The sequence below is a fragment of the Streptomyces nanshensis genome (genome assembly GCF_001751255.1).
Classification (GTDB): Bacteria; Actinomycetota; Actinomycetes; order Streptomycetales; family Streptomycetaceae; genus Streptomyces; species Streptomyces nanshensis_A.
This window is the reverse complement of the sequence record NZ_LJGW01000107.1, coordinates 1-46858: the sequence shown is the minus strand read 5'-3', so window position 1 is coordinate 46858 and position 46858 is coordinate 1. Positions and strand designations below refer to the sequence as shown.

Here is a 46858-nt window from a genome sequence, read left to right as displayed (position 1 = left end):
GGCGATCGTCACGGCACCGATGACGACCACCGCGAGCAGAACGCGGTGTGTACGAGACAGGTAGAGCCCGCCCGGCGCCGGCGGATGCGGCGGCGGGTGCGGCAGCTCTACTGCCACACCGTGGGATTGACGCACGAACGACTCCTTAGTCATGGGTCCCGTCTCGATGCTGGTCCTCGCCGGAGAGGTACGCGAGAAATTTCTCGCGCAACTCCGCTTCTGTATCGCCGGCCAGCCCGCTCTGGTGTCTGAGCACTGCCTTGACGCCGATGCGGATGAGCGTGTTCGCCGTGATCCGCTCTCCCTTGTGGGCGCGTGCCGCCATCAACTCCTTCGCGAGCGCCTCCAAGTCGAGCTGGTCGCTGTTCGATAGCGGCACCCACTTCGGGGTCAGCTTGTTCATCTGCTCTCTGCGCTGCTCTGGCGTGAGCGCCATGTCGCCCCCTAGGGACCTTGGAGTCTGTGACTCCAAGACCTTATGACTCGGGGGCCGAGGTGTATCGAGGCAGATGCTCCCCACGCGCTCCCCCTCCTCTCGTTGTCGCGTACGAGAGGACAGTACCGCAAAACCCTTGAAGTTCAAGAGGCTTGAACTTCAAGGGTTTGAGGACTATGGTTCCTTTCGTAAGCGAGAAGGGCCGGGCTGGCAGGCCCGACCCTTCTCAGCCCGCACCGGCGTTGGAGCGCCCTGCGGGCCCTGGGACACCCCTGGACTGAAGGGATCTCCATGAAGAAGTCTGACAGCATCAGTACCAGCAACCCCCTGCAGGTGGCGATGGAGGCCCCCATCGCCGGACCGCGGCTCGTCGCCGTCGGCAAGGAGGGCCCCGCGTTCGAGCCGTGTGGCAATTGCCGCGGCTTCGAGACGGTCAAGGTACGCGTCGACGGCCGTCTGATCAGCGTGCACTGCCCCGTATGCGCCCAAGCCGCAGGGCGTGCCGCATGACGAAGCTTCCCGCCACCACCCCGGCCGCCAACGGCTTCGTATCCCCTTCCGCCGACGAGGACCTTGAGGACTACCGGAAAGCGGAGGAACAGCGGCGGTTGCAGCCCCACCGTCGCCGCGGCCTCGGCTGATTCCCGGCTCAGACCGGGACTCGCCGTGTGGGCGGAGGCGCCATCGGACTCCGCCCACACCCCGGTTCTCCCTCATCCCCCTCGTGACTGGAGGCTGCTGTGCCTGCATTTCCGCACCGGCGCGCCACCACGCCGGGCACCTACCCGTACCTTGAGCAGATCGAGGCGGTGGTTCCGTGATCACGCACGAACACCGCACAGCCCTCGCGGCGTCGGCCGCAGCGCTGACCGCCGCCGCCCTGGCAGCCACGGCCGGCGCCGGCTGGGGCCCCCTGCTGACCCTGGCCCTCATTGGCTACGGCACCGTCCTCGGCGCCGTAGTCGCGACCTCCGCACTGCGACTCGGCACGGTGCTGCGCGTCACGAGTCACGGCCTGGTCCTTGCCGCCGTGGTCACCGCGCTGGTGCTGATCAGCACCGCCCGCTCCGTGGCCGCGCTCACGGGGGTGAACACCTCATGGGCCGCCTGACCGGCAAGACCGAAGAGGCGCTCTTCGGCGCGATGCTGCTCCGGCCCGTAGCACTGCCCCATATGCGATGGGTACCTCCGGGCGCGTTCAGCCGTCCCGACCACGCCGCGCTGTGGCGCACGCTGCACGCTATCGACTTCTCCGACGTGACCACCTCCGACGTCCCCACGGTCGTCGGCGCAGCCGTCGACCAGATCGAGGAGGCGGGCCTCCGCGCCTGCCTCAGACCGGTCCGGCTGATGGAGTTCGTCAGCGCGTGCCCCAACCCCCGCAACGCGGCCCTCTACGGCGGGATGGTGCTGGACGCGGCCGCACACCGGACCGTTGAGGAAGCCGGGATGCAGCTCCGCCAGAAGGCCCAGAGCGCCGAGGTGGATCAAGCCGACCTCGCGCTCGCGGACGCCGAGCACGCCCAACAGCGTCTGCGCCATCTGTCCACGGCCTGGGAACAGGCCCCCGAGACGGTCCGCAACCTACTGGACACCCCCGCCCAGACGCCCGAGGTCGCGGAACGCAGAACCCGTGCCCGTACGGACGTTCAGGCCGAGGCGGACACCGTGGCGTCCCTGCTGGACCGGCCCGAGCAGATCCGGGACCTACGGCAGCTCCGGCCCGAGGACTTCTCCGATTCCCAACTGGCCTCCGCCTACGGAGCCATGTACGCCCTCGACCAACGGCAGGCACCGATCGACACCCTCACCGTCGCCTGGGAAGCCCAACGCCGCGGCGACGGGATCCGTGAGGACCTCCTGCAGACCCTGGAGCGCACCAGCGTGCCAAGCGCGGCCTGGAGCGGCGATCAGGTCCTCGCCATCGCCGCACTGGACCGGATGGACGCGGCTGGCCACCAACTCCGCAACCTCTCCCGGATACCCGCCCTGGCTCCCTCCGGCCTGATCGAGCATAGCGAGACGGCTCTCCAGCCCGTCGCCGCCGACCGCGACCGCCTCCACGCCACCCGCGAGGCGGACCCCGCGGCCCCCGATCCGGAGCCAGCCCCGCACGCCCCCGACCCTGCCGACGAGATGGAGATCGACGTATGAGCAACTGGGAACGCGCGGATCCCGCGATGTACCTGGCAGGTACCGCACGACAGGTGACCGCCCCGCACTACGGCGCCACCCAGCCGCTGCCGCCCACCCGCAGCCTGGCGGGATGGCTGCGGGAGAACGCCGCACGCCTCGCTCCCGGACTTGTCGCGAGCGCCGCGTGCGGCCTGGCCCGCCTGTGGCACGAGCAGCTTCCCCAGGGTTCGACGGAACCCCTGTGGATCATGGGCGCCTTGACGGCGCTGACGGCCTCCGGCGGCACCGTCGCCGCCGCCCAGCCGAACGGCGACCGGGGCATCGTCGGAGCTGCCTACGCCGCTGCCGCAGTCGCAGCTATGACCGGAGTCGCCGCGTACACGCCACGCTGGCCACTGGCCGTACTGCTGTGCCTTCTGTCCATCGCCGGCGCCTACGGGCTGTGCGCACCACACTGGCACGCCGAGCGCCGGGCCCAGCTCCACCACGAACGCGAGCTGGAAACACAGCGACTCCGCGGCGAGCAGTCCCTTGCTCACACCGCGCTTCAACTGCGCGGCGAAGCCGAAGTCGAGAAGTGGCGCGCACGCCGAGAAGAGGCCGTCGTCGACCAGATCACGCGCGCCTCCGACGCCCGCACTGCCCGCATCCTGGCGCCCGGAGACGAACTCAACGTCGCCGCCCTGCTCCGCGCCGCTGGGCACAACGCGCCGCAAGAACTGCCCGCCGGAGGCCGAGAAGCGCAGAACTCCTGATACGCCACCAGGCGAGCCAAGGGACTCGACGCCCCCCCCGCAGGGCGTCGAGGACCCAGTACGTGAAACCGACAAGAAGGGAATGAACGTGACCGAGCAATCAAGAAAGCGGGCTGACGAGGGAGATCAGGAAGTGGGCAAGAAGCGAGCGACCGCCGAGCTGATGCCCGTCCTCGCCGGGCTCGACAAGTCAGCCACCCATCTGGAGACCGCCGAAGCCACCGGCCGAAAGATCGGTCCCGGCGACATCGCCACGTACCAGTTACAGGCCGACCACGCCCGACATCTCCTCACCTCGAACGCCCTCGACCCGCGCGAGGTCAAGACAGCCGAACGCGAGCACCGCGGCGACGGCGAGCGCGGCTTCGCCGAGCGCGGCCTCGACCACACCATCCGCGTACGGCACTTCGAACCCGCGCCAGGAGCCGAGGACCAACCGCACAGCGACGAGGAGATCGAGCTGTAGAACAGGGGGGCACGAGCGAGGGCGCCGCATTCGCGCCGATGCTATCTGCGCGTCGTCGCGTTGCCGGGTATGGATGGGCAGCTTGGTCAGGCGCCCGACATGACAAGGCGGCCCCCTCACCGCCTCGGAGGGGGCCGCCTTGTCATGTCGGGCGCCTGCTAGTTCGTCGCGTCCAAGCGTCGTTCCTGTACGTAAGCGATGAACGCGGACCAGGTGGACGCCGGGACGACCAGGGCCGGCCCTGTCTTGTCTTTGGAGTCACGCACGCCGACTTGGTCGGTGAGATTCGCGATCTCGACGCATGACCCGCCCTGGTCGTTGCTGTACGACGATTTGTGCCAGGAAGCTTCTTCGGCCACGTCGGGGGCCGTCAGGTGAGTAGTGATGGCGTCTTCCGTCCTTGAGTGAGTTGGTGCAGGAACGTGGCTGTTTCAGCCGGAGCCAGCGCGCTCTCGCGCATGGCGTCGAACCGGCGCAGGGCTCGTGAGACCTCGCGCCGGGAATCGGTGACGCTGATGGTGTTCGGCATGTCCGTTTGGACCACCGGGGTCCGTGGCTCTTCGGTGCTACATGATCCCCGACCAGTTCCACGGTCGGGGACCGTGGCGACCACGCAGGCAGTCCACGCGGAACTGCGCCTGTTGTGCCCATTCGGGGTTGCTTGCGGCGTGTTGTGCGGCGTAGGTGACCATCCGGAGTTCCCGTGCTCTGGCAAGGAGTTCGTAGCCGTCCCAGCGGGTGACGTCGGAGCCGTACGCGGAGCAGAACTCGTCGTACTCGGCTGCGGTGACAGCGCCGGTAGTCCATCGACGGACGGCCGTCGAGACGAGATCCCATTCCGGCGGACCGAGTGAGAAGCGCTCCAGGTCCAGCATCTTCGGGCCGTCGACCGTACGGACCAGGTTGCCTGGCCAAGCGTCCCCGTGGACGGCGCACAGCCGCCCCGTGAGGGGCTGTGCGTTCCATGCTTCGGCTAGATCCTGGTGAAGACTCCGGAGCCATGTTCGGTCGGCGGTGCTCAGCGTCGTCGCGGCCTGGAGCCTTTCGGGGACGCGGACGAAGGGGTCGACGAGGGGGAGTTCGAAGTCCGGCCGGGGCAACGCGTGGAGCTGCCGGAGCAACTGCGCGACGTCGGCGGCCGATCCGTGCTGGTGCGCCGGCAGCTCGATCCAGAAGGTGACCGGACGGCCGGACACTTCCACAGGCTGGCCGGGAACGTCAGCCAGGCGCACGGCGGGCACGTCGTGCTCGGCGAGCCACGCCGCGACACACACCTCACGGCGCGCCGCGGCGCTCTGCCCAGAACGAGCGATGCGGACGATCGTGCGCTGCCGCGGGAGACGCCAGATCTGGTTCTCTGCGAGCCGTACGGGCTCGGGCTTCTCCGCGTGCAGCCCCGCGAGCGAACACGCCTGGACGACAGTCTGGTCAGCGGTTGGCGAGGGGACGGATGTCATGCGGATACGGTGGCGGTGATGCGCTTCCGCAGGGCGGAGGCTTCGGGGATGGTGGGGTGCTTGGCGGAGAACGCTGCCAGTTGACGCAGGTCATCCGCCGCACGGCGGGAGGTCAGGGTCCCGGCTTCGTCGAGGGCCTCATGGCCGACCGCGGCGGCCTGCCGGGGATCGCTCTTAGCCATGAGGAGAGAAGCGAACTTCGTACGACTGATGGCACGGGACCGACGGTACGCGTCGCCATGGCCCTTCACCGCCGTGTCGAAGCGCCGGGCTGCACGTCCGGGGTCTTGCCCGGCCAGGACCGCGAGGTCGAACAGCGCGTGGGCGGTGTCTCCCGCGTGTTGAGCAGCGTCGTAGTACCGCATCCACGGCGGGTCGTTCTCCGGGGCGGCCTGGGCGAAGGCATCGTCTGCCTGCCCGACTGCGGCCATGCACTCGCGGACGTGGCCCAGCTTGCCGAAGGCGCGGGCGCGAGCGGTGTGCAGCATCGCGCGCTCTGTCGGGGTGATGCGGTCGGCGCGAACGAGGCCCTTCTCCGCGTAAGTGAGCCCGTCGTCCGGGCGCCTGATCCAGATGGCCTGTCGTGCGAGGAAGCTGAAGCTCTTGGCCCGCAGGTGCCATTCGTCGGCCTCTTCCGCGCAGTGGGCGGCGAAGACGAAGGCATTGGTGGCCTGTTGGTGCGCGTACGCATCGAAGGCGCTGGCGCCCACGACGATGCCGAGTCGAGCGACGGCGGAGAGGAGGTCTGCGCGCAGGTGCTCAGCGCAGGGGATGCGGAGAAGCCCTTGCGACCAGTCCATGGCCGTGCCGGCGACATCGGCGACGAGCCCGCCGCCGCCGAAGCGGTTGTCCCACGCGCTGACGTCGGTCGCGATCTTCTTGACCTGCTCGATGTGGGGACTGCCGATAGCGTCCGGCAGCGTCAACTGCGTCGGTGCGAACGCCTCTATGGGGGTCAGCGCGGCGGCACCGCTGACGTGGAGAAAACTGCGTCGAAGCACGGGGTCGCTCCCTGGGCGAGAGGTCGAGTCGTCTCCGCCCAGGATGCGGCCTGAGCGGACCCTCTTCGCTCCAACTTGCTTGCCCCGGCGGCGTTCCCCGGCATCACGCCCAGATTCCTCGGCATCGGCAGGGTTGAAGACCATCGGCCATGCCCGTCCGAAGACCCCTCCCGTGTCGAGAACTTCGTCAAGACGATGCGCCAGATCGAGCTTGCACCAGGGGTAGCGCGCCTTTTCGAGATCCAGAATCACATCCCCGCTGACCTGGACTAACCGCCCCAACGCACTGGCGGACAGGCCCTCTTCCTTGCGGCGGTGACGAAGCTCCGCCCCGAACCAGGCGCGGGGCGATTCCCCTGGGTTGAGCTGCCTCTCTGGCTGCGGCATGGCCTGTTCTCCGAAGTCGTGATGCCGAGGGATCGAACCCTCGGCATCAGGCTCTGCACGCGAATCACGTGTTCTGCCTGAATGGTTGCTGACCGGTACAGCCCCAGTACACACCGCGACCGCCCCCTGCTGTAGGGGATTACGGAGAACGGACGGCAACCATGGGCGCACTTCTCGATACCCCCCACGTGGGTCTCACGACGCGATCCGCCTCCTCGTGCGGTAGCGGAACGCTCGACATGGTGTTCAACGTGGCGCCGGAATACCTGCGGACTGTGCGGGCCGTCCTCGAAGCGCACTGCCCAGTATGGGGCGTCGACGACGACACGGCCGCTCGATTGGTGTACGTCGTCAACGAGCTGGTGACGAATGTGCTGAAGCACGCCGAACCGGATGACAACGGCATGCGCCCGACGAGTCTCCTGGTGACCCGGGTTAAGGACGGGATCTCGGCCATCGTCAGCGACCGCGACCCTCGACCACCGATCGAGCGTGTTGCGAAAGACAGCGATGAAAGCGGCCGGGGCTGGGCCCTCGTACAAGCCCTCTGCGGCGCGGTATCCACCGGTACGACCACGCTCGGCAAAGACGTCTGGGTCTTCATCCCGACAGACAACGAGGCCGCCGCGTGACGGACAAGACCCCTTCCCCGACTGCCTGTTCGCCTGAGCAGCTCCTCGGCGGCGACTTCTCGTCGGCCGGAGTCTCGGAGATGTCCACCGCCATAACCCGTGTGGTTACCACTCTCACCGAGCTGCTCGCCGAACACGCCCCTGACGGCACGTGGCAGGGATCGCCGGACCCCGCCGAGCACATGACACAAGCCGGCTCCATGGTCGATCAAGCCCACAGGGCGCTGCGCGAGGCCCGAGGACGTCTCGATGTGGTCGAGACCAACGCCCGCGATCGACAGCGGGCGCGTAGATCCGCGCACGCCCCGGCACATGCACTGCTTTCGAACCACTCCTGCTGAGTCTGAGCCCCCGACCTACTCAGCAGGAGACCCCAGGTGGTCGGCCGACCGTCCAGGCCACTCGACGGTCGGCCGACCACCCCAGCATCCAGCCGGTGAACCCCGGTCCCGGTGGCCACCGTGTTCCGTACCGATCAGGAGTGACGATCTATGTCCGCGTTCCTCGCCGAGGCCCGGCGGGATCCCATCGTCGAGGCAGCCTTCCTCCTCGCTGAGGAGTGGTGCGAGGGCCACGTCATCGAGGACGAGGGCGCCGTCCAACGGGCGGTAAGGGTAGTCGACACCTTCGGGCGATATACCTCGTTCCCGCCGCACTACACCGTCGCCGGCCTGGTCCTGCACGACGCCCCGGATTTCGCCCCGCGCGCAGAGGTGGAGAGCCGTGTCACCAGTGCGTGCGGTCCCGACGTGCTGACGTTCATCGACAAGCTGCACGCCGAGCACCAAGTGCTGGCAGAACCCAGCGAGGAGAACATCCAGCAGCACCTCCAGATGCTGCGGGATGTGCCCTGGCTTGCTACGGCTGCCCTCGCGGACAAGATCGTCGCTTTCCAGCGGGTGGTCGGCCTCGCGGAGCGAGCAGCCGACCCGGGCGCCTTCTGGGCTGAGCGGCCGGCCTTCACTCGCCTGATGCCCTACTTCCGTCGCCTCCTTGACACGGCCCGCACGTACGCGCCGGCAGACATGTGCGCCGACTACGAGGCCCTGCTCGACCGGTGCCCGACGTCCTGAACTGCAACCGACCCCTCTGCTCAACCCCAGTCACTACCGAGGTCTCATGAAACTCCCGCCCTGGCCGATGATGACGGCGCTGTCATCGATATCCGGCGTCCCGTACGGGGACGCACCGCCGCCGAACCACGCGTCTGCCGGGGGCCGGGATGTCTGACAGCGGCCAGAACGGAGCCGTCGTCGCGGCGGCAGAGACCGGGCTGCGGCGTCGGCTGCGGCTTCTCGTCGGGATACCCGCGCTCGCGGCGGCGGGCGCTTCGGCGGCCGGGTGGGCGCTGCATGCCGGTGCCGGCATGCATCCCGGGTGGGTAACGGCAGCGACGGCGGCGGTCGCCGCGATGGCCGTCGCTGGGGTCGACCGTCACCTCGGGCAGGTCTCGCGGCAACAGATCGCCGAGGAGCGGCAGCGGCACGCGCTGCTCCGGAAGAAGTGGGCCGAGATCGAGCAGGCCGACGCCGCTGTCCAGCAGGCCGAGGCGGGGTACCGGCGGCGGGTGGCCGAGGTGCAGCAGCGTGAGGATCGCATCGACGGGTGGTTGAACAGGATCGGCACGCTCCTCGCGGAGGGCCGCATTCACGTCGCGGAGGCCCGGAAGAAGGCGTTGGTGGGGGAGCGTCCGGACGTTCCCGAGCAGCGGGCATGGACGAGGACGGGGGAGCCGTTCGCCGACATCGCGCAGCTCGGCGAGTGGCTGCGCTACGAGGCTGTCCTGGCTGTGGCCGACGTGTCCGAGCGCTCGCCGTCGCCGGCATCGACTGCGGTCGACTACGGCGAGGTGTTCGCGGCCCTCGCCAAACGCCTGCACTCGCTGGTCTCCAGGGCGCTGGCGACGCTGGAGGCCCTGGAGCGGGACACGGAAGACCCCGACGTGCTGCACAAGTTGTTTGAAGTGGATCATCTGGTGACGCAGCAGCGGCGGACGGTGGAGAGCCTCGCGATTCTCGGAGGGAAAACCCCACGGCAGGTGAAGCCGCCGGTGGATCTGCAAAAGGTGATCCGGCAGGCGACCTCCGAGGTCGAGCACTATCCCCGCGTTTCGTCGCCCTTGCTCAGCGGTGAGGCCGCCGAGCTGGCTGTGCCGGGGTACGCCGCTCCGGAGGTGACCCACCTCCTGGCCGCGCTGATCGACAACGCCACTCAGTACAGCCCTCCGGACACGCGGACGACGATCCGCGGCGAAACGGTCCCCGCCGGACTCGTCATCGAGATCGAGGACCGGGCCCTGCCCATGAGCCACGAAAAACGCGCGGCGCTGAACCAGATGCTGGACGCGCCGAGCGACGTCGACTTGCCCACGCAGGTCACGGGCGGACAGATCGGGCTGTTCGTCGTGGCGCTGCTCGCGCAGAAGCACGGTATCCGCGTCAAGATCCAGAGCAACATCTACGGCGGGACCCAAGCCGTCGTGGTGCTGCCGCCCGTACTGCTCGTCAAGCTGCCCGACGTGCAGGTGCAGCCTCTGCCGCCTCAAGCGCCCGCGACCGTGCTCCCTGGACCGTCGGCCAGGGACGCGCAAGCCGAGCCCGAGCACCAGGCCGTCGGTGAGGACACCTCCAGAACGCCTGTGCCGCCGCCCCTGCCGCGACGGACAGCGGCAGCCCCCGTACTACGGGCGGAAGGCTCTGCCGGTGAGCCCGCCGCCGCGGGCGGCCGGCCGCCGCTGCCCCGCCGGCAGGAGGCGACTTCGGCCGCTACGTACGCGGCCCGCCCGGGGCAACCGGCCGGACCGCCAACCGGCGGTCTCCTCGGGGCTTTCAAGCAGGGCCAGACCGCGGCCGCCCAGACGGCGGCCGATCAGAACCGTGACGACCGCGGCGCATACGAGACCACGCCCGCGACCGGTCACCGCGACGACGTTGGAGAGCGCAATGACAGCGAGTAGTGACGTGACGGAACAGACGCGCATCGACTGGCTGCTGGAAAGGTTCTTGACGAGGGTCCCGGAGACGGTCGCCGCTCTGCTGACCTCGCCTGACGGTCTCCTCCAAGCCAACGCGCACTTCACCGAGGAGCAGGCCGAGACGATGGCCGCGATCGTGTCCGGGCAGTATTCACTGGCCGGTGGCGCCACCAGGGTCTTGGACCCGCACGGCCAGGGCGCTGTGCGCCAGATCGTCGTCGAGCACGACGCCTACGTCCTGTTTGTCATGTCCGCCGGTGCCGGACTCGTTCCGGGTCAGCCCGCGCCGGCGGGCGAGGACCCCGAGACCGTGAGCACCCTTCTGGGCGTAGCGACCACCAGCGAGGCCGATGCGGGCCTGGTAGGGCACGAGGCGGCGCTGCTCGCGGGCGCGCTTGGCGAGCATCTGGTCATCCCCACCCGCCGAGGCAGTGATGACACCCAAGCAACCGCCTGACGAAGCGGAGGCGTGGGCTGTCGAGGAGACGCACACCCTCCGGCCGTACGCCGTCACGGGCGGCCGGACGGAGCCCACGCACTCACTGCACCTGGACACCCAGCTCGTGGCGAGACCCGGCGTCACGGCTGCCGCCGGGATGGTGCCGGAAGCCGACGCAGCTCTGGCCCTGTGCCGGGACGGCTTCCGCTCCGTCGCCGAGATCTCCGCCTACCTGGGTCTGCCGGCCCAGATCACCAAGATCCTCCTCAGCGATCTGATCGACGCCGAACTCCTCGACGATCTCGCCACCCTCCCGCCCGAAACACACTTCTTGGAGCAGGTTCTTGTTGCTCTCCGACGCAAGTGGCCCGACGCCGCAGGGGCCTCAGCCGCGTAGTGCCACTCCGCTGACGCTCAAGATCGTCGTCGCGGGTGGGTTCGGGGCCGGTAAAACCACGCTGATCGGGTCGGTCTCCGAGATCGAGCCGCTGGCGACCGAGGAGATCCTCACCCGTGCCAGCGAGGGCGTCGACCGGCTGGACGGCACACCGGGGAAGACCACCACCACGGTGTCCATGGACTACGGCCGCATCACGTTCGAGGAGCCGATGTGCATGCGGCTCCAGCTCTTCGGCACCCCCGGGCAGGACAGATTCCTCTTCACCTGGCCTGACTTGGCCTACGGCGCGAGCGGTGCCGTCATTCTCGCCGACACCCGCCGGCTCACCGACAGTTTCACCGCCGTCGACTACTTCACCGCGCGGGCGACGCCGTTCGTCGTGGCCGTCAACCAGTTCGCGGACCGCCGCTACGACTACACCACGGACGAAGTCCGCGAGGCCCTGGACCTGCCGGAGCACGTCCCCATCCTCCTGTGCGACGCCCGGCAGGAGATCTCCGCCGCCCGCGTCCTGATCTCCCTCGTCGACCACGCACTGAAGACCGCCCCGGACCGTCGTCCCTCCACGCTAGGAGCCTGATCATGCCCTTTGACCCCGATGCCGGCATGCACCTGCCCGAACCCGCCGCCGACGCCGAGCAGGTGAGGCGCCGTCAGCACGTACTGCGGGACCTCGGGCTCACGGCTCAGGCTGATCCGGAGTTCGACACGATCGCGGCCGCCCTCGCGACCGAAGCTGGCGCACCGTACGCCATGGTCAACCTCTTCCATGCGGAGCAGACGTTCATCGGACTGTTCACCGCCGACGATGTGCCCAACGTCAAGCGGACGATGCGCCCCGATCACGGATGGTGCCCCGACGTCGTCGAGCGCGCCAACGCGCTCGTCCTCCCCGACGTCATGAGCTACCCCAGGTTTGCGGGCAACCCCGTCGTCGACCGGATCGGCATCCGCAGCTACGCGGGCGCCCCACTCATCCACACCGCCCACGGTCAGCAGACCGTGCTCGGCACCGTGTGCTTCGTCGACCGCGTGCAGCGCCCCAACGAGACCGGAAGGCCCGCGCTGGAGCTGATCAAGCGGTTCCGCGACGAGGCCATGCAGGCGATCCAGCGGCGCACCCGCCGCGCGGACGAGCGCTAGCAGGAGAGGCGGGGGACGATGTCTGACTGGTTCCTGTCCGACGTGCACAAGGAGCTGCGCGCGCGGGTACGCGCGTTCGCGGCCGCGGAGGTCGCGCCGCGGGTCGCGCTGATGGAGGCCGGCGGCCAGGTCGACTACGCCCTGCCGGACCTGATCGCCCGGCAGGGCTGGATCGGGGTCACCATAGACCCGGTCTACGGCGGGATGGGCCTCGGTCATCTCGCGAAGACGCTCATCATCGAGGAGCTGTCCCGCGTCAGCCCGGCGGCCGGCGCCATCGCCCAGGCGTCACAGCTCGGCGTCGCCAAAATCATCCACTTCGGCACCGACGAGCAGAAGAAGCGGTGGCTCCCGCCGATCGCGGCGGGGAAGTGCCTGCCGACGATCGCCGTCACCGAGCCCGGCAGCGGCAGCCACGTCCTCGGCATGGCGATGGAGGCGAAACCGCGCCGACGGCATTGGGTCCTCACCGGCAGGAAAATCTACGTCGGCAATTCCCATGTCGGCCATCTGCACGGAGTCGTCGCCCGCACAGGCCGCAGCGACTCCCGTGACTCCCGCGCGCTGACCGCCTTCCTCGTCGAGGCCGACCGTGAAGGGGTCTCTCTCGTCCCCCACCAGCGGGCGATGGGCCTTCACGGCTTCTCCTTCGGCGAGATCATCTTCGACAAGGTCCTGATACCGGCGGAGAACGTGCTCGGGGAGGTCGGCGACGGCCGCGACGTCGCCGACTCCTCCAGCCTCCTGTGCGGGCGCCCGAATCTCACCGGCGTCGCCCTCGGCGCTCATCAGGGGAGCGTGGAGGAGACCGTCCGGTTCGTGGCCGAACGGGAGCGCTACGGCGCCCCGTTGGGCGACATGCCCACCATCCAGCAGAAACTTGGCGCGATGCAGTCGAGGCTGATGACGGCCCGGCTCACCGCCTACCACGCCGTGCACCTGCTCGACCAAGGGCAGCCCTGCGACGCGGAGTTGATGAACGCCAAGCTCGTCAACGTCGAATACGCGCTCGACTCCGCCCGCGAGGCCATGGAGATCTTCGCCGCGGCCGGGCTGTTCACCGACCGCCCCATGGAGCGGTTCCTGCGCGACGCGTTCCACATCTTCGCTCCGGCCGGCACCAGCGACGTCCAGCGGTTCCGCCTGGCAGAGCACGCCCTCGGCACCGCACACCGCCCCTGGTCCGAGCGCCTCGCCCACCTCACCCGCACCACCATCCCCGCGGGATGCGCACACCCCCATCCCGCCACGACGCAGGAAACGGAATCGTGAGCACGAGCACAGACCGCACCGCCACCCGCACCGACGCCCTTCGGAAGGCGATCGAGCAGGCTGCGCGGCAGACGCCACGCAACCCTTTCGAGGTCATTCATCTGCTGGCCGGAGGAAAGCGGGGGCCTGAAATAGCCCGCACCTTCGGGGTGGGTCCGGACGCCATCAAGGACGACACACGGCTACTGCGGATAAAAACCCGCAGTCGAAACAATGCCGAACTGGTCGGCGTGTGCTGTGTGCAGGGAATCGTTCCCCTGATTCCTCACCCCACCGGAATCACCAAGCGAATTCTGTTGCGGCATAGCGAAATCCTCGAATTGAAAGCCCTGGGATACACCTACGAGCAGACCGCGAACACACTCCGCATATCACTGAACACCGTCCAGGCGCACGCGAAGCAATTCATGTTCGACTTTTCTGCGCGGACGGCCCCCCACGCGGTCGCCTTGTACCGGCAGCGGATCAACAGCGTTCAGGGACACATCAACGTCTCCTGTGAAAACTGCCAGAGTTCCCAGTGTTTCTCTGTCTTCGACGTTCGGCAGAAGCTCGGCGAGCAGAAATGGAAATCGGACCAGTACGGCCAGTCGTTCTGGTGTCCGAACTGCCCGAGAGTCAATTCGAGTATCCGAGCGGCTCACAACGCTCGCCGCGCGCAGACCCCTCAATGACCGACGCCGATTCTGGAGCACCGATGTGCAGGCACGTACCCCGCTGTCCGGCCAGTGACGCCCCCGACTGCGAAGCCGCGCGGCCGGTGGCCCATTTCCCCGAACAGGGATGGTCATTCTTGTGCAATGGAGTCCTGCTGTTCGAGGACACCGGAATTCTGCTGCCGGACGGCGCCGTCATTCCACCGCACCGCGCCCAGGCCGCCGCATGACTGCACTGATCGACCCGGACGAGCCTTTCACCCCCGCCCAGCGGGACGGCAGGCCGGTCCCGTACATCACCAAATGGAGCGGTGAGCGCGAGCTACGGGTGGACCTGGGCCTGGACCTCAAACGTGAGCGGATTCGCTACCGCGATGAGGACCGCGGCGAGCGCGACGCGCAGGGGCGACTGTGGGTGCGGACGGTAGGCGGCTACGGCGATGGCGAGCCGGAATGGCGGAAGGTGTCGTCGTACCGGCAGCGTGAGGCGATGGAAGGACCTTTCTGCCAGGTATGTACCGGGCCGCCGAGCCGGACGGAAAAGGGAATTCTCTTCCTCCTTCCAGGACGGCACAAGATCGGGCAGTTGGAGGGCGTGGAGACGATTCATCCTCCTCTCTGCCTCCCGTGCGCTCGTGCCTCCGTACGGCACTGCACGAAGGGACTGCGGGTCCATACCGCCGTGCGTGCGAGGAAAACCCTGCGGTGGGGTGTCGTCGGCAGGGAATACCCCCCGGAGGACAAGGAGAAAGTCCAACTGGTTCCTCACAGGCCGGTCCGCCTGGTGAATGGCGAGGAGGCGCGCGTACCTGACGGCATGACAGCGCCCTACTACCTGGCCAGTCAGCTCATTCTGGTCCTCAGAAAAGTATCGGTCGTGAACCTGGATGAAGAATTCGCCAGGGAACTGGAAACGAAACCGCACCGATAGGGAAGGGCTTGCAGGGATTTATGAAGTTGATTAGCAGGGGAGACCGGCAGCTAATCTCGCGGGCCGTGACGGTGACGGACGGTCCGGTACTTCCCGAACCCAATTCCTGTGATGGCCTCCGCTTCCGCCTGGAGCACCTTCGCATCACCTACAAACTGGCCGATGACGGTCGGTGGGTCGTCGGCCCTCTCGACGTCGACGCTCGCGGCACGACCGAGTCGGTCCATCCGACCACGATCCTCATCACGCGGGAGCGCGGCGGGTGCCTCTACGGCTGGGAGGGAAACCGGGAGTGGGCGTTCCTCCACTGGATTATCGCCAGTCTTCGCCCTGACGGCCGGGCCGAACTGCCCTTCGACCCAACCCCCGTAGAGGAGATGTGAGCAGCCAGCGAAATGCGATCGACAAGAACAAGGAAGGAGGTGGAAAGGTGAATTCGAGAATGGAAGACGAATCACCACTCCGGGGGGAGTGCCGAGTGATGCCGCGGGAACCTCGCCGCTGCGGAGCCGGCCGCACCCTGGGTGGGGCCGTGCGCAGGGCCGCCACGGGGAGGGAGCCGCGGCAGTGGCTGCGGCTGCTGGCGCTCGGCCACTGTGTGTACGGCCTTCTCGTCGCCTACCTCTCCGCGCCGTCCGCCTGGACGCCACGGGAGATCGTGGCCCTGCACACGGTGATGTCCGCAGGGGCGGCGTGCAGCGCGGCAGGCGCCGTTGGCTTTCTCGGCGGCCCCCGCCGCCGTGGATGGTGCGCCGGTGCGGGCGTCCTGGCGCTGGCAGCCCTCGCCCGCTGTTGGCTCGCTCCCGATGTGGCGATCCTGCGGTGGATGGCCGGGGCTCTGGCCAGCCTGACGATCTGCCTCACCCTGGACGGTCTCCTGCGGCGCCCCACGGACGGCGGCGCCCATCTGAGAACTTCCGTGCGGCTCCTAGGAATTGCGGATTTCGGCCTGTGCATCGCCGCTTTTATTCCCCGGCCGTCCCTGCACTTGGGACTGGGGTTCTTCCTCCTCTGCATTCTCGTGCTAGGAGCAGGAGATGAATGGGCGAAACGCAATTTTCAAAAGGACCGTTCGAACGCGTCGGAGGTTCCTGGAGGAGAAGCAGGAGAAGGGCACCGGCCAACCCCGTGACGTGCAGGGCTTGTAGGCATCACCCATGCGGAATGTTTGTCATTCTTTCGCCGCAGGAAACGAGGAAATTCACGCCAGAAGCTGATCCGCTGGCTCGTATGCCAAGGCCGACAGGATCAGACCCCCGCTAGCTGGGGGTGGCTGGAAAGCCCCGTGTCGAGTGCAGTACACCGGCAAGACCAAGGAGGGAGTTGAAAAGATGAATTCGAGGATGGATGACGAGTCCCCCTGGGCGACCACTCTGTATTTCTTACTGCTGTCGCCCTTCTGTCCCGGGCTGGGATACCTCTGCCAGTGGTTTCGCAGATGACAGAACAGAAAGGACGCCGCAAGAACTGACAGTCTCCTCAGAAAACGAGCAACGCGCACTATGAAACAACCCGTAGCCCCTTTCATGATTCTCCCGCCCTTACGTATCCGGGTCATGTCGACCGTCACCGGCTACCCCGTAGAGATGCTGATGGACAAGCCCGCCCACGTCACCCGTATGAGCCGGTCGCCCACCGGGCCGCTGTGGGCATATCTCGACGCCGCCGGCCTCCTGCTCCTCATCGTGCCGAACATGGTGACCTCTCTGGCCCTCTTCGCGCAGTTGTGCGGGATACGTATAGGGGCCGGTATTCGGACGCTCCCCTTGACCCTGGAGTGGATATCCGCCGGCTGCGCATTCCTGTGGCTGGGCATTCTGGTCATCGGACGTAGGCCCCGGGGACGGACACGGGCAGCGGCGGCCGCCGTCGGTGCGACGGCCGTCTACGCGTCCACCCCGGCTGCGGGCCAGATACAGCACCCCTACCTCCAGTACGTGGCGCTGATCGCGACCCTGACGTGGCTGGTGCTGGAGGTCTGCCGCCGCCACGGCATCTGTCCCCGGTGCCTGGGCCTCGCTCCGCCGGACGCGAGGGACCAGCGTCAGCAGGCATTGATGGTGGGCTGGATGTCCGTCCAGGCGTACGTGCCGGCAGTCCTCGCCGTGGTCACCTTGCCCGTTCTGCTGAGCTGGTGGGACGGGGCGCCTCTGCTCCGGGCGCCTCAGATCGACGTGCTGGGGATCAGCCCCGACCGGCCCCTTGGCGGGGTCCTGAACCTGCTGCTGTGCGCCGGGGTAGTGGAGGACCTGATCGTGGTCGCGGGCGTCACCGCCGTCCTGACCTCCGCGGCCGCCTCCGCGCGGGTCGTCTACGCCACCGTGGGTCTCGCCGCCGCCGTCCTGCACCTCTACCTCGGGCTGCCCGGCCTGGTCTTCGGCATCTCCGATGCCCTCCGCGCCGGTCTCCTCCGCCGGTACGGACGCCTCACGCCCATGATCATGTCGCATTTGATATGCGACATTTTCGCGTTCGCCCTCAGCGGCATGTCCTTCCTGGCGACGCTTGCCGTGGGCGCCGTTCTCGTTGTGGCCTTCAAAACCATCGAACGGCTGCACGTGAGTGAAAGCGAAGAACTCAGGCAGAACTCGCCTGACCTGGAAATCAGTATCGATGCCGTGCCACTGTCCGGCGGGAAAATCCGCCAGTAAAACAACGGCCCCGCGATACCCCTCCTGCATTTCTTGCTAATTCCTTGAAAGGGACCCCTGTGACTAAATCTCCTCCCCCCGTGCCGGCCCCGGACGGCACGGAACACCGCCTTTCCCCTGCGCGGGCGTATGGCCTCGTCGCCGCCCTGTGGGGGTGTGTGGCCGCCGGACCCACCGTCAAGAACGTGGCCAAGTTCTTGCCGCTGGTCGGCTTGGAGCCTGCCGCGTGGCTGACGACGGCCGGTAAGGCCGTGGGTATCGCCGGTACCGGCGCCGCGCTGATCTGGCTCCTGGTCCTGATCACCCGCGGCCGCGTCCTCCCCGGGCCCCGAGGAGCGTGGATAGCCGGCGCCCTCGTGTGCGCGGGCGTCTACGGGCTCGATGCGGCCGGGACCTTCACCGGCGACGGGCCGTCGAAACTGATCGGCCCGCCGGCACAGCTCCCGGTGGTGGTCACGCTCACCGTCGGTGTACTCCTCGCAGCGGGTATCCGGCTGCGGGACATCGGGCTGCGCACCCCGTCGCGCACCCCGCTCTCCGCGGCGCCCGCGACGCTCGTCGGCTTCGTGGCCCTGGGCGTCATCGAGCTGGTCCCGGTCTGGAACCTCGGCGTATCGATGCTGGGCGTCCCGCAGTTGACCGGCATCAGCCAGGCCGAGGCCGCCGGGACGCCCGACGCCGCGTCCCTCACGGTGGGGATCTTCTGGTCCTCCGTCGTCGAGGAGTTCATCATCACCGGGGCCGTTGTGGCGCTCCTGGCCGCCGCCCGCCGTCCGCTCGGGGAGATCCTGCTCGTCAGCGCCCTGATGCGCGCCATACCCCACCTGTACACGGGGGTGCCGCTCACCGTGGCGGCGTTCGTTCTCGGTCTGGCGTTCGCCGCCATGGTCTACCGGCACGGGCAGGTGCTGCCCCTGATCGCCGCCCATTTCCTGTTCGACGTCACGAGCGGACCGCCCCTGATCACCGTCGTGCCGCCCGTGCTGGAGCTCAAGGCGTACCAGTGGCTCACGGCATTGGTCATAGCGCTCGTCGGGTGGCTGGTGCTCGCCGTCCGCTACCCGGCCCGCCCGCGTTTCCGGACCGCTCGGCCGGCCGACCGTGCCCCGCAGGCCGCCGAGACCGCGGATGCCGTATGAGCAGGGCGGTGAAACGGTTCCTGCTCATCGCAGCGGCGGTGATCGCCCTTCCGCTGCTGGTCATCCTGGTCGGGGCGGCCCTCTACAACATCGCCCATTCTCCCGCGGAGCTGCACGAGCTGCCGTCTCCCGGTTACCCGGCGACCGAAGGCGTCCCGTCCATTGCCCTGACGGCAGGCCCGTGCCCCGCCGTCTGATCCCCGTCCGCTGCCCAGCCGTGACGGGGCATCCGCTCGCGTCACGCTCAGTCCACACCCAGCACCCCCAGTGCCGAACCGGGGCCGAAAGTGATCATGAAATTCATCCATAACGCTGCCTACCGCATCAAGAAATACGCCGCTGGGGACCTCTCCAAGCTGAAGGGCAACGGGACCAGCCCCGTCAACTTCCGCTTTCCGCCCTCGCCCCTCGGGCCGGGGCGGGCGCTCCTGGACGCCACCGGTCTGCTCCTGGTCCTCTGCCCCTCGGTCGCCGGATCCGTCCTCACCTTCGCCCGCCTGTGCGGGGGGCCTCTGGCGGCCGACGCTCCCGCGACCGTGGCCACGGCCCTCCAGCCGATACCCGCCATCGCCGTCTGGGCCTGGCTCAACAGCCTGCTCCTCTTCCGCCGGGCTGCCGGGCCGGTCCTCGCAGCAGCCCTCATCGTCGGCGCCGCGGCGATGGCCGGCGTGACCTCCTACGGCGCCGTCGTGCAGCATCTGATGCTCGATCAGGTCGCGCTCATCGTCGGCCTCCCCTGGCTGGTGCTGGAGGTCTGCCGCCGTCACGGCGTCGGCCTCCGCGCCTACGGCGTCGCCCCGCCGGACGCGAGGGAACAGCGTCAGCAGGCATGGGCCATAGCCGAGACCTCCGCGGGCCTGTGCATACTGACCGGCGCCGGGGCGACGGCCCTCACCCTCCTGCTCGGCCTGTGGCAGGACGCCCCTGTCCTCCGGCAGACCCAAACCGACTTGCTCGGCCTGAGCGACCCGTTGCCCCTCGCCGCGGGAGTGCTGCTGTCCGCCGGCGTGATGGAGGACGTCATCCTCATCACCGGTGTCACCGCCGTACTCACGACAGCCCGACGCCCGGCATGGCAGATCTACACCCTCGTCGCCGCGGCCGACATCTGCATGCACCTCTACCTCGGTCTGCCCGGCCTCTTGATGGGCATCAACGCCGCCCTGCGCGCCTGGCTCTACCGCACATACGGCCGCGTCACACCGCTCATCCTCGGCCACCTGGCCGTCGACGTCGTCGGGCTGGCCATAACGCCCCTGCCCTTCGTCCTCAAGGCCATGACGATCGCCGCCGTCATCTTCGCCTTCGGCGGCATCGAACGCCTCTACGTGCCCAAGTCCCAACGGCACGCCGCCGCGGACGCCCCCGGCGCCCCGCCGGCCACCGCCGCCCAAGACCGCATCGACGACGCCATCGAGCTGTACCGGCGGGCCCTGGACGACGAGTTGGGCCCGCGGCTGCCCGGCACCGAGCTGTACCGGAGGGCCCTGAAGACCGCCGAACCCGGCGAAGCCGACGGCATCCGCACACCGAGCACAGACCACACCCCACACGAGAGGTAAGGAGCAGCCCAATGTCCGACTGCGACGTCCGGGTGGAGACCGAAGACGACCGCGACGCCGAACTCGCCGAGCAGGTCGAGAAAATCGCCGCACAGGTCATTCCCGTGCTGGAAGACGTCACCGGTCTTTCCGTCGGAGAGAAGCCGGTGATCCGCATCGTCACCCCGGCAGCCTGGGTGACCATCCGCACCGAATGGCGCGACCGCGTCCATGCCCGACTGGGCCAGGAATTCGATCTGACCGACGAGGAAATTCAAACGCTGGAGATCGAGGCGATCAGCGAGAGCAGTGAGCTGCCTCTCATGTGGGCGCTGGTCATGGGATCCACTCACGAGGACGAAAGCGATGAGCCGCAAGTCCTCCTGGTGCCCAGTGCGCTGCACCACTGCGGGTTCGAGGAACCCGAGCTGACCAAGGTTGCAGCGCGTGAGCTGACCCACATTGCTCAGCACCGCGCCGGCGACGGCGCCGCGTTCCGTGCCCGGAACTCCGTCTACCGAGAACGGATTGGACTCCAGGATATTCAGCCGGACTATCTTCTCTCCGGGCATTCCCGCTGGACGGATCTCGCGGTCACCAAGCGCCTCCTCGGACGGGAGGTGTCCGAGGACACCGGGCGCCAGACGGAATTCTGGTGGAGCACGGCGAAAGCCGCCGCCGGACGCTACCAGGAAAACCCGGAAAAGTTCCCTGGGAAAGATCTCGGGGTATACCGGGACGGCGCACGCTGGATCGCTGACGTGGTCGACCTCGCCGGGCGCGACGTACTCAACCGCGCCTGGCAAGACGTCTCCATGATCCCCACCACAGCGGAGATTGCCGACCCGCGCGCCTGGCTGGCCCGTGTCGACGGCACCCACTGAACACGCTCAGCACCCAGAGGCAAAGGGCAGCATCACGGGATGTCATCTGAATCCGAATTCCCCTCCCTGAAGCCGCACCAGCGACTCACAGGAAAGCAGCGGGAGGAATACACCGAGAAGGTCGTCAAACGCTATAAGAAGGGGTCGAATATCCGGAAGATCTGCGAAGAGACCGGCCGCTCCTACGGATTCATACACCAAATCCTCTCCGAGGCGAAGGTGCTGCGCTCCCGCAGCGGCAGAAAAAGCAAGAAAACACAACAATGACTGCCCGGACGGAACAACGGAAGCGTGGCCCACCCTCACTTCATATGCACACGTTCATCACCATTACGAATCCAGGTGAAAAAGGGCCATGGCAAACAAAAAGAACACCGTCCGCGCCGCGAAGAGCTCCATTCGCCGGGGGAAGCAAGAAGGCCCGGCGAGCCAGCAGCAGGGAGCCATTGTGGACCGTCACATTCGGGCCCATCCCGAACATTCCCACATGAGCGCCGAGGAGAAAGACACCCCCCAGTACACGCGGCGTTTCCAGCGCCGCGAGGGCAAATAGGGCTAAGAGCTGACCCCAGTAGTCCCGTCCGGCACGACCGGCGCCGGACGGGACCACCTCCGATCGAACTTGGTGAGGACCTGGAGACCGCCACGTGAGCACGGAAAACATCATCAACGGTGGCCAGGGCGCCCAATTCCGTACCGTGGTCCAGGCCCACGACATCCACACGCTGCACATAGTCCACCCCCCTCCGGCACCCGTGCCCCCGCACCAACTGCCGCCCCTGACGTCGGCGTGGGTGGACCGCGAGGACGAACTCGCCGACCTCACAGACCGCGTACGCCAGCAGCCGCCCTACGCCAGCACCCTCGCGTTGCTCTTCGGCGACGGCGGCGCCGGCAAGAGCGCCCTGGCCGTCCGCTGGCTCCTGGCCCACCGCGAGGAGACCCCCGGCGGGCAGCTCTACGTACACCTGGCCGGCGCACGGACCGCCGCGGGCGGCGCGGCGCTGCCGACGCTGCTGCGCCGCCTCCTGCACGACCTCGGGCATCCTCCGGCCGGGGACGCCGACGTCGACGAGCTGACCGGCCGATGGCGCTCCCTCACCGCCAGCCGCCCTACCGGTCTGCTGCTCGACGACGCCACCGACGAGGACCTGGTCCGCGCGCTCCTCCCCGGCGGAGACGGCCACCTGGTAGCCGTCACCTCCCGGCGCCAGCTCACCGGCCTGCTCCGCGACGGCGCCCGCCTCCACCCCGTCCCGCCGCTCACCCCCGCCGCCGCCGGCGCCCTGCTGCGCCGCCTGGTCGGCGAGGACCGCCTCCCCGAAGAGCCCGCCGCCGTACGGCAGTTGACCTCCCGCTGCGGCCACCTCCCGCTGTACCTCGGCCTGATGGCCGCCCAACTCGTAGCCCGCCCCGGCCTCCCCATGGCAGAGGCCGCACACCACACCGAAGGACCGTCCGTGCTTGATGAGATTGTCGATGCCCTGCACGCGCCCACCGCGCGCGCTTACCGGCTGCTCTCCCTCCTCCCGGGCCCCGACGTCGACGCTGATGCTGCCGGCGCCACCCTGGGCCTCACCCGGTACCTCTCCACGCAGACGCTGACCGACCTGGCCGGCGCCCGTCTCCTGGAGAACCGCGGCGTGCACGACGGTCGCGGCCGCGTCTTCGGCTGGCACGACGAGGTCCGCACTCACGCCCGGACCGCCGCATTCCGCGAGGAGAGCCCGGAGGACCGCAGCAGAGCCCTGCGGCGGTGGCTGGATTACCTCCTTGCCACCACGACGCAGGCCGAACGGCTCCTCACCCCCGCCCACCGGGAGGTCCGCCGCGACATCACCTTCTGGCCGGTGTCGCCCAACTTCCGCAAGGACGAGGAGGCGGCGCAGGCGTGGCTCGTCGCCCACCAGGACCACATCGCGGCGGCCGTAACGACCGCGAAGGAGCACGGCGTCGACACGATCGTCTACCAGCTCCCCCATGCGGCCTGGCCGCTCTGGCGCCTCCATCGGCCCCTGGAATTGTGGCTGGCCCTGCACAAGCAGGGTCTGGCCGCCGCGGTCCGCTGCGGGGACGACCTCGGACAACGGGAGATGCTCACCACCGGCGTCATCGCCCTCCGCGGCCTCCGGGACTACGAGGAGGCGATCGAATGGGCCGACCAGGCGTACAGCCTCGCGCGGGAAGCGGGCGACCGGGCCGGCACAGCGCAGGCGCTGTACGAACTCGCCGCATGCCACCACGAGATGGGCGACCACGAGCGCGCCGCCGGCTTTCTCACCGAGACCATCCGCATCCGCGAAGAGATCGACTACCCCCGCGGCGTCGCGCTCTCCCGCCACCTCCTCGGCGAAGGCGCGTACGCGACCGGACACTTCCCGCGCGCCGTCGCGGAGTTCGTCCTCGCCGCCGCCGGGCTCCGCGCCGCCGGCGACCGGTTCGACGCCGCCCGAGCTGACGCTATGCAGGGACACACGTGGACCGCGCTGAGGCAGTACGAGCGGGCCGAGGAACTGCTCCACGCCGCACGGGAGGAGATGCGCGCCGTCGGCTCCCTGCCCTGGGAGTCGCGCGTACTGGACATGCTCGCGCAGGCCGCCGCCGCCCAACACCGCATCGACGAAGCCATCGAGCTGTTTCGGCGGGCCCAGGAGATCGCCGAACCCAGCGAAGCCGACAGCATCCGCGCCCGCCTCGCCGACCTGACGCCCGAGGAGGACGGACGACAATGACGGACCTCGCACTCGCAGACGACGCCGTCGTTACGCTGCTACTCCCTCCGACGGCAGATCCCCCCCCGGCTCCAGCCCTGGGACCTCGCCGCTTGATGCGACTCAGACCGATCGGCGCGGGCCCGCGCCGAGACCGCAAAGCCCACGCCGTCAAAACTCGAGTACCTCGCCCCGTACTCCGACGACACCCAGATCGGGGAGGAAAGATCCCGCTGGCAGGCAGTTCGCGCACCCGCCCGGCGGGGGACGATCTAGGCTTTTCCGCGCCACCTGGCCGTCTTGACCCGGCTCTATGCCGTCTGCGGGCCGTCTTGATCCCCTCGGGGATGGACGCAGCGCCGGACCCGACCAGGACCACGGCGTCGAGTCGAAGGCCCGCGCCGTCCGCCAGCACCTCGCGCACACGAGGCAGGCCGTACGCCCGCCGCCCACGTCGAGGGGCGGCATACCACCTGACAACAGCCGACCGAGGGGGAAACACCCGGATGAACAACTTAACGATCATTGTGGCGTGCGTGATTGGCGCCGCCGGGGGACTGTTCGCCTTGGGCATGATGGCGCTCGACAGGGGCGCTGCCGGCACGACAGGGGCGTATATCGCACTGTCCGTCTTCCTCACGCAAGTGTCGGGCATCATGGGCCTTCAGGTCGCCGCGGAGCATGCCCCTCCCCGGGCGGGCGACTTCCAGCAGGCCGCCGTCATGTATCTGCCGTACCTCCAGCTCCTCGTCGGCGTATGGGCGGTTATCACCGCCATCCGCTGCTATCGCGCCCGTCGTGCCACCGGGAAGCCCAGTGCATAACCTCTTGATCATCGCCGCATGTGTGCTGGCCCTCGGTGCGGGGCTCACCCTGATTCCCGTACTCAGAGGCCGCAGCCCTGCGCCGAGGAGCGGGCTCCTCGCCGTACTCCTCGCCTTCGCCGCCAGCGGCGGACTGCTGTGGGCCGCCCGCTCCACCGAGCCCACGCCCGCACCCGCCGACACCGCCGCGGCCGCCCTGACCCAGGGTCTCGACACCACCGCCGCGTACCTGCCCGTCGCCCTCGCCGCCGCCTCCGTCGTCCTCGTCGTCGTAGCAGCCACGCGCGCGGGACGCAGGACTCCCCAGCACGACACCGACGACCCCATGGAGAAGAACCGTGCCTGACGTCCTCATCCTGTGCGCGGCGGGGGTGTCCCTCCTCGGGGTGCTTCCCCTGGTCCCGGTGATCCGGCGCGGCTACAGCGACACGCCCCCCTGGGGCCGGTTCCTGCTGAACGGCCTCGCCCAGTGGTCAGCCGCCGGTTTATACATCGCCTCCGGCGTCGCCGCCACGTGGCTCCCAGGATTCCACTTCCTCTGCGGTGTCTTCCCACTCATCGTCGCCATACGCCTCGGACGCCGCGACCCCATGGAGAAGAACCGTGCCTGACGTCCTCATCCCGTGCGCGTGGCTCGCGGCGGGGGTGTCCCTCCTCGGGGTGCTTCTCCTGGTCCCGGTGATCCGGCGCGGCTACAGCGACACGCCCCCCTGGGGCCGCTTCCTGCTGCACGCCCTCGCCCAAGCGGCCGGGGCAGGTTTATACATCGCCTCCGGCGAACGGACCATCACGGCCGACGCCGCCACGTGGCTCCCGGTCCTCTACTTCCTCGTGGCCGTCTTCGGCCTCATCGTCGCCATACGCGTCCGCCGCCGCGACACCACCCAGGACAAGCCCTGACACCGGCCGCATCCCACCTCGCCGGTGATGGTTGGGCGAAGACGTACCCGTCGCATGGCCTCTCGGCAACGGGGCGGTCTGCAAGTGCTGGGCTCGACCGGCGCGTTGGCTTTTCTACACTGGCCGTCTGCGGAGAGGAGCGACGACGTATGCGCAATGAGAGGTTCCAGGAGTTCGCCGTGGCGGCGTACCGGAGCGCGCCAGAAGTGGCAAGCGCTGAGCCGTACCGCGACGGCACCCGACGGCCGCTCGGCATCGAGGTACGGCTGACGTCGGGGGTCACCGTTCGGCACGCGATCACGATGGTGACTCCGCAGGGTGAAGATCTTGAAGCGCCGGAAAAGGTCGTCGAAGGCGAGCCGCCCGCGTTGATCGAGCCGCGTCCGGCGCCGAGAGGAGTCCGCGACCGGCAGACCGCCCAACTCCTCGCGTGCATCCTCGCGTCAGCGGGCAATAAGGAGATGGCTCGGGCCTACGCCTACGACCAAACCAGCATGCACCCCGGGCTCGGCGTGGAATGGCACAGCGGCCGGAAAACACACATGCTGCTGCTGTAGCCGCGGCGGCCGGGCCCCGATATGGAGGACCCCATGACCGTGGATCCCGCCCGCTTACACGCAGACTGCCCCCAGTGCGGGGCCCGGACGTCCGCCAAGAAGGGACAGCCGACGCCTCTGCACCAGCCGAAGGGGAAAACGGCGAAATGCCCCGGATCCGGCTCGCCGGCGAAGTAGACACTCATCTGGGGAACATGGGGCCTTGTTGGCGTCCGTACACCCGTACGGTCGACCGCACGCGCGAGCGAACCGCCCCTACGGTGAGGTTGGAGATGTGCTGCTCGCTCCGCCCTTGCCCGTCGCGCTCGCCCGTCGCGAGCGCGGCATGCCCCCACCGGGGCCGTGGTCGTTCGAGATCAAGCTGGACGGCTGGCGAGCGCTGCTCTTCCGGGACGAGGCGGGCGGAACCGTGCTGCAGGCCCGTTCCGGGCGGCTGATCAGCGACCGCTTCCCGGACCTTGTGCGCGCCGCGCAGGCCCTGCCACCGGGGCTGGTGCTCGACGGCGAATTGGTCATCTGGCACCGGGGCCGCGTCGACTTCTTCGCCGTACAGCGGCGTGCGCTCTCTCACCCGCGCCGAGCGGCGGCGCTTGCCCACGAACTGCCGGCGTCGTACGCCGCTTTCGACGTGCTGGAGGCCGACGGGGCCGACTGGCGGACCCGCCCCTACCGTGAGCGCCGTGTCCGGCTGCTGCAGCTCGACCTCGCGCCTCCGATCCAGCCTGTGCCCGCGACGACGGACCGCGCGATCGCTCTGGCGTGGTGGGAGAGGTACAGGCCCGACGTCGGCATCGAGGGCCTGGTGGTCAAGCATCTTGACGGTGCGTACCTGGGAGGCTCCCGGCAGTGGCGGAAGGTGAAGCACTGGGATGCGCGCTAATAACAAGCCCATGCGATTCTCATCACCCGGCGAGAGACAGGCGAGCTGCCAGAGTCGGCTACGTCGTGGCGTGCTGCTGATGTGCAGCTTCGACGGCTCGCCGTAGCCGCTCCAGCTTGGGCGGTAGCAGGGAGCGAAGGCCCGTGTATCGCTGGCGGCCGCGCCGGTAGGAGCTGATGAGGCCGTTCTCCTCCAGCGGCATGCCTGGCGGGCGGATCGTCGGTGTCTCCTCTTCGGAGACCCCGGTGTGATTCCACCGGAGCGACACCCACAGCTTCGAGGTGCCGTGGGAGCGCTGCACCAAGCTGTGCCGTACGGGGAGCCACCGCTCCAGAGCGGCACGGGTCAGCGCGGAGGTGGTGATCCACTCTCCCGGCTCGTCCGCAGCCTGGCCGGTCCCGTGCTGCGGGCGGCGCTCGATGTACACCTCGGTGCCCTCCGGAGCGAGGTGCGTGGTGCGCAGCGCGGCCAGCTCACCGCTACGGGCCGCGGTGTCCAGCTCGACCGCGAGCAAGGCCGTCAGCCGGGTCAGCCCCGGCGACATCGGCCCGCCCAGATACTGATCGAGCTGACGGCGCAACGCGGTGAGGACCGACGCATCGGCTGCCTCGCGCAGCGGCATCGCGCCGCTGCCCAAGTGCAGCACCGGGAGACCGACGGTCTCCCGCAGCAGGTCGAGACACTGGAGCCGCGCGGCGTTGCTCGTCGCCGTGGTGGGCGGAGTGCCTCCGGCCACGATCCGCTGCCGCAGAGCACCGGATTCGGCGAGTCGTACGTACGCGCCCAGCGCCGGTTCCTCGAGCATGCGCCGCAAGCTCCGGCGGGCGGTCACCGGAAGAGCACCCTGGTCCAGCGCCCGCTGCAACTCGCCCCGTACCCAGCGCAGTTGCCGGCGCCGGGCTTCACCGGTGCCGCCGAGCCTGTCGAGGACCAGGTCGAGATCTTCGATCGCGGGGTACGTGGCCACAGGGCCGATTGTTCCGTACGGCGAGCTGGACGTGCAGACGGCCGTCGGCCCCCCGTCTGCCGTGCCGACTGCCCGCGGACGCTGTCCGGGTCACGGCCCGACCGGTGGCGGGGAGGAGGCCGCCGAAAGGCCGGGGGAGATTTCCGTCCTCAGCCCATCGAAGCTTGGACCGCTGACGGGGCCTCGGCACGCTGGAACTGCCGCGTATCGACGAGACGGTGGGGAGCGCCAGATGTCCGAGAACCGAGAAGAACCGCAACGCGACACTCCCGAACTTCCCGCTGCGGAGGAACTCTCCGAGATATTGCACTTCTTCGACGACAAGGAGGTCATGGAATCCAAGACGGTCGGAGACACGCACTACACCCGCGGCTACATCCGGGACACGGAACACGAAGAGGTGTGGGCCGAGCGCGGCTCCGGGGCGATCGAGCCGGTCACCGCAGGCGACAGTGGAATCTCGGCAAAGGAGTTCTGGCGAGCCCTCACCGAGGACGACGCGCCGACCGAGCTGGGCGAGCAGATGCAGTTCGAAGAGGAACTGAGGAAACAGATCCCGGAGTGGGCCGATCGAGAGGTCGAGGTAGGGCGGGAGCTGTGGGAGCTCGCCGACCAAGCCGAGGACGCCCGCGAGGACTTCGAACAGGGGGATCTCACCCAGGAGCAGTACGAGGAACGGCTCCGGGAGATCGGCGAGGTCACGCAGCGACTGGAGGATGAACAGAAGACGTTCGCGATGGAGCGCGAAGAGGTAGAGGCTCGGCAACCGGTGCTGGAGCAGTACGCCCAGGAACTGGCCGCGGACGGCCTCACCTCCGACGCGCTGGCTGAACACGACTGGACTCGCGACGCGAACTCCTCGCAGCACGACCTGCACAGCGTCCTCGACTCCGCGCAGCAGCTCGCCGATCTCCTCAACCAGCACGCCGACCAGCAGTCGACGGAGCCGGCCGACGCAGCGACGCCGTCGGAGGACCCGCCGTCTCCGTCCATCGAACTCGGCTGCGACTTCGACATCGATCCGCCGTTCTGAGTGAGTGTTTCCGAACCTCCGTGTGGGATGGCTCGTTGTGGAAGACGTGCGGCTTGTCAGTGCTGCCCGGTATGCAGGACGCCCGCAGACCGTGAAGGAGTCTCGTGCACGTCGACATGGCAGTTCTTGATCAGGAGTGTGTTCGCCTGGCCAGCCTGATGGCTGATCGCGGCATGGAACAGCTCACCGTTCCTTCGGCCAGGACTCCGCAGGAGGAGGGCGCCGCCATCGAGGAGGAGTTCGCCGCCGAGCTGGAGAAGTCGTTCGCTCGGATCGCTGCTGCTGGTTCCGACGAGGAGTGCATTCTGCCGAGCCTGCTGATGGTGATGGCCAGCAAGCTGTCGATCCTCGCCGTCGACGTGTCGTTGCGTGGCGATCAGGACGCGGCGGAGGTGATCCGTGCGATCGGCGGCCGGTAGGGGAGGACAGCCCAGCACACTTCTGGACGGACAGGACGCCAGCGGAGGAACGAAGCCCCGGGGTGTGGCGGCTGCCGTGGTTCCTACGGGGCTTCGTCGTGTCATCGGTGCCCGCAATGGCGCTGCGGGATAACCGGACGTGTCAGTCCGGGCGGCCGCTTGAGTGCCGCAGGAGGGCGGCGACCGCGCCGGCGTAGTCGCGGGCCCGTTCCCATACCGCGTGGAGGTCTTCGTGCAGGTGGCGGAATTCCTCATCGCGGCCCGGCTCGACCCGAGCGGTCCCAGAGCGCGAAGCGAGATACCGGCCGGATGCCCTCGTCCCGGCTTCATTGCTCTGCGGGCATCGTGCTCAAGCGTGTAGGGCCTCGTCGTGTCCCGAAGCCCCGGAACCGCTCGGGGGTTCTGCTGTGGAGCGGGCTGCTATGCGAGGGCGCCGTCCCAAGCAGTTGAGACGGTGCAGGATGGAGCCGTGGTTCAGCCCGATGATGCGGGCCATGGGCCTGATGCCCACCCCTTCGGACGCGAGATCATTCAGGACCTGACTGACCTGACGGCTTGGGATGGCGCCTGCGCGGTAGCGGCGCCACGTGAGCAGAAGGAGTCGACGTTGCTCGGCGGTGGGCTCAAGCGGGACTGTCACGACAGAGTGGGCGACCCGCCGTACGGTGCCTTCATCTACGCCCAGAGGGGCGGCGAGTTGAGGCCAGGGCAACTTTCTGTCGTGGTGCAGGTGGTTCAGCAGGGCGTGGGCGGCGGTGGAGCCGAACCTTCGTGTGTAGCTGCGCCACGCTGTGCGCAGTTGTTGCGTTTCTTCAGCGGTCAGCTTCGGTACGCGCGGGGGCTCGCTCCGACCCTGTTGACGAAGTACCCGCCGGTACCGCTTGCGGGCGCCGCTCCAGCTCAGCCCGAAACGCAGGCCCAGGGCCTCCCAGGTGAGTCCTTCGGTCTCCCGTGCGGTGACGAGGGCTTCGTCGTCGAGGAGCTGGGGGCGGCTTCCGGGGGGCCGTCGCCGGACGTTGTGCCGGTCGAGCGTGCGCCGGATCGTTGCTTCGTGACAGCCGATGTCAGCGGCGATCTCTCGGCATGTGGCGTCGCCCTGATACGCGGTCACGACGCGCTGTTCGTCCATGGTCCTTCTCCGTACGGCGTGGTGTTTGCCCCAATGGAGCCGCAGACGCGATGTCCGCGGTGATTGGTGGGCGGGCCCGTGCCCTGCAGGCCGCAACGGAGCCGCAGACGCGATGTCCGCGGTGAGGACAAGAGGTTACCTCACGGCTCGCCTCCGGCGACGGGTTTCGTCTTTCCGAGGTGGCGGGTGAGGGCGTCGACGGCCGAGGCGAGCGCGGTCTGCCGGGTCTCGCTGGGCTCGGAGTCCTCTTCGCCGTCCGGGCCGCGCAGGAGGGTGGCGATGTGCTCCAGCCAGAACGCGGCCCACAGCTCCCCGTACTCGTCGGCGGTGTCGTTCGCCTCGATCTGCTCGCGGCGGGCCAGGAGTTCGCGGGCCCGGGCGCGTACGGCCTCCTGTTCGGCGAGCGCGGCCCTGGTGCGGGCGAGGGCGGCGCGCTCCGCCTTCGCGTAGCTCTCCTCGGCCGCCCGTACGGCCTGCGGCGTGAGCCGCAGGGGGCGACCGTCGGCGTCGGTGCCCAGCGCCGCGCCCTTGAGGCGCTTGAGCTTGTTGTGCACGGCCCCCTTGACCTTCCGCTTGTCGGCGGGCTCGTTGCTGCTCAGGGCCAACGGTTCGGCCAACTCGGCGAGTTCGGCGCCGGCGTCGAGCGCATCCTCCGCGCCGGCGGACTGCTCTACCGGCGCCCGCTCTTCCAGGTGCCGCCACAGCTTGGTGCGGATCAGCGCGGCCTGCTTGCGCACCGCGGCGGGGCGGAGGCGGTGGTTGTGGACCTTTGCGTGCCGCAGCACGCCGAGCGCGAGGTCGGGCTCGGGCTCGGGCATCCGGTGCACGTACGGGTCGCCGCCCTTCTCGTGCAGGGCGACCAGGTCGCGCAGCAGCGCGGCGACGTCGACGTCGCCGACGGTGGGCCGGGCGCTGGTCAGCGGGGCGGTCGGGTCGAAGCCGTCCGGCTCAGATGGCCGGCGGCGCGGGCGGCCGGTCCCGCCGGACGGGGTGCGCGGTGGGCTCACGTGGGGATTCTGGCATCCGCTGCCGTCACCGGGCCCGTACGCGGAGGGCTCCCGGAACACCCTTGAAATCGCACGTGTGTACGAGTATCGCGGCGGTTCACACAATGACAACCCTGTCATGCACACGTCGTATTGCATGATCCTCGGCAAGTTGTCGCCTCGGATAAGATGCCATATCCGAGGCGATAAACCGGACATGACGACGGGTCAGCGAACCGGGCGCCGAGACGAGAGGAAGCGACCAGGCATGCCAACGTCAGTCGGGGACGACCTGCCCGCCGGATGGACCCTGGGCCCGGACGGCGCCCTTCTGTACTGGGACACCGCTGTCGCGACGATCAGCCAGATCCCGGCGGGCGCGTGGATGTGGGAGGCGCTGCCGGCCACCGGCCCGTGCCTGGCAGAACGAGGGAGCGGCGGATGCGCCGACGAGCAGGCCGCCGTCCGCTCCGCCGTCAGGGTCCTGCACCCGCCGCTGAGCGGGCGGCGCACCACGACCGGCTACACCCTGCTGTCCCCGGCGCGCAACGGGCGCGTCCCCTCCTACTGCACCGTCGCGCTGCCGCGTCACCAGTGGGCGGCGCTCCGCGCCGAGGCCGCGGCGGACCACCAGGCCAGCACCGACGTCCGGGACCAGAAGGTCTACGGCTCGATCATCGGCCTCGCCGACCACGCCCTGGCATCCGAGGCTGCGCGGCCCGCCGTCCTGATCAGCGTCCCCATGGGCCGGATGCTCCGTACCGGCGGCTACTACGCCCCCGGTACACCCCGCCGGCCGCGCGAGCCGCGCAGCTACCTGCCCGAGCCGGACGACCACGCCGTGCACGAGTGGCTGAACGCCTACAAGGCGCAGGAGACAGAACTCCGTGCGGCCGTGGACTGACCGTCACCCCGTCGGCGAGTACGAGCACCACGCGAGGTCACCCGCCCGCCCCTGACTCCGTCACCCAGGTCACGGAGTCAGGGGACACCGAGAGGAAGCGAACAGACGTGCCATTTACCGATACCGGGGCCCGCCCGGTCCCGGGCGCCACGCTCTACCGGTGGCAGCGCCGCGGACAGAAGCAGCTCACCGCGGACGGGAAGTGACGGCCGCGATGATCACCTCTGTCACCCTGCCGGACGGCACTGCCGCCGTGGTGCACGTCGGGAGCCTCGGATGGGGCTCGCTGACCATCGAGCGGTACGGGCTGCCCGCCCTCTACCGGATCGTGCTGGACGAGCTGAACGCGGACTCGACCTGCACAGCCGTGCGGGAGCACGACGGAGGTGTGCTGGTCGAGTCGCTGTCCCAGGGCGAGCCGGGTGTGTTCGCGTACGCCCTGGCGCTGTGCACCGACCCGGAGTGCCGCACGTTCGCCGAGTCCTACGAGCAGGAGATCGGCGGCCGTCACCCCGGCATGGACTTCGAGCGGGCCTGGGCCAGCAGGCAGACCGTCGGGGACCAGGACGAGCGGGACATGGATCACGAGTACCTGTCCGCCGAGATCCAGGACGTCAACCTCCACTGGCTCGCACAAACCGATCCGGACGCGGCCCGGATCTTCCGGCCCGGCTGCTTCACCGACAGCCTGCTCAACCTCGCCCACCCGGTGCCCGGTCACGCGGCATTCGGCCTGGGGAAGGCCCTGGAGCAGTACGCGGCCGCCAAGCGCGACGAGGGCCGGATGGACCGGTACGGCGCCCTGTTCGCAGGGACCGCCGACTTCCAGTGGGACGCCTTCCTTCCCGCCGACGCGACGGAGGCCGCCCGGTGAGCAGTGCCGACGCCATCGCCGCCCACCTGGAGTGGCAGCCGCTCGCCCACGGGCCGGACTGCGCCAAGCCCGTCTGGGAGATCGACCAGCAGACCGCCTCCGACGCGCTGCGCTCCCGCCGGGGAGGCCCGGAGCACGCGTGCCCCAACGAGGAGTGCAACCACCGCGACCGCTACGACCGGATCACCGTCCGGGTCCTGTGCCGCTCCTGCGGCAGGGTCCACCTGCTCAACGGCGAGGAGCACACCGCCCGCACGACCACCACGGTGCGCACCGGGTACGGGCAGGCGCCGAAGCGCGTGGCCGGGCTGTGGCTCTACCCCGGTCCGCCGCTGCTGGACTGGGATTGGGAGGACGCCGGTCCCAGCGGCTACCTGTGCGCGCGGGAGAAGGTCGCCCGGCTGACCGAGGAAGACATCGTCGGCGGCATCGGCGAGGGCCGGGGACCGCGGGGCGGGACGATCTGGAGCGCGGGAGCGCTCTCCACGTTCGGGCCGTCCGTGACCGGTCGGGCGGCGCCGCACGTCACCTGGGCGCGCACGAGCGGCGACAAGACGTTCGCGACCGTCGCCGCGGCGGCGAAGTGGGTGAAGGCGGAGGTCGACGCGGCCGCCGCGAGCGTGACCACGGAGGGGCAGGACCAGTGAGCATCAATGACGCCGACATCGACGCCGCGATCGACGCCGCCAAGCAGCAGATGCCATCGGCGCAGGAGCTGTTCGCCGGGTGGCCGGCGGCGGTGCCGCCCGTGCCGGGCGTCGTCCATACCGACGTCGGCCTGTACCGGACCGGCGGATTCGAGGACCCGAGGCTGGTGCTCTACACCGGGACCACCCGCCTTCCGGCGGTGACCGTGGGGTGGTGCCTGTTCGGCGCCGCCCGCAACGTCCAGCCCGGCCACGCCCCGCTGCCGCGCGCCGCCCGGGAGGCACTGACCGACCCCGACATGGTGCGCGCCCTGCAACTCCTCGCGGTGGGCCACCGGGAGACCGACGAGGCGGCCATCGAAACGCTTGCGATCCCCGGAGTTGCTGCCTCCCTCGTGGACCTCGCCGCCGCTGCCCATCAGGAACACGAAGACCGAACCGTGCCGGTTCACAGCAGCGAGGTCGGCACGGAGATCTACGCGTACCACCGCGGCCCCGTCCGCCTGGGCACCCACACCGCCGACGTGGTGCTGATCGGCAGCCCCATCTGGATCGCCAATACCGAGCCCAAGGAGAGCTGCCCGTGACCCTGATCGCCACCGTCACCCTGCCCGACGGCACGCCCGCCGTGGTGCACCAAGCAGAACAGACGTGGGACAAGCGACTTCTCGCCCAGTACGGGCGGGACGCACTGTGCCGGCAGGTGACCGAGGAACTGTTCGCCATCTTCCTGTGCGTGGCCGGGCAAGCCTCCAGCGTCGAGACGCTGACCGTCACCCCCGACGAGAAGGACGGGCTGCGGGTCGAGGCCCGCGCCCTGTGCGCCGCAGCGTCCTGCCGCACCGAGGCCGAACAGTACGAGCAGCAGCTCGCCGCGCGAGGCCAGGAGCATCCGGAGACCGCGGAGGCTCGCGCCTGGGCCGCCCGCAGCCACGCGGCAACGACCGGGCAGGGGTGACCGAGTGCGCGCAGCGACCGCCGTCGAGGAAGTCGGGGGCGAGCTGGAGCCGGTGGAGGTCGTCGACGCCGAGCTGGTCGACGTCGACGACGCCCCCGGCGGCGAGGTCGCCGTGCACGATCCGGCGGCCGCCGTCCTCGCGGCGCTGGAAGAGGAGGCCGAGGAGGACCTGTGGGGGGCTCGGGCCGCCAAGTCCCGTACGGGCTACGCCCGTGACTGGGTGGTCTGGCAGGACTTCCACGACTGGCTGGCCGAGCGGAAAGGGCATCGCCTGCCGGACACGGCGGTCACCCGCGGGACGATGGTCGCGTTCGTGAAGTGGCTGGACCAGGTGGTCAAGGCGCCGCCGAACACGATCGACCGGCGGGTCACCGGGGTCACGGTGACCGCGCGACGGCCGCCGTACCGGGTGGAGGTGCCGAAGGAAGCGACGCTCGCCGCGCGGGAGTTGATCCGCAAGTGGCGGCTGGACCCGGTGCGGATGGCGCGGGGCCGAGGCAAGGCCGCCGCGCTCACTCCCGAGGATGTGCGGGCGATGGCCGGTGCTCCGCGCGAGCGCCCGCCGCGGCCGGATGCCCGACGCCGCCGGGTCCTCGTCGTGCCGGAGCTGGCCCGGCTGCGGGACCAGGCGATGCATTCGATGAAGCTCGCCGTCGCCGGGCGCAACGAGGAGATGAGCGAGCTGGACGACCCGAACATCCAGGTCGTGGACGAGGGACTGACGGTGCACGTCCCGTCGGTGAAGGGACGCCCGGCCCGGGACGTCCCCGTCACCCCCGGCGAGCACCGCGAGACCTGCCCGGTCCGCTGCTGGCTCGCCTGGCACGAGGCCAAGCTCGCCGCCGGCGCCGAGGACGGCGGCCCGGCGTACCTGCCCGTCGACCAGTGGGGGCATCTGGGCACCGCCCGCCTCTCGCCGGACGGCGTCGGCCGCGCGCTCGCGCGCTGCGCTCGCTACGCCGGACTGAGCGGGCGGCGGATCACCGGACACTCCGCCCGGCGCGGCCTGGTCACCACCGGCCGGAAGAAGGGCAAGCGCGTGGAGAAGCTGCGCCGCCAGGGCGGCTGGTCCACCAACAGTCCAGTGTTCTGGGAGTACGTGGACGAAGGCGAGCTGTTCGAGGACGCCCCGACCAAGGGCATCGGCCTGTAGAGCAGCCGTCGGGCTGGCTGGCGTCTGGTCAGATCCCCGGTGGGCAAGCCGGCAGGAAGAAGGGGGAAGCAGCGGGGGACGAATCCCGCGGTCCAGGGCGCCGCGGTGCCCCGCGCCAGCGCCGGCATCCCGCATGGGCGCGCGTGCGTCATCTTCTGGCTGACGACCCTCCATGCGTCAGCCTACGGCTGACAACTTCATGGTGTCAGCCGTAGGCTGACGCCATGACAGACGCCGCCCAGACCCCCGGTACCGAGCGACCCGACCCGAGCCCCCTCTCTCCCCGCGACGAATCCCGCCTGCGCTACTCGGGCAGGTGCCTCCGCCTGATCGACACCCTGCTTCAGCAGGTCCCCATCGACCCCGACGCCGAGCCGGGTTCGCTGCTGGCCGCGGCGCTGCGGGCCGAAGAGGATGTCGCATGGCTGGTCAAGTACGCGGTCGTCGCCGAGCGGGAGCGCGACACCCCCTATCCGGTGCTCGGCAGGGTCGCCGGCATCTCCAAGCAGTCCGCGCACCGGAGGTGGGCGGACGACGTGGCGGCCTGGGCCCACAACGGCCGCACCTGCATGACCTCGGACAGCTTTGATACCCCGCTTCAACGGGCTCACCTCTACGACGAGTTGTACGCGCGGCTGCGTCCCGACGCCCCGGCGGAGGCCGTCAGCTCCGGCCTGGACGCGGTGCGCATCCCCGGCTCCGAAAACCTCGACCGCGCCCGCCGCGAGCGCGCTGACGCCGTGCACCAGCGCCGGGATGCTCTGGCTCGGCGAAGCCGGGAGCTGGGGGCGGAAGCCAAACAACTGGGCGAGGAAGAGGGTGACTCCGCGGAGCGTGTGGCCGCCCTGCGAGCCGCGGCGGCCGCAGATGAGGAGCTGGCCGAACTCTACGAGCAACTGATCCCCCTGGAGCCCGAGCTGGCCGAGGAACACCGCGCCTACGCCGCGAAGTACCGCGGGTTCGCGCAGGCCGAGCGCGACCACGCCGACTTGGTCGCCGAGCGGACCGCGGCGGCGGAGTGGGTGAAGGCGAAGGAGGCGCCTGCCGTGACGAACAGCGAGGAGGCCGGCAGGTGAGCACACCGGAGTTCCAGCACTGGCAGAGCCTGACCGTCCGTCGTCCCGACGACGTGCGGACGAAGCGGGGCGGGCCGGTGCCGCTGACGTGGCAGATGGAGAAACACACCGAGCACCACGACCGGCTGGCGAACAACGCGCTGCCCGCCGACTTCAAATTCGAGGTCGAGCGCGGCGACGCCGGCGACGCCCTGGCGTGCCTGGCGCTGCGCGAGTCGATGCGCCGGGACATCGAGCACGAGCGCGGCGGCCGTATCCGTGAAGCGGCCGAACTGGGCGCCACCTGGCAGCAGGTGGCCGACGCGCTCGACGTCACCCCCGACGAGGCCCGCGACCTGCTGCGCGCGTGGGCCGCCGGACAGCACCACCTGTACCGCCGTGACGTCGAACGCGCCCAGGACAACCCCGTGGGGCTCACCCCGGAGCAGTACGCCGCGGTGCTCGCACTCCTCGACCGCGACGACGACGAGGCCGTACCGGCGAGGCAGGAGAGGGGATCCGCTCCAACCGGCGGTCTCGGCCTGTAGCGCAGCCGTACGGGCGGCGGAGGCCCGATCAGATCACCGGTGGACAGACCGGGCAGGAGAAGAGGTACACGCGCGGGACGAGCCGCACGGTCCCGGGCGGCTCGGGGCCGCCGGGCCAGCGCCATCCTGCGTGCCACATGGAGGCGTAGTCGCCGGGAGTCGGCATCCGGTCGTTCCGCCCGCAGGTGTCGCACAGGAGATCGGAGACCTCCACACGGGCGTACCGCTTCGCGCCGAACTCCTCCTCTGCGCCCCCCACCACGAGTTCGCCCTCGACGGTGTGGCCGTAGTGCAGGTACCGCTCCTGCATCTGGCGCCGCAGCCGTTCGTAGTCCGTTTCCGGTTCAGAGGGGGTGCTCACGGTCTTCTCCGTCCCGCTGCGGAGGTTCTGCTGCGGGTCGAACATCGGGACTTCCTGTACCTCAACTACTCACGCCCGTAGTCATAGCGCGTACCGTACCGACCGGCTCAGGAGGAGAACGTCCCGCCGGGGGCAGTCGGACCCGCCGCGGCGACAGCCTGGTCCAACTCGTGCAAGGCGCCGCGCAGCACCATGACCGCACCGCCGAAAGCGAGCGCCGCTTCTCCTCTGGAGACCAGAGACATCGGACTGGCGGTGAAGGCTTTCGACACCCACCGTGCGCTGCCCTCGTCTTCGTCCAGGTACTGAGAAGACGCGAGCGCGGTGACGGCAGCGGGCAGCTCGTCGGTACCCATCCCCGTGAAGTCCTCGACGGCCTGAGCCATCTCCACGACGCCGGCGCACGCGTCCTCAAGGCTCTGGCGTGCTCGTGCGATGCGGGATACGTCGGCGCCCAGCGCGTCATCCAGTCCGTCCACGTGTTCCTCCCCGGTGTGCTGCTCCCGCCCTGATTGTCCTCCAGGAGCGCCGGGTCAGTCTTCCACTCCCCCGCGCCCCGGCGGGTTGGCTTGGGGGTGGTCGACCTCCACCAGGCCGTGCGACGGCGCCGTATCGACGACGTAGCCCGTCGACGATGCGGACGGGAGGTTCTGCCGCGGGTCGAACTCCGTCTCGGCCATGACGGTGTGGCCGTAGTGCACGGCACGCTCCTGCATCTCGGCCAGCAGCCGGTCGAAGGAGGCCGGGGCGATGGCGCCGTTGAGCGCGGCGTGCATCTCGAAGGGGATGCCAGCGTGCCCGGCAAGCTCGTGCCCGGGAAGCGGCGGCAGGACCTCGTGCAACTGCTCCGCTGCCGCGCGGACCATGTCCGCGACGACGGCGGTGTCCTCCTCCGGGGCCTCCCAGGGGCGGCGTGCGGTGACCATGACCAGGGCCTCGCCCCGGCGCCAGCCCTCCGGCCAGTCCTCCGGCGTCGCGAACTGCGGCTTGGGCTGCACCCACACGTCCGCGCGGGCCGGGTAGCGCTCCCCGGTCTCCGCCCGCTCCAGCCGGTAGGCGGCACGGGCCACCAGAGCGGCGAACAGCTCGTCCACGGTGGAGCCTGCGGTCAGGCCCTCCACGGGCCGTACGGGCAACGTCGCCCCGAAGACCAGTGCGACGCGGTCGACCGTGTGCGGCAGTGCTTCCGGCTCCGGCACGGCGTCGTCCGGGGCGGAGCAGCGGCTCATCGCCCAGGAGCGGACGGACTCGGAGGCGTGACGGCGCATCCAGGCGTCGGTGATGCCGTGCCAGCCGCCGGATTCGTCGGCGAGGGCGGCCAGGTCGTAGGTGAGGCTCTCGGCGACTTCGACCACGGTGGGGCCAGTGACGACCCAGCGCTCCAGGACGGGCAGCAGCACCTTGAGCGCGTCCTCGTCCACCTGGCCGGCGGGAGCGTGGGCGGCTTCCGAGCGAGTCAGGGACATCACCGTCGCCGACTCCCAGGAGCCGGGGCGGCCCGCCACGAGATCGCCGGGGCGGCCGGTGGCGCGCTCCGCGGCCTCGGCCGTCATCCGCAGCGCGACGGCGAGCGTGCCCAGCGCCCGGTGCCCGGCCTGCCGCAGCGCCGCAGTGAAGCGGGCCCGGTCATCCTCCGTGGCGATGTCCACGTGCCGTACGGGCCCATGCTCGGCGTCGATCTCCTCGTACGTGCGGGTCTCGGTGTAGTCCAGCGCGCGGGTTCCATAGGCGTTGGGGCGGCTGGTCAGGTACCAGCTCTCGCCGCGGCCGTCGACCAGCCGCGGTGGGTACTCGGTGCGGTCGGCGGTGGTGTCGACGGTGCGGGCGGCGCGGGCGCGGCGGGCCCCTCCCTGCATCTGGCGGCGGGCAGCGCGGTCCCGGGCACGGTTTTTCGACATCTCGTCTCTCTCCTTGCGGCACGCCCACGCCGCGCCGCACAAGAGGCGGACGCTGTTTGCGCGTTGCGTCAGAGACGACTTGCCGGATACGGGGCCTGGCGTGGGCGTCGGCCTCCTGCACGGGATACACCTGGCGGACGCGCGCCGCCGCACTCTCACGATAGCCCGCTGCGTTCTCCCGGCGGCCGTGAACGAGGGGCCGCCCTGCTGTTGGTTGTCCATGGGGCGTACGCCCGGACCACGACGCTCTGCGCGCCGAGCGGGAACGCCTGGCAGCCCGGATCGCCGAAATCGACACGATCCTCAGCACCGCACACACCTCCTGACCCTTCCATCCGCACCGGCTAAGGACGGACACGGCGCCGGAAGGCGAAGACGCCGCGCCCGCCCCCGGAAGCCCTGGCCCTCATCGGGCAGCTATGCCATCATGGGGCCGTCTCCGCGTAAGCGGAGGTGGACCAGTAGGAGCGAACCCCCATTTCGGGTTTCTTCGAGTGGTCGTTCTCCGCGTAAGCGGAGGTGTATCAACAGGCAGCACCCTGCCTTTCCCCGCCGCGTTCGCGGGGATGACCCGCTGTAGTGGTGGATGAACGTGCCTGTGCATGTGTGCTCCCCGCGTCTGCGGGGATGGCCCGAGCCATTCGGTACGGTCCACGTACTCCCCGCACTTGCGGGGATGGTCCCAGATTGTGTCGGGTGCGTATCTGCTCCCGCCGCTGCGGGGATGATTCGTTGTAGTGACGAGCGCATACGTGTTCCCCGCCGCTGCGGGGATTGAACGGCCCGCCCCTGCGGGCCGTTTCGCATGCCCGCAGGGGCCGCCGGAAGGGCTCCCGGGGATCGCTCACCCGCGTACGGGCGTCGAGCCCGCCGCGCGTCAAGGAGCACCATGAGACCGTCGCCAGAGTCCCGCCGCTGACCTGTGCCTCGCGCCGCGGTGGTTGGCTCAAGTACGCCGCTGACGGGACATCAGGCGATTGTCCACAGGCGCCCGTCGGACCGGGCCGCAGGCGTCATCATGAGGGGGGTACAGAACGAAGGGGCGGGAACGGATGAGCGCGCACATCTTCCTCGACGAGAGCAAGGCGGGGGGCTATCTGGTCGCCGCGGCGGTCGTGCTGCCGCGCGACCTCGGCCCGGCGCGGACGACCCTGCGCGGCATGGTGCTGCGTGGGCAGGCCCGTCTCCATTTCACCAAGGAGTCCGACAGCCGGCGCCGGACCCTGTTGTCCGCCATGGAATCGCTCGGCGCCCGGATCCTCCTGTACGACGCTTCGGCAATCCGTCCCGCGCACGAGGCCCGCGCCGCCTGCCTGGAGGCGGTCGTCTCGGACGCGGCCGACCTCGGCGCTCACCGTCTTGTCCTCGAACAGGACGACTCGGTACTCACCGCCGACCGGCGTCTGCTGTACCAGCAGGTCCGGAAAGCCGAAATCGAGGACATTCTCACCTACGAGCATATGCGGCCGTCGGCGGAATGCCTGCTCTGGATCCCGGACGCCATAGCCTGGTGCTGGAGCCGCGGCGGGGCCTGGCGCCGCCGCGCAAAACCGATGATCGAAACCGTCCGCGCCCTCTGAACGTACAGGTCACCGCACATAAGACGTGACGGCAGAGGGGGACTTGGCCCAGACAGCGCGAAACCCGGCTCGCCCACCGTCCGGAAGGCTGCCGGGTCGCTACAACTGAGCTATTGCCCAGTGCACTATCAGGGTACCACGACGCACCGTAGATGCCACTGGCCGGGCTCCCGGCGATCGCTCCCCCGTACGCAGGCGCGTGCGGGCCGGTGCCAGCCTGACAGGGGCGGCGTAGCCTAGGAAGTCGTCATCAGCCTTCCGAGGGATCACAACAGTCACGCGTGCCGTCCCCTTCGGAGTGCCTGATGACCTCTCCCTCTCGCCCGTCCCGGCCGGGTACGGGGCTCACCGCTGAGCTCGTGGCAGAACTCCGCAACGACATTGCCGCGGGGGATTCCACGATCACCGAGTGGGCCGCGCGGCTGGGGATGAGCTGGAGCGCGGTGGAGAAAGCCGCCTACGGGCGGACTTGGCGGAGTGTCACCGACCCGGCGCCTCTCACTGCGCCTCCGCCCCCGCAGGAGCCGCCGCCGTCGTTCGCCCGGCTCACCCCCAGGATCGTGGCCCGCATGCTACGTCCGCGTCGGTGAGCCCCAGGTGTGGCGCATCGGCGACCGCAAGCGCCCGCTCGCCGAGAGCACCATGACCCGCATCCAGGCCGGACTGGACATGAGCCGACCGCGGCCGCGCAGTCTCCTGACCCGGCCGCCTGAACTCCGCCGAGAGCGGCCGTCAGGCCGCACGCGGTGACGTCAGTAGTGCCAGCTCATGGGTTCGCCGAGGGACGCCATCAGGCTCAGCCACCACCACGTCCCGAGGGCGACGATGGGGACGAGGACGATACCGGCGATGAGGACCTTAGAGCGCGATGTCGTACTCGGCGCTTGTCGGGCGCCTGCGGAGGGCGGCCTGCTTCGCCGGTCCCCGACCACGGCCGCGACGATCAGGGCGGCGGCAGGCAGCGCGACCAGGCCCCCCGCGACGAGATGCCCCAGGATCAGCAGCGTCCCCGCCGTGTAGGCGACCGCGCCGCCGGACAGCACCGGCAGCCACACCCGCGGCGGCAGCCGACGGTTGTGCCGACGGCTCGCCCAGAAGACGGCGAGGACGACGAGGTTCAGTAACAGCGGGTACATCTCGGTCTCCTTCTTCCCCGCGACAGGGGGGTGAGGCTGTGGCTCTCTCGGCCCGGGGGACCGTATCGGGCCGCGCACCCCGGAGGGGGCACCGGCCGCCCGGGACCCCTTTCCCCGCGCTGGTCAGGGGCCCTGCACGGGGCGGTGGACGTGCGGAGTTTCCGTGTCCGCCAGCCGACGGCGCCCGGACGGGCGGGAGCCCTCTCGCTCGACGGTGACCTCCATCCGGTCGTCGACGTCGGCCAGGACCTCGATGTAGACGCGGCATCCGCGGCCGCGCCGGTTGGGCACGGGGTCGGACACGTCCCCGAGCCGGGTCTCCGGCCACGCACTGAGCGCCCGTACGACCGCGGCGGCCGTCCGGTGGACGTCGTCGGCGTCCGAGCCCATGAGGCGGATCTGCGGCATCAGGCGCTCACCTTCTCCGTACGGGACCGCGCCCAGGGCGGCGCCCCCGCCAAGTCCTTGAGAAGGTCGAGCGCGGCGACAGCGTCGCCCAGCGCCCGGTGGTCGCCGCCCAGCCTCGCGTAGCCCGGGGACTCTTCCCAGTCGGCGCGGGCCTGCATGAGGCACTCCCAGGTCGCCGGCTTGCCCAGATGCCCCGGCTTCAGACCGAGCCGCCGGCAGTCCTCCTTGATGACCGTACGGTCGTACTCCTCCTTGTAGGCGAGGACCGTGCGGCCCTCGGTGACGCGCAGGACCTCGGGCAGCACCTGGTCCCAGGTGGGCGCGCCGTCGACCATCGCGTCACTGATGTGGTGCACGTCGAACGCTTCGGCCGTCACCGGGATTTCGGGGTTGACCAGGGTGTTCAGGAGGATTTCGCCGGTGTGGCTGTCGATCACGGCGATGTCCATGACCCTCCCGTACAGGTCGTGCGTCTCGGTGTCCAGGACGACCGATGCGCCGGGCTGCAGCATCCGCCGGGCCAAGTGCACCGTCTCACCCACCGCGCTCAGCAACTTGACCGTGTCGGCGTACGGGGCGAGGGCGGAGTCCTCGGCGAGCAGCGCGGCGACGTCCTCGCGGGCCGGGGTGCCGTCCTCGCGCGGCTCCCAGTCGATCCACCACCGGTTTCGCAGGTTGGCGTACCGGGTCCAGACGATCAGGCCGTGCTCCTCGCGCAGCCGGGCGGCGAAGGCGTGTACCGCCTCCGCGCGTTTCGGCGCGAGCCGGGCGAGGTGCCGCAGCGGGGAGACCTGCCGCGGCTTGAGCGCGCGGACGCGCTCCCAGTCCACATCCTCGATCCTCAGCACCGCATCGAGGTGGGACTGCCGGTAGAGCGGCACCTCCACGGTCTTGCTGTAGTGCCGCGAGCCCTCCCACACGGTCCGCTTGACGCGGGAGACCGGGACGATCCAGCCCGCCTCGACGACGTAGTCGAACTCCCGGCGCCGGATGCCCAGATGGGCCGCCGCCTCGTCCGGGCCGAGCATCCGGGCTGCCCGCACATCGCCCTCCATCGCTCCGTGGCCCGCCAGGCGCTCCACGTCCTGCAGCGCCCACCGCCCCAACCGGCCCGGCTCGACACCCTGCTCGCGTGCGGCCCGCTCGAACTCCCGGACGCTCCAGCCGCACCGGCGCGCCGCCGCCTCGGTACTGGCGCTGCGCTCCCACCACGCCACCCGCTCCGCGACGACCTCCCGCAGCCCGGCGGCGACCTCCGGCGAGGGCGCCGCGGCCACCCGGGCGTCGTAGAGCGTGAAGTCCTTCCACTCCCCGGTCTCCTCGACGACACCCTGCGCGGCCAGTTGCTCGACGTCGCACGGCCACAGCTCCATCCCCGTGGCCTCCGCCAGCATCTCCGCGGTGCGCCGGGCGCCGTAGCCCGGGTGCGTACCGAGCACGCCGAGGATCTCCTCACGCCGCGCGTGAACCGCGGCGGCCTGCTCGTCCGACCAGCGCCCGCTGGCCAACTCCGGCGCCGGCACCAGCCCCTTGGCCTGCCCCCGCTCGATCTGCCACTGCTGCAGCCCGGCGTAGTCCGCCATCTGTACCGGGCCGAAACCCTTCCGCTTCCCCACCGCCCATTTCCCCTTCCTCGTTTCTCAGAATCGAAATCACGTGCCGCATCAATGACCGGAACTGAATAACCGTAAACCCCGCAGCGCGCCTCACGCAATTGAACAGAGAAGCCCAACGGCGGCAGTTGAAAGCCCTTCAGAGAGCCGGATTTGAATAAACGACGTCGTTTAAAATCCCCCATCCTCACTCGTTGAGGTCTTCTTCATCGCTGGTGGGCCAGTGGTACTCGACCGCCTCGCGGGCGATCCGGCTGGAGGGATACAGCAGCACGGCGAGCCGCTCACGCTCCGCGCGTGCCTCATCGCTCAGGTCCCGCCGCGGACCGGTCAGGCCCTTCGCCTCCAGCTCCTGCAAGACCGGCTCCGACACGCGCCACGCCGCCGTACGCAGACGCAGCACCAGCCCCTCATCGAGGCTGAACGCCCTTTCCACCGTGCCGTGTTCGCAGCCGGACACACTCGCCGGCCACCGGCCCGACAACGACAGCCGCTGCCGCTCCTCACGGGTCAGCGGCAGCCACGGCCCGGCCACGTCAGGAACCTGAAGCCGCGCCTCCAGCGCCCGGCCCATGAGCACGTCGAGCGACGGCCACCGCACGGGCCGCACCCGGGCCGCCTCCATCCGGGCCTGCCGCCGCAGCGCCCTGACCGCCCGCTCCCACTCCCCCGTCCCCGCAGGTTCGGACAGCCCCTCCGCCCACTCCGCGGTAAGGCCATTCGCATATTTCGTCTCCGCTTCCCGATGCCGCTTTACCAACAGCCGCAACCGAGACGCCTGCTGCACAGAGAGATGCACCGTAATCCGCTTCAACGCCATAAGAGAAGTAAACGACGTCGTTTAAATGAACACAAGACGCTTTGCGACCGAACGCAGGGTCAAGAGGCTGTCCGGTTCGTCACCGTGGGCCCCTCCTCGCTCGGACGCGCACCGCTTACCTGTCGCCGCGGGATCACCCGCTACCGGCCGGCTGCAGGCTCGCCCCGGATCCCACTCGCGTATGCACGGCGATGCATTCTCGTACGTTCATTCGAATCGGGATAAGCTGAGCCGCCCGGGGACGGGAGGGGATCGATGCCGGCAGCGGCGCCAGGAGCAGGGGTTCTGTGCTGCTGGCTGCACCCCAACCTGACCGGTCATCTCCTGGAACTCGCCGGGCTCCTCGCCGAGTTGGAGGACGAGGTCGAACTGCAGCCTCCCGGCTCCGCGCTCGTCGACCTGACGCGGTCCGTACGAGCGGGACACTCCCCCGGCGCCGTCGCGGGGATGGTGAACCTGGTGGCACGGGAGCGCTACGGCCTGGCGCTCCGTCTGGGCGTAGGGCCGAACCCGTTCCTCGCGCGGCTGGCTGCGATCGACGCCCACCTGGGCGCGGTGCGCAAGGTCGCAGTCGAGGACGCGGCGGGCTTCATAAGGGGGTGGGACGTCAGTCACCTGGGCATCGCCCGTGACCAGGCGGAGCGGATGCGCGCTGCGGGGCTACGTTCCGCCGGTGATGTGGCCGCTGTCCCGCCGGAGACGCTCCGCTCGTACGTCGGCACCGATGAGCGGGCGCATGCGGTCCACTTGGCGGCGCACGGGATCGACCGCCGTACGGTCACCGGCACCCCGCGCTCGGACCGGCCCGTTGTACGGCGCGCTGCTCCTGCGGTGGAGGCGGCGTGGCGTCTGATCACCGGAGCGGAGTCGTGAGGGTGGAGCGCGATGCGGTCGAGGCCCGTCCCTGGCGTCCGGAGGACGGGCGGCCGCCCCGCATGCGCGTCTACCCTCCCGGGGACGATTGCCTGATGTACGTGCGGTGGCGGGGCCGCTGGCAGTTGTGCGTCGTCCGCGCGCGGGCCGACTGGGCAGACGGCCGGGTGGTGTACCACGTTGACCTGCGGCTGTGGCGCTCCGGCGCGTGGGACACGTACCCGACGGCGCTGGTGTGGGATCCGGCAGCCATGCGCCCGTACCGCCCCTCTGTCACCGCAGCGCTCGCCGGAGGATCTTGCCGCTGGCCGCCCGTGGCACGGC

General features: G+C 69.6%; 62 protein-coding genes. 47 read left to right on the top strand and 15 right to left on the bottom strand.

Going from position 1 to position 46858, the window contains the following annotated elements:
* Nucleotides 1-145: 145 nt before the first annotated feature.
* Entirely contained in the window at nucleotides 146-436 is a 291-nt protein-coding gene (locus tag AN218_RS05770; RefSeq protein ID WP_070015529.1) for a hypothetical protein, read from the bottom strand.
* A gap of 291 nt (nucleotides 437-727) precedes the next feature.
* Between AN218_RS05770 and AN218_RS05765 the strand changes: the two genes are divergently transcribed.
* From AN218_RS05765 to AN218_RS05745, 6 genes are all read left to right on the top strand, one after another.
* The gene (locus AN218_RS05765) at nucleotides 728-946 is read left to right on the top strand and encodes a hypothetical protein (RefSeq protein ID WP_070015528.1); all 219 of its coding nucleotides are present in this window, start codon (nucleotides 728-730) and stop codon (nucleotides 944-946) included.
* A complete protein-coding gene (locus AN218_RS38700) occupies nucleotides 943-1077 on the top strand; it encodes a hypothetical protein (protein ID WP_275936956.1) in 135 nt (44 codons plus the stop codon). The genes AN218_RS05765 and AN218_RS38700 overlap by 4 nt, the downstream gene beginning before the upstream one ends.
* A 176-nt stretch (nucleotides 1078-1253) precedes the next feature.
* Nucleotides 1254-1547: a hypothetical protein gene (locus AN218_RS05760; protein WP_070015527.1), complete on the top strand. Its 294-nt coding sequence runs from the start codon at nucleotides 1254-1256 to the stop codon at nucleotides 1545-1547.
* The gene (locus AN218_RS05755) at nucleotides 1535-2590 is read left to right on the top strand and encodes a DnaB-like helicase N-terminal domain-containing protein (RefSeq protein ID WP_070015526.1); all 1056 of its coding nucleotides are present in this window, start codon (nucleotides 1535-1537) and stop codon (nucleotides 2588-2590) included. Before AN218_RS05760 ends, AN218_RS05755 begins: the two co-directional genes overlap by 13 nt.
* Nucleotides 2587-3327, top strand: a complete 741-nt coding sequence (locus AN218_RS05750; RefSeq protein WP_070015525.1) for a hypothetical protein — start codon at nucleotides 2587-2589, stop codon at nucleotides 3325-3327. The genes AN218_RS05755 and AN218_RS05750 overlap by 4 nt, the downstream gene beginning before the upstream one ends.
* Before the next feature lie 133 nt (nucleotides 3328-3460).
* Nucleotides 3461-3793, top strand: coding sequence for a hypothetical protein (locus tag AN218_RS05745; RefSeq protein ID WP_079131852.1), 333 nt, complete (start codon nucleotides 3461-3463; stop codon nucleotides 3791-3793).
* A 158-nt stretch (nucleotides 3794-3951) separates the two neighbouring features.
* On the opposite strand, the gene AN218_RS05740 is transcribed toward AN218_RS05745, so the two are convergent.
* The 4 genes from AN218_RS05740 to AN218_RS05730 are packed head-to-tail and all read right to left on the bottom strand — an operon-like array spanning nucleotide 3952 to nucleotide 6638.
* Complete coding sequence (locus tag AN218_RS05740) at nucleotides 3952-4152, bottom strand: DUF397 domain-containing protein (RefSeq protein ID WP_070015523.1); 201 nt, start codon at nucleotides 4150-4152, stop codon at nucleotides 3952-3954.
* Between the two features lie 11 nt (nucleotides 4153-4163).
* Complete coding sequence (locus AN218_RS34195; RefSeq protein WP_171908609.1) at nucleotides 4164-4322, bottom strand: hypothetical protein; 159 nt, start codon at nucleotides 4320-4322, stop codon at nucleotides 4164-4166.
* Between the two features lie 37 nt (nucleotides 4323-4359).
* Nucleotides 4360-5250, bottom strand: coding sequence for a phosphotransferase family protein (locus AN218_RS05735; RefSeq protein WP_079131850.1), 891 nt, complete (start codon nucleotides 5248-5250; stop codon nucleotides 4360-4362).
* Nucleotides 5247-6638, bottom strand: a complete 1392-nt coding sequence (locus AN218_RS05730) for a helix-turn-helix domain-containing protein (protein ID WP_070015522.1) — start codon at nucleotides 6636-6638, stop codon at nucleotides 5247-5249. The genes AN218_RS05735 and AN218_RS05730 overlap by 4 nt, the downstream gene beginning before the upstream one ends.
* A 161-nt stretch (nucleotides 6639-6799) precedes the next feature.
* On the opposite strand from AN218_RS05730, the gene AN218_RS34190 reads away from it, so the two are divergent.
* The 28 genes from AN218_RS34190 (at nucleotide 6800) to AN218_RS05610 (ending at nucleotide 27172) form a co-directional block, all read left to right on the top strand.
* A complete protein-coding gene (locus AN218_RS34190; RefSeq protein ID WP_079131849.1) occupies nucleotides 6800-7270 on the top strand; it encodes an ATP-binding protein in 471 nt (156 codons plus the stop codon).
* Entirely contained in the window at nucleotides 7267-7611 is a 345-nt protein-coding gene (locus AN218_RS05720; protein WP_070015521.1) for a hypothetical protein, read from the top strand. The genes AN218_RS34190 and AN218_RS05720 overlap by 4 nt, the downstream gene beginning before the upstream one ends.
* Nucleotides 7612-7761: 150 nt before the next feature.
* Nucleotides 7762-8343, top strand: coding sequence for a hypothetical protein (locus tag AN218_RS05715; protein WP_070015520.1), 582 nt, complete (start codon nucleotides 7762-7764; stop codon nucleotides 8341-8343).
* Nucleotides 8344-8492: 149 nt separating this feature from the next.
* Nucleotides 8493-10226 carry a sensor histidine kinase gene (locus AN218_RS05710; RefSeq protein ID WP_070015519.1) on the top strand — a complete coding sequence of 578 codons (1734 nt, stop codon included), beginning with the start codon at nucleotides 8493-8495 and terminating at the stop codon, nucleotides 10224-10226.
* A 4-nt stretch (nucleotides 10227-10230) separates the two neighbouring features.
* Nucleotides 10231-10701: a roadblock/LC7 domain-containing protein gene (locus AN218_RS05705; protein WP_171908612.1), complete on the top strand. Its 471-nt coding sequence runs from the start codon at nucleotides 10231-10233 to the stop codon at nucleotides 10699-10701.
* Nucleotides 10679-11080, top strand: a complete 402-nt coding sequence (locus AN218_RS05700) for a DUF742 domain-containing protein (RefSeq protein ID WP_070015517.1) — start codon at nucleotides 10679-10681, stop codon at nucleotides 11078-11080. Before AN218_RS05705 ends, AN218_RS05700 begins: the two co-directional genes overlap by 23 nt.
* The gene (locus tag AN218_RS05695) at nucleotides 11031-11663 is read left to right on the top strand and encodes a GTP-binding protein (RefSeq protein ID WP_070015516.1); all 633 of its coding nucleotides are present in this window, start codon (nucleotides 11031-11033) and stop codon (nucleotides 11661-11663) included. Before AN218_RS05700 ends, AN218_RS05695 begins: the two co-directional genes overlap by 50 nt.
* Before the next feature lie 2 nt (nucleotides 11664-11665).
* Nucleotides 11666-12226 (top strand): GAF domain-containing protein, encoded by a 561-nt coding sequence (locus AN218_RS05690; RefSeq protein WP_070015515.1) that lies wholly within the window; start codon nucleotides 11666-11668, stop codon nucleotides 12224-12226.
* A gap of 18 nt (nucleotides 12227-12244) precedes the next feature.
* Nucleotides 12245-13498: an acyl-CoA dehydrogenase family protein gene (locus AN218_RS05685; RefSeq protein ID WP_070015514.1), complete on the top strand. Its 1254-nt coding sequence runs from the start codon at nucleotides 12245-12247 to the stop codon at nucleotides 13496-13498.
* The gene (locus tag AN218_RS05680) at nucleotides 13495-14172 is read left to right on the top strand and encodes a helix-turn-helix transcriptional regulator (protein WP_070015513.1); all 678 of its coding nucleotides are present in this window, start codon (nucleotides 13495-13497) and stop codon (nucleotides 14170-14172) included. Before AN218_RS05685 ends, AN218_RS05680 begins: the two co-directional genes overlap by 4 nt.
* A 23-nt stretch (nucleotides 14173-14195) precedes the next feature.
* Nucleotides 14196-14384, top strand: a complete 189-nt coding sequence (locus AN218_RS34185) for a DUF5999 family protein (protein WP_079131848.1) — start codon at nucleotides 14196-14198, stop codon at nucleotides 14382-14384.
* Entirely contained in the window at nucleotides 14381-15085 is a 705-nt protein-coding gene (locus AN218_RS05675) for a hypothetical protein (protein ID WP_070015512.1), read from the top strand. The genes AN218_RS34185 and AN218_RS05675 overlap by 4 nt, the downstream gene beginning before the upstream one ends.
* Nucleotides 15086-15150: 65 nt before the next feature.
* On the top strand, nucleotides 15151-15468 hold the full coding sequence (locus tag AN218_RS05670) for a hypothetical protein (RefSeq protein WP_141747486.1): 318 nt from the start codon (nucleotides 15151-15153) through the stop codon (nucleotides 15466-15468).
* A 149-nt stretch (nucleotides 15469-15617) separates the two neighbouring features.
* On the top strand, nucleotides 15618-16217 hold the full coding sequence (locus AN218_RS36000; RefSeq protein WP_141747485.1) for a hypothetical protein: 600 nt from the start codon (nucleotides 15618-15620) through the stop codon (nucleotides 16215-16217).
* Nucleotides 16218-16641: 424 nt separating this feature from the next.
* Nucleotides 16642-17736 carry a hypothetical protein gene (locus tag AN218_RS05665; RefSeq protein ID WP_141747484.1) on the top strand — a complete coding sequence of 365 codons (1095 nt, stop codon included), beginning with the start codon at nucleotides 16642-16644 and terminating at the stop codon, nucleotides 17734-17736.
* Nucleotides 17737-17921: 185 nt separating this feature from the next.
* Nucleotides 17922-18875 carry a CPBP family intramembrane glutamic endopeptidase gene (locus AN218_RS05660; protein WP_141747483.1) on the top strand — a complete coding sequence of 318 codons (954 nt, stop codon included), beginning with the start codon at nucleotides 17922-17924 and terminating at the stop codon, nucleotides 18873-18875.
* The gene (locus AN218_RS05655; RefSeq protein ID WP_070015508.1) at nucleotides 18872-19072 is read left to right on the top strand and encodes a hypothetical protein; all 201 of its coding nucleotides are present in this window, start codon (nucleotides 18872-18874) and stop codon (nucleotides 19070-19072) included. Before AN218_RS05660 ends, AN218_RS05655 begins: the two co-directional genes overlap by 4 nt.
* A gap of 96 nt (nucleotides 19073-19168) precedes the next feature.
* On the top strand, nucleotides 19169-20437 hold the full coding sequence (locus AN218_RS36430; RefSeq protein ID WP_171908611.1) for a hypothetical protein: 1269 nt from the start codon (nucleotides 19169-19171) through the stop codon (nucleotides 20435-20437).
* Nucleotides 20438-20448: 11 nt separating this feature from the next.
* The gene (locus AN218_RS35235; protein WP_070015506.1) at nucleotides 20449-21300 is read left to right on the top strand and encodes a zinc-dependent metalloprotease; all 852 of its coding nucleotides are present in this window, start codon (nucleotides 20449-20451) and stop codon (nucleotides 21298-21300) included.
* Between the two features lie 39 nt (nucleotides 21301-21339).
* The gene (locus tag AN218_RS34175) at nucleotides 21340-21567 is read left to right on the top strand and encodes a helix-turn-helix domain-containing protein (protein ID WP_079131847.1); all 228 of its coding nucleotides are present in this window, start codon (nucleotides 21340-21342) and stop codon (nucleotides 21565-21567) included.
* 88 nt (nucleotides 21568-21655) lie between these two features.
* The gene (locus AN218_RS35995) at nucleotides 21656-21853 is read left to right on the top strand and encodes a hypothetical protein (protein ID WP_141747482.1); all 198 of its coding nucleotides are present in this window, start codon (nucleotides 21656-21658) and stop codon (nucleotides 21851-21853) included.
* Nucleotides 21854-21947: 94 nt separating this feature from the next.
* A complete protein-coding gene (locus AN218_RS05640) occupies nucleotides 21948-24032 on the top strand; it encodes a tetratricopeptide repeat protein (protein WP_070015505.1) in 2085 nt (694 codons plus the stop codon).
* 485 nt (nucleotides 24033-24517) lie between these two features.
* Nucleotides 24518-24835 carry a hypothetical protein gene (locus tag AN218_RS05635; RefSeq protein WP_070015504.1) on the top strand — a complete coding sequence of 106 codons (318 nt, stop codon included), beginning with the start codon at nucleotides 24518-24520 and terminating at the stop codon, nucleotides 24833-24835.
* Nucleotides 24828-25181 carry a hypothetical protein gene (locus AN218_RS36425; protein WP_171908610.1) on the top strand — a complete coding sequence of 118 codons (354 nt, stop codon included), beginning with the start codon at nucleotides 24828-24830 and terminating at the stop codon, nucleotides 25179-25181. The genes AN218_RS05635 and AN218_RS36425 overlap by 8 nt, the downstream gene beginning before the upstream one ends.
* Nucleotides 25174-25446, top strand: coding sequence for a hypothetical protein (locus AN218_RS05625; RefSeq protein WP_070015502.1), 273 nt, complete (start codon nucleotides 25174-25176; stop codon nucleotides 25444-25446). Before AN218_RS36425 ends, AN218_RS05625 begins: the two co-directional genes overlap by 8 nt.
* Nucleotides 25439-25735 (top strand): hypothetical protein, encoded by a 297-nt coding sequence (locus tag AN218_RS05620; protein WP_070015501.1) that lies wholly within the window; start codon nucleotides 25439-25441, stop codon nucleotides 25733-25735. The genes AN218_RS05625 and AN218_RS05620 overlap by 8 nt, the downstream gene beginning before the upstream one ends.
* 149 nt (nucleotides 25736-25884) lie before the next feature.
* Nucleotides 25885-26292, top strand: coding sequence for a hypothetical protein (locus AN218_RS05615; protein WP_070015500.1), 408 nt, complete (start codon nucleotides 25885-25887; stop codon nucleotides 26290-26292).
* A gap of 274 nt (nucleotides 26293-26566) precedes the next feature.
* A complete protein-coding gene (locus tag AN218_RS05610; protein WP_070015499.1) occupies nucleotides 26567-27172 on the top strand; it encodes an ATP-dependent DNA ligase in 606 nt (201 codons plus the stop codon).
* 58 nt (nucleotides 27173-27230) lie between these two features.
* On the opposite strand, the gene AN218_RS05605 is transcribed toward AN218_RS05610, so the two are convergent.
* Entirely contained in the window at nucleotides 27231-28139 is a 909-nt protein-coding gene (locus tag AN218_RS05605; protein ID WP_244900304.1) for a hypothetical protein, read from the bottom strand.
* A 232-nt stretch (nucleotides 28140-28371) separates the two neighbouring features.
* On the opposite strand from AN218_RS05605, the gene AN218_RS05600 reads away from it, so the two are divergent.
* Nucleotides 28372-29172 (top strand): hypothetical protein, encoded by an 801-nt coding sequence (locus AN218_RS05600; protein WP_070015497.1) that lies wholly within the window; start codon nucleotides 28372-28374, stop codon nucleotides 29170-29172.
* A 104-nt stretch (nucleotides 29173-29276) separates the two neighbouring features.
* Nucleotides 29277-29591, top strand: a complete 315-nt coding sequence (locus AN218_RS05595) for a hypothetical protein (protein WP_070015496.1) — start codon at nucleotides 29277-29279, stop codon at nucleotides 29589-29591.
* Nucleotides 29592-29940: 349 nt separating this feature from the next.
* On the opposite strand, the gene AN218_RS35990 is transcribed toward AN218_RS05595, so the two are convergent.
* A complete protein-coding gene (locus tag AN218_RS35990; RefSeq protein ID WP_141747481.1) occupies nucleotides 29941-30720 on the bottom strand; it encodes a hypothetical protein in 780 nt (259 codons plus the stop codon).
* A gap of 140 nt (nucleotides 30721-30860) precedes the next feature.
* Nucleotides 30861-31727 (bottom strand): hypothetical protein, encoded by an 867-nt coding sequence (locus tag AN218_RS05585; protein WP_141747480.1) that lies wholly within the window; start codon nucleotides 31725-31727, stop codon nucleotides 30861-30863.
* A 247-nt stretch (nucleotides 31728-31974) separates the two neighbouring features.
* On the opposite strand from AN218_RS05585, the gene AN218_RS05580 reads away from it, so the two are divergent.
* From AN218_RS05580 to AN218_RS05545, 8 genes are all read left to right on the top strand, one after another.
* Nucleotides 31975-32610 (top strand): hypothetical protein, encoded by a 636-nt coding sequence (locus AN218_RS05580; RefSeq protein WP_070015493.1) that lies wholly within the window; start codon nucleotides 31975-31977, stop codon nucleotides 32608-32610.
* A gap of 214 nt (nucleotides 32611-32824) precedes the next feature.
* On the top strand, nucleotides 32825-33484 hold the full coding sequence (locus AN218_RS05575; RefSeq protein WP_141747479.1) for a hypothetical protein: 660 nt from the start codon (nucleotides 32825-32827) through the stop codon (nucleotides 33482-33484).
* On the top strand, nucleotides 33481-34131 hold the full coding sequence (locus AN218_RS05570; RefSeq protein WP_079131846.1) for a hypothetical protein: 651 nt from the start codon (nucleotides 33481-33483) through the stop codon (nucleotides 34129-34131). The genes AN218_RS05575 and AN218_RS05570 overlap by 4 nt, the downstream gene beginning before the upstream one ends.
* Nucleotides 34128-34718: a hypothetical protein gene (locus AN218_RS05565; protein ID WP_070015491.1), complete on the top strand. Its 591-nt coding sequence runs from the start codon at nucleotides 34128-34130 to the stop codon at nucleotides 34716-34718. Before AN218_RS05570 ends, AN218_RS05565 begins: the two co-directional genes overlap by 4 nt.
* Entirely contained in the window at nucleotides 34715-35089 is a 375-nt protein-coding gene (locus AN218_RS05560; RefSeq protein WP_070015490.1) for a hypothetical protein, read from the top strand. The genes AN218_RS05565 and AN218_RS05560 overlap by 4 nt, the downstream gene beginning before the upstream one ends.
* A gap of 4 nt (nucleotides 35090-35093) precedes the next feature.
* Nucleotides 35094-36242 carry a site-specific integrase gene (locus AN218_RS05555; RefSeq protein ID WP_070015489.1) on the top strand — a complete coding sequence of 383 codons (1149 nt, stop codon included), beginning with the start codon at nucleotides 35094-35096 and terminating at the stop codon, nucleotides 36240-36242.
* Nucleotides 36243-36466: 224 nt separating this feature from the next.
* Nucleotides 36467-37318, top strand: coding sequence for a hypothetical protein (locus AN218_RS05550; RefSeq protein WP_070015488.1), 852 nt, complete (start codon nucleotides 36467-36469; stop codon nucleotides 37316-37318).
* Nucleotides 37315-37845 carry a hypothetical protein gene (locus AN218_RS05545; protein ID WP_070015487.1) on the top strand — a complete coding sequence of 177 codons (531 nt, stop codon included), beginning with the start codon at nucleotides 37315-37317 and terminating at the stop codon, nucleotides 37843-37845. Before AN218_RS05550 ends, AN218_RS05545 begins: the two co-directional genes overlap by 4 nt.
* Before the next feature lie 28 nt (nucleotides 37846-37873).
* Here the strand turns inward: AN218_RS05545 and AN218_RS05540 are convergent, their stop codons facing one another.
* The 3 genes from AN218_RS05540 to AN218_RS05530 all read right to left on the bottom strand — a co-directional run bounded on the left by AN218_RS05540 (nucleotide 37874) and on the right by AN218_RS05530 (nucleotide 40104).
* Nucleotides 37874-38206, bottom strand: coding sequence for a hypothetical protein (locus tag AN218_RS05540; RefSeq protein ID WP_141747478.1), 333 nt, complete (start codon nucleotides 38204-38206; stop codon nucleotides 37874-37876).
* Nucleotides 38207-38313: 107 nt separating this feature from the next.
* Nucleotides 38314-38685, bottom strand: a complete 372-nt coding sequence (locus AN218_RS05535; RefSeq protein WP_070015485.1) for a hypothetical protein — start codon at nucleotides 38683-38685, stop codon at nucleotides 38314-38316.
* Between the two features lie 54 nt (nucleotides 38686-38739).
* Complete coding sequence (locus tag AN218_RS05530; RefSeq protein WP_070015484.1) at nucleotides 38740-40104, bottom strand: hypothetical protein; 1365 nt, start codon at nucleotides 40102-40104, stop codon at nucleotides 38740-38742.
* A gap of 1052 nt (nucleotides 40105-41156) precedes the next feature.
* On the opposite strand from AN218_RS05530, the gene AN218_RS05525 reads away from it, so the two are divergent.
* Nucleotides 41157-41684, top strand: coding sequence for a hypothetical protein (locus AN218_RS05525; RefSeq protein WP_070015483.1), 528 nt, complete (start codon nucleotides 41157-41159; stop codon nucleotides 41682-41684).
* A gap of 752 nt (nucleotides 41685-42436) precedes the next feature.
* On the opposite strand, the gene AN218_RS05520 is transcribed toward AN218_RS05525, so the two are convergent.
* The 4 genes from AN218_RS05520 to AN218_RS05505 all read right to left on the bottom strand — a co-directional run bounded on the left by AN218_RS05520 (nucleotide 42437) and on the right by AN218_RS05505 (nucleotide 45661).
* Entirely contained in the window at nucleotides 42437-42820 is a 384-nt protein-coding gene (locus AN218_RS05520; RefSeq protein WP_070015482.1) for a hypothetical protein, read from the bottom strand.
* A 123-nt stretch (nucleotides 42821-42943) separates the two neighbouring features.
* Nucleotides 42944-43228: a hypothetical protein gene (locus tag AN218_RS05515; protein WP_070015481.1), complete on the bottom strand. Its 285-nt coding sequence runs from the start codon at nucleotides 43226-43228 to the stop codon at nucleotides 42944-42946.
* Nucleotides 43228-44844 carry a 3'-5' exonuclease gene (locus AN218_RS34170; protein ID WP_079131845.1) on the bottom strand — a complete coding sequence of 539 codons (1617 nt, stop codon included), beginning with the start codon at nucleotides 44842-44844 and terminating at the stop codon, nucleotides 43228-43230. Before AN218_RS34170 ends, AN218_RS05515 begins: the two co-directional genes overlap by 1 nt.
* A gap of 184 nt (nucleotides 44845-45028) precedes the next feature.
* Nucleotides 45029-45661, bottom strand: coding sequence for a hypothetical protein (locus tag AN218_RS05505; protein WP_070015480.1), 633 nt, complete (start codon nucleotides 45659-45661; stop codon nucleotides 45029-45031).
* A gap of 255 nt (nucleotides 45662-45916) precedes the next feature.
* On the opposite strand from AN218_RS05505, the gene AN218_RS05500 reads away from it, so the two are divergent.
* Together AN218_RS05500 and AN218_RS37405 are read left to right on the top strand one after the other, a co-directional pair.
* Nucleotides 45917-46534: a DNA polymerase Y subunit UmuC family protein gene (locus AN218_RS05500; RefSeq protein WP_070015479.1), complete on the top strand. Its 618-nt coding sequence runs from the start codon at nucleotides 45917-45919 to the stop codon at nucleotides 46532-46534.
* Nucleotides 46535-46629: 95 nt separating this feature from the next.
* Nucleotides 46630-46858, top strand: a 229-nt coding sequence (locus tag AN218_RS37405; protein WP_216311722.1) for a hypothetical protein, incomplete at its 3' end; no start/stop codon positions are given.

Coding starts and splice junctions, on each gene's coding strand:
- AN218_RS05770 (WP_070015529.1), bottom strand. CDS start 436: ATGGCGCTCACGCCAGAGCAGCGCAGAGAGCAGATGAACAAGCTGACC.
- AN218_RS05765 (WP_070015528.1), top strand. CDS start 728: ATGAAGAAGTCTGACAGCATCAGTACCAGCAACCCCCTGCAGGTGGCG.
- AN218_RS38700 (WP_275936956.1), top strand. CDS start 943: ATGACGAAGCTTCCCGCCACCACCCCGGCCGCCAACGGCTTCGTATCC.
- AN218_RS05755 (WP_070015526.1), top strand. CDS start 1,535: ATGGGCCGCCTGACCGGCAAGACCGAAGAGGCGCTCTTCGGCGCGATG.
- AN218_RS05750 (WP_070015525.1), top strand. CDS start 2,587: ATGAGCAACTGGGAACGCGCGGATCCCGCGATGTACCTGGCAGGTACC.
- AN218_RS34195 (WP_171908609.1), bottom strand. CDS start 4,322: ATGCCGAACACCATCAGCGTCACCGATTCCCGGCGCGAGGTCTCACGA.
- AN218_RS05735 (WP_079131850.1), bottom strand. CDS start 5,250: ATGACATCCGTCCCCTCGCCAACCGCTGACCAGACTGTCGTCCAGGCG.
- AN218_RS05730 (WP_070015522.1), bottom strand. CDS start 6,638: ATGCCGCAGCCAGAGAGGCAGCTCAACCCAGGGGAATCGCCCCGCGCC.
- AN218_RS34190 (WP_079131849.1), top strand. CDS start 6,800: ATGGGCGCACTTCTCGATACCCCCCACGTGGGTCTCACGACGCGATCC.
- AN218_RS05715 (WP_070015520.1), top strand. CDS start 7,762: ATGTCCGCGTTCCTCGCCGAGGCCCGGCGGGATCCCATCGTCGAGGCA.
- AN218_RS05710 (WP_070015519.1), top strand. CDS start 8,493: ATGTCTGACAGCGGCCAGAACGGAGCCGTCGTCGCGGCGGCAGAGACC.
- AN218_RS05700 (WP_070015517.1), top strand. CDS start 10,679: ATGACACCCAAGCAACCGCCTGACGAAGCGGAGGCGTGGGCTGTCGAG.
- AN218_RS05690 (WP_070015515.1), top strand. CDS start 11,666: ATGCCCTTTGACCCCGATGCCGGCATGCACCTGCCCGAACCCGCCGCC.
- AN218_RS05685 (WP_070015514.1), top strand. CDS start 12,245: ATGTCTGACTGGTTCCTGTCCGACGTGCACAAGGAGCTGCGCGCGCGG.
- AN218_RS34185 (WP_079131848.1), top strand. CDS start 14,196: ATGTGCAGGCACGTACCCCGCTGTCCGGCCAGTGACGCCCCCGACTGC.
- AN218_RS05675 (WP_070015512.1), top strand. CDS start 14,381: ATGACTGCACTGATCGACCCGGACGAGCCTTTCACCCCCGCCCAGCGG.
- AN218_RS05665 (WP_141747484.1), top strand. CDS start 16,642: ATGTCGACCGTCACCGGCTACCCCGTAGAGATGCTGATGGACAAGCCC.
- AN218_RS05655 (WP_070015508.1), top strand. CDS start 18,872: ATGAGCAGGGCGGTGAAACGGTTCCTGCTCATCGCAGCGGCGGTGATC.
- AN218_RS36430 (WP_171908611.1), top strand. CDS start 19,169: ATGAAATTCATCCATAACGCTGCCTACCGCATCAAGAAATACGCCGCT.
- AN218_RS35235 (WP_070015506.1), top strand. CDS start 20,449: ATGTCCGACTGCGACGTCCGGGTGGAGACCGAAGACGACCGCGACGCC.
- AN218_RS34175 (WP_079131847.1), top strand. CDS start 21,340: ATGTCATCTGAATCCGAATTCCCCTCCCTGAAGCCGCACCAGCGACTC.
- AN218_RS35995 (WP_141747482.1), top strand. CDS start 21,656: ATGGCAAACAAAAAGAACACCGTCCGCGCCGCGAAGAGCTCCATTCGC.
- AN218_RS05635 (WP_070015504.1), top strand. CDS start 24,518: ATGAACAACTTAACGATCATTGTGGCGTGCGTGATTGGCGCCGCCGGG.
- AN218_RS05615 (WP_070015500.1), top strand. CDS start 25,885: ATGCGCAATGAGAGGTTCCAGGAGTTCGCCGTGGCGGCGTACCGGAGC.
- AN218_RS05600 (WP_070015497.1), top strand. CDS start 28,372: ATGTCCGAGAACCGAGAAGAACCGCAACGCGACACTCCCGAACTTCCC.
- AN218_RS35990 (WP_141747481.1), bottom strand. CDS start 30,720: ATGGACGAACAGCGCGTCGTGACCGCGTATCAGGGCGACGCCACATGC.
- AN218_RS05580 (WP_070015493.1), top strand. CDS start 31,975: ATGCCAACGTCAGTCGGGGACGACCTGCCCGCCGGATGGACCCTGGGC.
- AN218_RS05575 (WP_141747479.1), top strand. CDS start 32,825: ATGATCACCTCTGTCACCCTGCCGGACGGCACTGCCGCCGTGGTGCAC.
- AN218_RS05550 (WP_070015488.1), top strand. CDS start 36,467: ATGACAGACGCCGCCCAGACCCCCGGTACCGAGCGACCCGACCCGAGC.
- AN218_RS05530 (WP_070015484.1), bottom strand. CDS start 40,104: ATGTCGAAAAACCGTGCCCGGGACCGCGCTGCCCGCCGCCAGATGCAG.
- AN218_RS05525 (WP_070015483.1), top strand. CDS start 41,157: ATGAGCGCGCACATCTTCCTCGACGAGAGCAAGGCGGGGGGCTATCTG.
- AN218_RS05520 (WP_070015482.1), bottom strand. CDS start 42,820: ATGTACCCGCTGTTACTGAACCTCGTCGTCCTCGCCGTCTTCTGGGCG.
- AN218_RS05515 (WP_070015481.1), bottom strand. CDS start 43,228: ATGCCGCAGATCCGCCTCATGGGCTCGGACGCCGACGACGTCCACCGG.
- AN218_RS05505 (WP_070015480.1), bottom strand. CDS start 45,661: ATGGCGTTGAAGCGGATTACGGTGCATCTCTCTGTGCAGCAGGCGTCT.
- AN218_RS05500 (WP_070015479.1), top strand. CDS start 45,917: ATGCCGGCAGCGGCGCCAGGAGCAGGGGTTCTGTGCTGCTGGCTGCAC.